Raw genomic sequence first — 49,333 nt, 5'->3', positions numbered from 1 at the left:
AGACTCTCTCAGGCTTTCCTCCGGGCGCTTCCCTTCGGTCTTGCGTTTCCGACTCTATCAGATCTTTTCTCGATCCGATTTCCTCGGTGCTTTCCAGGTTCCCGCTTTTGTTTCGCGGTTTCCTTTCCGGCGGTTCCGACTTTATCAGAAGTTTTCAGCCGGTCAGACCGGCCGTTGTTTCCGATTCATCGGGGAGTGGCTTCTGTGGAATCGAAGTTCCGTGAGGCCTTGTAGATACTAACTGGTTACCGACCGGACCATGTCCAGTCCAGGCAACTGTTCGAATCTACCTCCCCACGCGCTCCGTGTCAACGGTTTTTGTGGGGCGAAGAGGAGACTAGCAGTTCGGCGGAGGCCCACGCACATCAGGCGGCTGTCGGCACCACGGCGCTGCGCTCGGCCGCCGCCAGGTCGCCGGTGTCCCCGGCGCGCGCGGCACGGCCGCCGAGGACGTAGACGTAGGCCAGGAAGGCCACCTCGGCGGTGATGCCGATGGTGATGCGGGCCCAGGTGGGCAGGCCAGAGGGGGTGACGAAGCCTTCGATGGCGCCCGAGACGAACAGGACGAGGGCGAGGCCGATCGCCATGCCGACGGCGGCGCGCCCTTCCTCGGCGAGGGCGGTGCGGCGGGATCGCGGGCCGGGGTCGATGACGGTCCAGCCGAGTCGCAGGCCGGCGCCGGCGGCGACGAAGACCGCGGTCAGCTCGAGGAGGCCGTGCGGGAGGACCAGGCCGAGGAAGGTGTCGAGGCGACCGGCGGAGGACATGAGGCCGATACCGACACCGAGGTTGAGCATGTTCTGGAAGAGGATCCAGAGGACGGGCAGCCCCAGGAAGACGCCGAGGACCAGACACATGGCGGCGGCTTGGGCGTTGTTCGTCCAGACCTGGGCGGCGAACGAGGCGGCCGGGTGGCTCGAGTAGTACGTCTCGTACTGGCCTCCGGGGCGGGTGAGCGCGCGCAGCTCGTCCGGGGCCGCCAGGGAGGCCTGGACTTCGGGGTGGGTGCCGATCCACCAGCCGAGCAGGGCCGCTGCGGCGGTGGAGACGAGTGCGGTGGGTATCCACCAGTGCCGCGCGCGGTAGACGGCGGCGGGGAAGCCCAGGGTGAGGAAGCGGGCGGCGTCGTGCCATGAGGCGCGTCGGGTGCCGGTGACCGTACTGCGCGCGCGTGCCACGAGCCGGCTGAGCCGTCCGGTGAGTTGCGGGTCGGGGGCACTGGACTGGATGAGGGACAGGTGGGTCGCCGTGCGCTGGTAGAGGGTGACGAGTTCGTCGGCTTCCGCGCCGGTGAGGCGGCGCCGGCGCAGGAGGGCGTCCAGGCGGTCCCATTCGGCGCGGTGGGCGGAGACGAAGACGTCGAGGTCCATCGGGGTGTCTGCTCCTCGGCTTCTCGTCGGCGACCGGTGGTGATGTCAGGTTGTCCTACGGAGGCGCGATGCGCGGTCAGCTTGGCAGACTGGCCGTCGTCGGGGCGGGTCGGGGAAGGGGCGGTGGTCGTGGGCGATCTGGTGACGGGTGAGGCGGTGGCGTTGGAGCTGCGTCCCGCCAGGCTGCCGAGCAGGGCTCTGGCCGTGCTGCTCGATCTGCTCGTCGTCCTCGCGGGTTATGTCGTCGTCAGCGTCGCCTTGCTGGCGGCCACGGCGTCGCTGGACGAGGCGGCGCGAACGGCGGTGGCGATCGCCTCGTTCCTGTTGCTGCTGGTGGGAGTGCCGATCGCGGTGGAGACGCTCAGTCATGGGCGTTCGCTCGGGAAGCTGGCCTGCGGGCTGCGGGTGGTGCGGGACGACGGGGGGCCGATCCGGTTCCGGCACGCGCTGGTGCGGGGTGCACTGGGGGTGGTGGAGATCCTGCTGACCGCGGGGGTGGTGGCGTGCGTGGCCTCGCTGGTGTCGGCGCGGGGGCGGCGGCTCGGGGACGTCTTCGCCGGGACGCTGGTGGTGCGGGAGCGGGTGCCCGTGGCGCGGATCGGTTTTCTGCCGCCTCCTCCGCCGTGGCTGGCGGGGCGGTTCTCGGGACTCGATCTGTCCGGGGTGCCGGACGGTCTGTGGCTGGAGATCAGGCAGTACCTGGGGCGGATGGACCAGTTGGATCCGCAGGTGGGCCGGACGATCGCGGAGCGGCTGGCCGGTGATCTCGCGGCCCGGACGGGGGCTCCGGTGCCGCCGGGGGTGCCTGCGGCCGCGTTCCTGGCGGCGGTGGTGCACGAGCGGCGGGACCGGGAGGCGCGGCGGGCCTTCGGGGCGGGGGGCGGTCCGGGGGCTGATGCTCACGGTCCGTCGGCCCCGCCTTCCTACGGTGCGCCCGCTCCCCCTTTCTACGGTGACCACAGTCCGCCCGGCGCGCCCTCCCCCGGTGCGCCTGTCTCATCTTCTCCCGCCGTTCCGCAGGTGCCGCCTGTGTCCGGTCCGGCGAAGGACGAGGGCACGGCCACCGGGTTCGTGCCGCCCGCGTAGCCGCTCGCCCCTCCGGACCGCCTCAGTCGGTGAACGTCGACGGGGGTGATTCGAGGTCTTCGAGCTCGATGCCGGGGGCTGCGAGGACGACGTCGCCGGCGATGTGCACGGTGTGCTGTTCGCCGGTGTCCAGGGCTGTGACCTGGTATTCGTCCACGGTCAGAGGGCCGTTGTCAGTGGCGTGTGCTTCTCTTTTCACCAGGGCCCAGGACTGGTCGAGGGTGCGCGGTGCGAGGACCGGATCGGTGAAGGCGACGAGGCGGACGCGGGTCGCGGACGGGGAGGGAGCGAGACGCAGGAGACGGGTGGTGGCGACGAGGAAGGCGGGCGAGGTGCCGGTGAAGGCGTGGGCGGGGACGTTGCCTTCCGTGGCCTCGGCGCCGGTGGGGTCGGTGCGGACCCAGGTGACGCCGTCGAGGGCGGCGCCGCGCACCTGCCAGCCGGCGGCGTGGAGTTCGAGTCGGAGGGGGCGGCCGAGGTCGTCGAGGGTGAGGTCGACGGAGCCGGTGTGCTCGCCGGTGGGGGTGGTCAGCTGGGAGACGTAGCGCCAGCCGGAGGGGCCGGGGGCGCAGTGGAAGTGCTCGTGGGCGAGAGGGGTGTGATCGTGCGGATCGTGGAGCGAATACCGGCCGCGGGGCATGGGGGTCCTGGGGTGTGACGGGCTGGTCCGGTCACCTCGGCGAGCCGGCCCGGTGCTGGTGAGTCGAAGAAGGGCCGGGTCGGTCGTGGGCCGACGGGACAGGCCCCCGACACGGGGGTGCGGGGGCCTGTCTCGGAGGGCCTGCCGGTGCCGGGGAACGCGTCAGTGCACGGACGGGTTCCCCGGTGGGCCGGGCTGCGGCTCAGTAGCGGTAGTGGTCCGGCTTGTAGGGGCCGTCGACCTCGACGCCGATGTAGGAGGCCTGCTCGGGGCGGAGCGTGGTCAGCTTCACGCCGAGCGCGTCCAGGTGGAGGCGGGCGACCTTCTCGTCGAGGTGCTTGGGGAGCACGTAGACGCCGGTCGGGTACTCCTCGGGCTTGGTGAACAGCTCGATCTGGGCCAGGGTCTGGTCCGCGAAGGAGTTGGACATCACGAACGACGGGTGGCCGGTCGCGTTGCCGAGGTTCAGCAGGCGGCCCTCGGAGAGGACGATGATGACCTTGCCGTCGGGGAAGGTCCAGGTGTGGACCTGCGGCTTGACCTCGTCCTTGACGATGCCGGGGATCTGGGCGAGGCCGGCCATGTCGATCTCGTTGTCGAAGTGGCCGATGTTGCCGACGATGGCCTGGTGCTTCATCTTGGCCATGTCGGCGGCCATGATGATGTCCTTGTTGCCGGTCGTGGTGATGAAGATGTCGGCCTTGTCGACGACCTCGTCGAGGGTCGTGACCTGGTAGCCGTCCATCGCGGCCTGGAGGGCGCAGATGGGGTCGATCTCGGTGACGATGACGCGGGCGCCCTGGCCGCGCAGGGACTCGGCGCAGCCCTTGCCGACGTCGCCGTAGCCGAAGACGACGGCGGTCTTGCCGCCGATGAGGACGTCGGTGGCGCGGTTGATGCCGTCGATGAGGGAGTGGCGGCAGCCGTACTTGTTGTCGAACTTCGACTTGGTGACGGCGTCGTTGACGTTGATGGCCGGGAAGAGGAGCTGGCCGTCGCGCTGCATCTCGTACAGGCGGTGGACGCCGGTGGTGGTCTCCTCGGTGACGCCGCGGATCTCCGAGGCGAGCTGGGTCCACTTCTGGGAGCCCTCGGTGATGGTGCGGTTGAGGAGTTCGAGGATGACGCGGTGTTCCTCGTTCTCGGCGGTGTCGACCGAGGGGACCTTGCCGTCCTTCTCGTACTCGACGCCCTTGTGGACGAGGAGGGTCGCGTCGCCGCCGTCGTCGAGGATCATGTTGGGGCCGCCGGTGGGCGTGTTCGGCCAGGTCAGCGCCTGCTCCGTGCACCACCAGTACTCCTCCAGGGTCTCGCCCTTCCAGGCGAAGACCGGGACGCCCTGCGGGTTGTCGGGCGTGCCGTTCGGGCCGACGGCGATGGCGGCGGCCGCGTGGTCCTGGGTGGAGAAGATGTTGCACGAGGCCCAGCGGACCTGGGCGCCGAGGGCGACCAGGGTCTCGATGAGGACGGCGGTCTGGACGGTCATGTGCAGGGAGCCGGTGACGCGGGCGCCGGCGAGGGGCTGGGCGTCGGCGTACTCCTTGCGGATCGCCATCAGGCCCGGCATCTCGTGCTCGGCGAGCGTGATCTCCTTGCGGCCGAACTCGGCCAGGGAGAGGTCGGCGACCTTGAAGTCCTGTCGGTTTTCGACAGTCGTCATGCGAGCTGCTCCTCGGGGTTTGGGACGAGGTCTGGATACGGCTGACTGCGCGGCGGCGGACAAGGGTGCTCGAAGGGGACCCGTGCATGCCCGCGTACGCGCAGCGCAGTCCGTCGGAGGCCCTCTCTCCCTCGGTCGGTCCGTCGGTGGACCGCCCGACCGCCATCAGCAGCGACGTCTGGCTCCGCTCCAAGCTACACCGCTGACGCGGGGCGGCCCCAGTCCGGCTCAGAACAGATCAGGACCATCACCGTGAGTGAGGCTTTGGGGAAGGGGAGGGTCAGTGGTCGGCCGCGGGGTGGGCGGGGCCGCCAGGGGTGGCTTCGCGGTCGGGGCCCTTGGCGGCTTCGGCCTCGCTGTAGATGTCCGGCTCGAGGTAGATGACGCGGGCGATCGGGACGGCCTGGCGGATGCGGGCCTCGGCTGCGTTGATGGCGTTCGCGATCTCGGTGGCGGTGTCGTCGTGCCGCACGGCGATCTTGGCGGCGACGAGGAGTTCCTCGGGGCCGAGGTGGAGGGTGCGCATGTGGATGACGCGGGTGACGGTGGCGCCGTCGACGAGGGCGGCCTCGATCTTGCGGGTCTCCTCCGGGCCGGCGGCCTCGCCGAGGAGGAGGGACTTGGTCTCGGCGGCCAGGACGAGGGCGATCAGGACGAGCAGGACGCCGATGCAGATGGTGCCGATGCCGTCCCAGACGCCGTCGCCGGTGACGATGGCGAGGCCGACGCCGGCGAGGGCGAGGACGAGGCCGACGAGGGCGCCGAAGTCCTCCAGGAGGACGACGGGGAGCTCGGGGGCCTTGGCGCGGCGCACGAACTCCTTCCAGGAGTGCTCGCCCCGCAGGGGGTCGGACTCCTTGATGGCCGTCCGGAAGGAGAACGACTCGGCGATGATCGCGAAGACCAGGACGCCGACGGGCCAGTACCAGTGGTCGATCTCGTGCGGGTGCTGGAGCTTCTCGTAGCCCTCGTAGATGGCGAACATGCCGCCGACGGAGAAGAGGACGATGGAGACGAGGAAGGCGTAGATGTAGCGTTCGCGGCCGTAGCCGAAGGGATGCTGCGGGGTGGCCTCGCGCTGGGCCTTCTTGCCGCCGACCAGGAGGAGTGCCTGGTTGCCGGAGTCGGCGAGCGAGTGGACGCCCTCTGCGAGCATCGACGAGGAGCCGCTGAAGGCGAACGCGACGAACTTCGATGCCGCGATCGCGAGGTTGGCGCCCAGTGCCGCCACGATCGCCTTGGTGCCGCCTGACGCGCTCATTGTTCGCGTGGTCCCTTCGTCCTCGGGTCGTCCTCGGGGCGCTCGTGCCGTCGTCGGCTTTGCCCGTCCTTTGCGATGGGCCATTGTTGCAGCACGGGCCGAGGTGCGTGTGCCCGGCGGGTGGTGGGCGATGCCTCAGACGACGACGGTGGCGCGGAAGAGCGTGCCCGCTCCGGACACTTCGGCCTTTTCGCCCGCGGGCACGAAGACGGAGTGACCGGGTGTCAGCCGGTGCTCGCCGGCGTCGACGGCGCCGGCGGTGCAGAGCAGGATCTGCGGGGTGGGGAGGGTGAGGTCGCGGGCGGCGGCGCCCTCCGGCAGGACGTGGCGGGAGAGGCGGAACTCGTCGACGGGGGTGTCGTAGACCTCTTCGCCGTCGGGGGCGGCCTCGGGGCGCAGGACGGCGGGGTCGCCGGGCTCGAAGCGGACGATGCGCAGGAGTTCGGGGACGTCGACGTGCTTGGGGGTGAGGCCGCAGCGCAGGACGTTGTCGGAGTTGGCCATGATCTCGACGCCGAGGCCGCTGAGGTAGGCGTGCGGGACGCCGGCGCCGAGGAAGAGGGCCTCGCCGGGCTGGAGCCGGACGTGGTTGAGGAGCATGGCGGCGATGACGCCGGGGTCGCCGGGGTGGTGGTGGGCGATGCCGGCGTAGGGGGCCCAGGCGCCGCCGAGGCGGTCGCAGGCGGCCGCGGCCTCGGCGACGGTGTGGGCCATGTCGTCGCGGTCGGCGGTGAGGAGCGCGGTGAGGACCTCGCGGAGGGCGGCTTCCTCGGGCCGGGCGTGCAGGAGGTCGACGTAGGGCTTGAGCGTGTCGACGCCCAGGCCGTCGAGGAGGGCGGCGGCGCGGGCCGGTTCACGGAAGCCGCAGAGGCCTTCGAACTCGGTGAGGGCGCAGATGAGTTCGGGCTTGTGGTTGGCGTCCTTGTAGTTGCGGTGGGGGGCGTCGACGGGGATGCCGCGGCGCTCCTCGTCCTCGTGGCCTGCCCGGGCTTGCCGCAGGTCGGGGTGGACCTGGAGGGAGAGGGGGGCGCCGGCGGCGAGGAGTTTGAGGAGGAAGGGCAGGCGGGGGCCGAACTTGGCGGTCGTCGCGGCGCCCAGTTCGCGTTCCGGGTCGGCTTCGATGACCTCGACGAGGGTGCCCCGGGCGGTGCGGGAGGGGGCGCCGGGGTGGGCGCCCATCCACATCTCCGCCTGCGGTTCGCCGGTGGGTTCGACGCCGAGGAGGGCGGGGATGGCGGTGGGCGAACCCCAGGCGTAGGGGCGGACGGTGTTGTCGAGGCGGTCCATGGGGTGTCTCTGCCTGTCTGTCTGACGGTCCGTGTGTCTGCGTGGCGGTCGTGGGTCGGCCTTGGAGGGCCCGGTCGGCTGTCGCCTGCCGGGGCACTGGGTGGGTCAGGCTCCCGAGGCGAGCGCCAGGTAGACGGCGGCGAAGTCGGTGACGGCGATCAGTTCGGCGAGGGTGACGAGTTCGTCGCCGGGCTCCGGTTCGAGTTCGCTGATCGGGGTGTCGTGGCTGAGGGCGAGGTCGCGGGCGGCGGGGGCGGCGGTGAGTCCGCCGATGGGGCGGTCGCGCAGCAGCACCACGCGCGCGTGGAGGGCGGGGGGCTCCTCGACGCGGTCGCGGAAGAAGTCGTCCGGGTCGGCGCTGGCGGCGAGCGGGCCGGCGAGCAGCGCGCTGTGGGAGGCGAGGGCCTCGGGGAGTTCGGCGACGAGGGCGGGGCGGCCGGAGAGTTCGGCGAGCGCGGCGGCGAAGCGGCGGCCGGCCGGGCCGGCGGAGACGCCCTCGGTCCAGACGACGGGGAGGGCGTCGGCGAGTTCGGCGGCCAGGGTCTTGGCGGGGTTGCTGTAGGTCGCGATGGCGGGGCCGCAGCGTTCGGCGATGTGGTCGAGGCGGTCGGCGACCTGTTCGAGCGCCTCGGGCGGGGCGGAGATCAGGGCGATGCGGTCGAGGAGCGCGAGGAGCGGGGTGAGCAGGGCCCACAGCACGCCGGGGGCGGACGCGGCGACGGGCGGCTGTTCGTCGTGCTCGTAGGGGGCGGTGGCGAGCGGGATGAACATGCCGTGCGCGGCGCTGACGGCCTCGGTGAGCGGGGAGCCGGCGGGGGCTACGGCGACGACGGTGCAGCCGCGGCGGTACGCCTGCTCGGCGAGGAGGGAGAGCCCGGGTTCGGTGCCGTCGGGGGTGGTGATGAGGAGGAGGTCGATGGAGCCGACCCAGCCGGGGAGTTCCCAGCGCAGGGCGCCCGCGGCGGGGGCGACGCCGGCGGGGGCGAGGCGGGTGACGGGGCAGGCGGCGCCGGCGAGGGTGCCGAGGAGGTCGGCGACGCAGATGGCGGCCGCGCCGGGGCCGGCGATGAGGACGGCGCGTGGGCGGCCGTCCGGTTGGAGCCGGTGGACGCCGGCCTCGGTGGCGTGCCGGGCGGCGGTGCGGACGCGGGCGCCTGCCTCGGCCGCTCCGCGCAGGAGGGCGCGGTGGTCTGCCTCGGCCAGGGCCTCCGGCGTGTCGAGCAGCGATTCGTCGAGCATGGCGTCAGGTCTCCGATCGCCGGGTTCGTCGCGGGTCGTCGGGGCGCCGTCACCCGCGCCGATGGCGCCTGGGGCGGCGGGCGGGGGTGTTCGCGTCGGGGTGCGGCCGGTCGGGCGTCACGCGGGGCGGCGGGCCTCGTCGACGAGGAGGACGGGGATGCCGTCGCGTACGGGGTAGGCGAGGCCGCAGTCCTGGCCGGTGCAGATCAGCTCGGTGTCCTGCTCCTGGAGGGAGGCGTGGCAGACGGGGCAGGCGAGGATCTCCAGGAGGCCGGCTTCGAGCGGCATGGGGTGTCCCTTCGGGTGGGTGTCGGGTCGCGCGGCCGGGTGGTGCGGGGCGCGTGGATGTGCCTGGTCAGGGTACCGCCGGTGCGGCGGGGGCGTGGGGTGTCCGGCGCACCGGGGGCGCCCGCCGTCCGTGGTGCGGTCCGCCCCGGAGGGTCAGGCGCGGATCAGTGCCAGGACCTCGTCGCGGAGTTTGCGCATGGTCGGCTCGTCCCTGGCTTCGGCGTTGAGGCGGAGGAGGGGTTCGGTGTTGGAGGGGCGGACGTTGAACCACCAGTCGGCGGCGGAGACGGTGAGGCCGTCGAGGTCGTCGAGGGTGGTGTCGGGGCGGTCGGCGTAGGCGGCGCGGACGGCCGCGATGCGGGCTGTCTGGTCGACGACGGTGGAGTTGATCTCTCCGGAGCCGCTGTAGCGGTCGTAGCGGTCGACGAGGGAGGAGAGCGGGGCCGGTTGTCCGCCGAGGGCGGCCAGGACGTGGAGGGCGGCCAGCATTCCGGTGTCGGCGTTCCAGAAGTCCTTGAAGTAGTAGTGGGCGGAGTGTTCGCCGCCGAAGATGGCGCCGGTGCGGGCCATTTCGGCCTTGATGAAGGAGTGTCCGACGCGGGTGCGGACGGGGGTGCCGCCGTTCTCCCGGACGACCTCGGGGACCGTCCAGGAGGTGATCAGGTTGTGGATGACGGTGCCTCGGCCGCCGTGGCGGGCGAGTTCGCGGACGGCGACGAGGGCGGTGATGGCCGACGGGGAGACCGGTTCGCCCTGTTCGTCGATGACGAAGCAGCGGTCGGCGTCGCCGTCGAAGGCGAGGCCGAGGTCGGCGCCCTCCGCGCGGACGCGCTTTTGGAGGTCGACGAGGTTGGCCGGGTCGAGGGGGTTGGCCTCGTGGTTGGGGAAGGTGCCGTCGAGTTCGAAGTACATCGGGACGACGGTGAGGGGCAGGCCGGCGAGGACGGTGGGGACGGTGTGGCCTCCCATGCCGTTGCCCGCGTCGACGACGACCTTCAGGGGGCGGATGGAGGTCAGGTCGACGAGTGAGCGCAGGTGCGCGGCGTAGTCGTCCAGCGTGTCGGTGCGGCTGAGGGTTCCCCGCTCGGCGGCCGGTTCGGGGGCGGCCGACGCGGTCCATTTCTCGACGAGTTCGCGGATCTCGGTCAGGCCGCTGTCCTGGCCCACCGGCGCGGCGCCCGCGCGGCACAGTTTGATCCCGTTGTAGCGGGCCGGGTTGTGCGAGGCGGTGAACATCGCGCCGGGCAGGTTCAGGGCGCCGGAGGCGTAGTACAGCTGGTCGGTGGAGCACAGGCCGATCTGGGTGACGTGCGCGCCGCGGGCCGCCGCGCCGCGCGCGAAGGCGGCGGACAGGCCGGGCGAGGAGGGGCGCATGTCGTGGCCGACGACGATCGCTTCGGCGTCGGTCACCTGGACGAAGGCCGCGCCGAACAGTTCGGCGAGGGACTCGTCCCACTGGTCCGGGACCACCCCGCGCACGTCGTACGCCTTCACGATCTGCGACAGATCAGCAGCCACGGCCAACCCTTCCTGGAAGTTCTGCGAGTCACCACAAACTACCCGGAGCGGCGGACGGCCCTCTGCGGCCGCGTGCGCGTGCCGCACGGCTCACCTGGGCGGCAGCGGCTGGGGCGTGTCGCGAAAGTGTCGCCTGCCCCGAGACGCAACACGCCCCAGGGCGTGTTGCGAAAGTAGCGTCGTCCGCCCGAAGGGCGGGCCCGGCGGCGTCTGGTGCGTGCGATCGCAAGGCGGAGGGTCGCCCCGATACTGGATGTATCGGGGCGATCCCGACAACGCGGCTGGGGGCACCCCCACGCCCTTCAGGCAGTGGGGGAGTGCGTGCCAGGCGTCGCCGGGCAGGCGGAACTTTCGCAACACGCCCTAGTTGTCGGGTGAGCGCAGCACGCGCAGGTGGCCGCGGCGTGCGACCTCCATCGGGTCCGCCCCGCGGCCCGTGCCGCCGGCTCCGGCGGAGCGTTCCTGCGGGCGGGCGGCCTCGCGGACCGCGTTGGCAAGCGCTTCCAGGTCGTCGCCGCTGGGGCGCGCGGGAGCGGAGCCGTCGAGGAGCCGGACGACCTCCCAGCCGCGGGGGGCGGTGAGGCGTTCGGAGTGCTCGGCGCACAGGTCGTAGCAGTGGGGTTCGGCGTAGGTGGCGAGCGGGCCGAGGACCGCGGTCGAGTCGGCGTAGACGTACGTCAGCGTCGCGACGGCGGGTCGGCCGCAGGCGGTGCGCGAACAGCGACGTACAGGGCTCACGACGTTGGACGGTACCGCACTCTTGAGCGGGCCGCGACGACTCTCCACCAGGTCACTCCACCGTGTCGGGTTGTGAAACGCCCCACAGACGACTCCAGTCATACCCCGCTGACCTGCGGGAACGCCAGCCCTCCAGGCAAGCTGAGGCGTCGGATGCGGTCATCGGCGGGGACAAACACCATCAATTGCCGTGAGATCCACGGTCTCGGAGAGATACGGAATCGAGCCCAACCTTGGCTGGAATGGTCATTCGCCGACGTGCGGTGCTCGGCGGCCGGTGCGGGGCGGGGCGCCGCGTGGGGTCCGGCGGCGGGTCCCGCCGGGGAATACGCTTCAGTGGTGATGGACAACCCCGTACCGCCCCGTAGCGCAGCCCCCGGGCCCCGTCGTCGTGATCGTCACGGACGGGGCATGCGGGGGCCGATCGCGCCCCCTCAGGTGCCGTTGGCGGCGAGCCGTGCCGAGGTGTTCGCGGATCTGGTGCAGGACTCGGTGGAGCGGCTGGAGCGGCGCTGGCCGCAGCTCGCCGACATCGACTTCATGGTGCTGGAGGTGCCGCGGCTGGACGGCGCGGGCGGGCCGTGGAACGACGAGGCGGTGCCGTTGGGCGGGACGATCCCCGCGCGGGAGGGCCGGCGGGCGCGGGTGGTCGTCTACCGGCGGCCGGTGGAGATCCGCACCAAGGGGCGCGAGGAGCGGGCCGCGTTGGTGCACGAGGTGGTGGTGGAGCAGGTGGCGGAGCTGCTGGGGCTCACCCCGGAGACGGTGGATCCCCGCTACGGGGAGGACTGAGCGGGGGTTCGCCCGTCTCCTGCGGCGGCCCTGCCGCGGCCGGTCACTTCTGCAGCACCGTCATGTCCTGTTCCGTCTGGGGCACCGCGACTGTTCCGCGGTCGGTCGGGAGGGTCTGGATGGTGAAGCCGGGGAGGCCGTCGATCGAGGCCGCCAGGGTGCGGGAGGCGTAGACGGGGGTGGCGGTGAGGGGTTCCACGGTGAGGGCGTAGGTGCCCTTCAGGCCCGCTGGGGCGGGGAGTTGTACGTCCTGGGTGGTGCCCGCCTTGATCGTGTACGTCTGGGAGGCGGCCGTTCCGCCCTCGCTGCCGGCGGAGGCGGTGACCTTGACCTTGGCCGTGCCGGTGGGGGCGGTCAGGGAGAGGGTGGTGCCCTTGGCGGTGTTGGCGACGGCGGACGCGCGCGTGCCGACCGGGCTGGTGGCGGGGAGGTACGCGGACTCCTGTTTGTCGCCCTTGCCGCGCACCACCCGGACCGCGGCGACGACCGGAACGGACTGGTCGGTGGGGGTCAGGACGAGGGAGCCGGCTTCCCCGCGGGTGACGTCGCCGAGGTCGAGGGCGGTCGTCGTGCCCGCCTTGACGTGCAGTGTCTCCTTGCCGGCCGGGGTGATCAGGCCGGACGGGGAGGCGAGTTGGACCTTCAGGTCGGCGTCGGAGTCGGCCGGGGTGAAGGCGACGAGGCGGACGGCGGTGGCGTCCTTGGGGATGCCGGGGACGACGAGGCTGCCCGCCGGGTCGGTGGACGCGGCCAGCCAGTCGCCGCCGAGTTTGTCGTCCAGGGCCTGGACGGCGGCGCCGACGCGGCCGCTGCGGACGTTGACGTGGACGGTGAGGTCGTCCTGCTTCTCGCCGGTGAGCGTGGACAGCAGGATCGGCTCGCCGGCCCCGGCGGGGATGGTGAAGTCGTCGCCGGCGGTGGTCGCGACGGGGCCGTCCTTGTCGTAGAGCTCGATGTCGGCGACGGCGGCGGAGTCGTCCGGGTTGGTGAGGTGGAGGTAGTCGGTGCGGTCGGCGGCGGTGCTGACGCCAGGGAACCAGAAGTCGGTGTCGGGGGCGGTGCAGTTGACGCCGAGGAGGCCGCGGCCGGTGCCTGCGGCGACCTCGGTGGTCTCCTGGAGGGTCCAGCCGGGCGCGAACTTGCCCTCGGCGGTGCCGATCAGCGCGGGCGACGCGCCGCCGGAGGTGTCGCCGGCGGCGGGCGTGCCGGGCGCCTTGGGCGTGAGGACGGGCTTGGCCGGGGTCTTCTTCTTGCCTTCGCCCGCGGCGGTCTTCCCGGCGGCGGGCAGCAGTTCCGTCGTGCCGCCGCTCTTGGTGCCCTTGGTGACGGGCGTGAAGGACGTGTACGTCGTCTCGGCGAGGTCGGAGGTGCTGGGCGCCGGGCAGAGCAGGCCGGCGCGTTCCACGGGCAGGACGGCGGCCGCCTTGGCGGCGGCGCCGGCGCCGGAGTCGGTCGGCTGGGTGAGCGCGGCGAACCCGGTGACGGCGGCGAGCGCGGTCGTGCCGGCGATCAGGGACAGGGTGGTGCGCTTCACTGCTGGCTCCCGTCGGGGCGCTCGCTGCCGGTGCCGTGGGGGTCGTTCTGGTCGTAGCGGGGGTCGTGGACGGCCCTGTCGTACGCCGAGGGGTCGTAACCCTGCTGCTGGTAGGGCTGGTCGTAGGGGCCCGTCTGCGGGGTCTGCCCCTCGTGGGCGTAAGGGTCGTAGGGGTCGTAGGGGGCGGCCTGGTAGGGGGCGTAGGACTGCTGGTCGTAGCCGCCCGGCGGGTACTGCTGGGGGGCGGCCTGGTACTGCTCGCCGCCGTGGGCGGGGTGGGGGGCGGCGCCCGCGTAGCCGGGTGCGTCCCAGTCGGCGTAGGAGGTCTGCTGGGGGACGGCGGCCGGGGTCTCCTGCGGCGGGGGCGGGAAGTCCTCGGCTTCGGCCCGGGTGGTGGCCTCCTCCCCTTCGGCCCGGGCGGCTTCCTCCGCTTCGGCCTGGGCGCGCAGACGGCGGGCGCGGCGGCCTTCGCCGTCGGCGGCCGCCTCGGGCCGGGCTTCCTCCTCGGGGAGGTCGTCGTCGACGTCGCGGCGGCGGCCGGGGAGGGCGAGGACGACGAGGACGAGGGCGAGAGCGCCCTGGGCCCACAGCCAGGCGGTGTGGGTGAACGGGTCGTCGTAGGTGACGTCCAGCTCGCCGCCGCCGGCGGGGAGTTCGAAGCCCTGGGCCCAGCCGTCGACGGTGGTGCGGGTGAGCGGCTTGCCGTCGAGGGTGGCGGTCCAGCCGTCGGCGGCGGCGTCGGCCAGGCGCAGGATCCGGCCGTCGTCGCCGTCGGGGATCTCGGTGTGGATGTCCACGGGGCCGGCGGCGACGGGGACCGGCGTGCCCTTGCCGGACGCGGTGACGACGGCGGCGCGGGATACTTCCTGGTCGACGCGCCACAGGGCGCCGCCGGCCTGCTGGCTGAGCCGGGACATCCCGGGCGTGGCGTCCAGGACGCGGGTGATCTCGCGGGGCGCGCCCTTGTGGACGAGGACGTAGCGCACGGCGAACTTGCCGAGCTGGTCGCTCTGGTCGGCGCCGGAGCCGGCGACGAGGTTGGCGACGACCTTGTTCAGGGCGTCGTTCTCGCCGTCGGCGGCGGCGAGTTCGGCGTCGCCGAGGCGGGTGCCGGAGCCGCGGACCAGCATGTAGCCGACGTGGGCGGTGGAGTCCCCGGCGAGGACGAGGGTGCGGGCCTGGTCGCGGGTGTTGCTGTCCTCGGCGACGAACGCGGGCACCTGGACGGGGTCGCGGCGCTCCAGCGGGCCGTCGGCGCCGCCGAGCATCCAGCCGGCGGCGACGAGCAGCGGGCCGGCGGCCGAGGCGAAGGCGATGAGGGCGGCGACCGGCTGGCGCCAGCCGAAGCTCTGTTCGGCGACGCGCCCGCGTGCGCCGTCGGCGCCGAGGAGGGCGGCGGCGAGCAGGGCGATGCCGTAGACGAGGGTGGCGGGGCCGGCCCAGGCGGACTGGTTGGACAGGACGGCGAAGACGAGGCCGACCAGGGCGACGGTCCACGCCGTGCGGATGCCCGCCTGGCGCTCGGAGCGCAGGAGGGCGGCGAGGGCGGCCAGGACGACGCCGATGAGCATCAGGCCGTCGACGGTGCCGGGGCCGCCGGGGCTGGCGCCGAGCAGGTCGGCGGCGGTGGCCGTGGAGGGGCCGTAGGGCAGGCCGGCCTCGGTGAGGAAGCCGGACGGGATCAGGGTCAGCGACCAGGGCGCGAGGATCAGCAGCGGGGTGCCGAGCTGGGCCAGGAAACGCGGGCCGTAGGCGAGGAGTTCGGTGCGGCGCACGGCCAGCACGGCGAGGCCGAGGACCAGGGCGACGGGCCAGACGATCGGGGTGAACGCGGTGGTGATCGTCAGCAGCAGCGCGTACGCCCAGGTCGCCCGCCAGCTGCCGCGTGCCCCGGAGGAGTTGGCGAGGCCGGCGGCGGTGATGCCGGCGCGTGCGATGAGCGGCAGCAGGACGGCCAGGACGGCGGTGCCGATGCGGCCGCCGGCGAGGGCGCCGGTGGCGGCGGGCAGGAAGGCGTAGACGACGGCGGCCCACGCGCGCAGCAGGCGGGAGGGGACGAGGGGCCGGGAGGCGAAGTAGGCGGTGAGGCCGGCCAGCGGCACGGAGCAGACCAGCAGGACGGTGACGGCGAGGCCGGTCGACCCGAACAGCAGGGAGGCCAGCAGGGCGACGATCGCGAGGTAGGGGGGCGCGGCCGGGGTGCCGCCCGCGCCCACGGGGTGCCAGGCGTCCAGGTAGCGCGACCAGAGGTCGGAGGCGTCGGCCGGGGCGGGCAGCAGGGCGCCGCCGGCGAGCGCGCCGCCGCCCAGGAGGCTGCGGCAGGCGACCAGGGAGACGAGGAGCAGTACCAGGAAGAGCACCGGACCTGGTTTGCGGGCGATGCGCTTGACGCGGGCGAACTGCTCGATCTCCAGGAAGTCGGCGTCGTCGCCGCCGGGTCCGGATTCGATGGCGCCGCCGTGCCGTCCGGCGCCGCCGGGGGTCTCGGGGTCGGAGGCGCCGAAGAGGTTGCCGGCGATCTGCTCGACGGCGGCCCGGACGGTCGCTCCTGGCGGCGGGAACAGCGCCCGCAGTTCGCCCTTGTCGATCTGCGGCTTGGCGCGGTCACGCCGCGCGGCGATGATCCGCTCGGGGCGCAGCAGGGTGCCCAGCAGGCCGCGGATCTCGTCGACGGCCTGTCCGGGGACCTTGCCGACGAGGTAGACGACGGTCCGCAGCAGGGTGCCGAGGACGAGGCGCACCAGGATCCAGGGGAGTTGGGCGGTGCGGCTGTTGACGAGGAGGGTGTAGGCGGCGCCGGCCTTGTCCACCTTGTGGGGGGAGGCCGTGGTGCGGCCCGCGCAGTCGACCGCGCGGCGCTCGCGGGAGGCGGCCTCGGCGTGCCGTACGACGGCGTCGGGGGCGACGAGGACGCGGTGGCCGGCGGCGGTGGCGCGCCAGCACAGGTCGACGTCGTCGCGCATGAGGGGCAGGCGGCGGTCGAAGCCGCCGAGTTCCTCGAAGACGTCGCGGCGGACGAGCATGCCGGCGGTGGACACCGACAGCACGGGGCGGACGTGGTCGTGCTGGCCCTGGTCCTGTTCGCGGCGGTCCAGGCCGGTCCAGCGGCGGCCGGAGCGGGCGATGGTGACGCCGACTTCGAGGAGCTGGCGGCGGTCGTACCAGCCGCGCAGTTTGGGTCCGACGACGGCCACGTCATCGCGGCCGAGTTCGAGTTCGTTGTCGACGACGCGCAGGAGTTCGGCGAGGGCGCCGGGTTCGGGGGCGCAGTCGTCGTGCAGCAGCCACAGCCACTGGACGGGCTCTCCGTGCGGGAGCTCGGGGAGGTCGTAGGCGTCGTCGCGCCATGTGCGCGTGACGGGGTCCCAGCCGCTGGGGCGCTTGAGGTAGGGCAGTTCCTCGGGGGTGAGGACGGGGGCGGCGCGGCCGGCCTCCTCGACGGCCTGGCCGAAGCCGGTGCGCCGGGCGAGGTGCAGTACGCGGTCGGGGCCGAGCGCGTCGGTGACCAGTTGGGCCGATTCGTCGGCGCTGCCGGTGTCGGCGGCCATGACGGCCTGGACGGGGCGCTCCTGGCCGAGCAGCCCGGCGAGCGCGTCGGGGAGCCAGCGGGCGCCGTCGTGGGAGACGAGGACCGCGGTCACCACATGGCGCGGGAACTGCGGTGTGGCAGCGTCGTGTTGGGCTGCCGTGTGGCTGTGCACGGACATCGAGGTACGGGCCCCGGTTCGATGGACTGCGGTGGACGCCCGTGCCGTGTGGGGGCGGCGGGGCGTTCGGACGAGCGACCACACTATCGGCAGAACCAAAAGGGGCGACGCGAAGCGTCTCGTTGAGGGGCGACGGGCGGACGCGAACGGCCCGCCGCCTGTGGATGAGCCACCGGCGACGGGCCGTTCACGATCTTCCCGCTGGGGGAGGCGGGCCGTCCGCTCAGACGGCCGCCTTCTTCAGTCTGCGGCGTTCCCGCTCGGACAGGCCGCCCCAGATGCCGAAGCGTTCGTCGTTGGCGAGGGCGTACTCGAGGCATTCGGAGCGGACCTCGCACGCGAGGCAGACCTTCTTCGCCTCCCGGGTCGAACCGCCCTTCTCGGGGAAGAAGGACTCGGGGTCGGTCTGGGCGCACAGTGCGCGCTCCTGCCAGCCGAGTTCCTCGCCCGCGTCGTCGACCAGCAGTTGCTGCACCAGCTCGGTCATGTGCGCCCCTCGCTCTGTCTTTCGCGTCCCCGTGACGTGGCCGTTACCGATGGCGGCTGAACGACACGAGTGAAATTACAAGTGTGCCGCTCCGGGAGAGTCAAGCCGAGATCTGCTATTGAGCCCCTTATTCACTCTGCGGAACCAAGGCCGTGCGGTAAGTGTTCAAATCGCCATAAACCTTGACACGCAGCCGAGGGCCCGGCGGACACCTCGCCCGCACAACGCCTGCACGAAGGAGGACGCCCAGTGGATCGATCCCGTTCCGACACGCGCGCGAAGGCGAACCTGATCACACTCGGATCACGAGGTCACCGCGAGGCTTGCGTGCCCGGCATGTGCGCCATGTGTCCCGGCAACGGCATGCACAAACCTTTCACCTCGCGGTTGAACCTGATGAGGTGAAAGGGCCCCGCGCGGGGGTGGCCGAGTTGACAGCGGGAGTGTGAACCGGTGTCCTAGTGGGCATGCTCGCGAACTCGGCACTCACCAAGACCCGCACCGCCGGGTCCCACGGTGCTGCCCGCGCTCGCTGTAGCTGTTGTCGTTCCTGCGGCTGTTGAGCCTCACGCGCTCCGGCTCCCTCCCGGTCCACCGCGACCGAACCGCTCGGTTCCACGCCCGCACCCGGGCTTCCCCGCCGCCCGTGACCCGGGCGCACGGCACGTGCACCCAGCCCCCACTCCTTCCGCCGAGGAACCCCCGGATCCCATGAACAGCGACAGCGACCTCCAGATCGCCGGCGACATCCTCGAAGTCCCGCACCTCCTCCAGGCTCCCCGCGAACACCCCTCCACCGTCGCGGAGTTCGTCGGCCTGGCCCGCTCCATCGCCGCCGACCGCTCCCAGTGGGAGCACCTCGTCCGCTACGACGCCACGACCCGCTGGTACCACCGGCTGCGCACCGGGCCCGGCTACGAGGTGTGGCTGCTGTCCTGGGTGCCCGGACAGGGCAGCGGGGCGCACGACCACGGCCGCTCCTCGGGTGTGCTGACCGTCCTGGACGGCGCGCTGACCGAGCACACGGCGCGCGGCACGCGCGTGCTGGACGCGGGAGCGCAGCGCGTCTTCGCGCCGGGGTACGCGCACGAGGTCGTCAACGACGCGCTGGAACCGGCGGTCAGCCTGCACGTCTACTTCCCCGGCCTGACCGAGATGCCCATGCACACGGCGCCCCACTGCGAGGGGCGCGGCGAGGACCGCAGCGAGGCCGGCGCCCTGACCGCCTGAGGAAGGACGGCCGGCCGCGCCGGACCGGCCGCGCGCCGCGTTGTCGTACCCGCCTGCGAGACTTGCGCCATGCGCATTGTGGTTCTGGCAGGCGGCATCGGCGGTGCCCGGTTCCTGCGCGGTCTGAAGCGGGCCGTGCCGGACGCGGACATCACGGTCATCGGCAACACCGGGGACGACATCCACCTCTTCGGGCTGAAGGTCTGCCCGGACCTCGACACGGTGATGTACACGCTCGGCGGCGGCATCAACGAGGAGCAGGGCTGGGGGCGAGCCGAGGAGACCTTCCATCTGAAGGAGGAGCTCGCGGCGTACGGCGTGGGCCCCGAGTGGTTCGGGCTGGGCGACCGGGACTTCGCCACGCACATCGTGCGGACGCAGATGCTCGGCGCCGGCTACCCGCTGAGCGCGGTGACCGAGGCGCTGTGCGACCGGTGGAAGCCGGGCGTGCGGCTGATCCCGATGACCGACGACCGGGTCGAGACCCATGTCGCCGTCGAGGTCGACGGGGAGCGCAAGGCGGTCCACTTCCAGGAGTACTGGGTGCGGCTGCGGGCGTCCGTGCCGGCCGAGGCGATCGTGCCGGTGGGCGCCGAGCAGGCGAAGCCCGCCCCTGGGGTCCTGGAGGCGATCGCGGAGGCGGACGTCGTCCTCTTCCCGCCGTCGAACCCGGTCGTCTCCGTCGGCACGATCCTCGCCGTGCCCGGCGTGCGCGAGGCGATCGCGGAGGCGGGGGTCCCGGTGGTCGGCCTCTCCCCCATCGTCGGGGACGCGCCCGTGCGCGGCATGGCCGACAAGGTGCTCGCGGCGGTCCGCGTGGAGTCGACGGCCGCGGCGGTCGCCGAGCACTACGGCTCGGGCCTCCTCGACGGCTGGCTCGTGGACACCGTCGACGCGGGCGTCGTCGACCGGGTCGAGGCCGCCGGGATCCGCTGCCGGGCCGTGCCGCTGATGATGACCGACGTCGAGGCGACCGCGGCGATGGCCCGCGAGGCGCTGGCCCTGGCGGAGGAGGTGCGGGGAGCTTGAGCGTCGAGAGCACGAGAGCGGACACGGAGAGCGGTTACCGGGTCTGGGCGGTGCCCGGGCTGCCCGAGGTGCGCCCCGGGGACGACCTCGCCAAGCTGATCGCCGCCGCCGAGCCCGCGCTCGTCGACGGGGACGTGCTCCTGGTGACGTCGAAGATCGTGTCCAAGGCGGAGGGGCGGATCGTCCGGGCCGAGGACCGCGAGGCCGCCGTCGACGCCGAGACCGTCCGGGTCGTGGCCCGGCGCGGTCCGCTGCGGATCGTGGAGAACCGGCAGGGCCTGGTGATGGCCGCGGCCGGCGTCGACGCCTCCAACACCCCCGCCGGCACGGTGCTGTTGCTGCCCGAGGACCCGGACGCCTCCGCGCGCGCGATCCGCGACGGGCTGCGCGACGCCCTCGGCGTGAGCGTCGGCGTCGTCGTCACCGACACCTTCGGGCGGCCCTGGCGCGCGGGTCTCACCGACGTCGCCATCGGCGCCGCCGGTGTGCGCGTGCTCGACGACCTGCGCGGGGGCACGGACGCGCACGGCAACCCGCTGAGCGCGACCGTCGTCGCGACGGCCGACGAACTGGCCTCCGCGGGCGACCTGGTGAAGGGCAAGGCCGCCGGACTGCCGGTGGCGGTCGTGCGCGGTCTGGGTCATGTGGTCGCCGACGATGACGCGGAGGGCGCGCGGGCCATGGTGCGCGGCGCACGCGACGACATGTTCCGGCTCGGCACCTCAGAGGCGGTGCGGCTGGCGGTCACCCAGCGGCGGACCGTGCGCGCCTTCACCGACGAGCCCGTCGACCCCGGGGCGGTACGGCGGGCCGTGGCGGCGGCCGTCACGGCGCCCGCGCCGCACCACACGACGCCGTGGCGGTTCGTGCTGCTGGAGTCGCCGGCGTCCCGCCTGCGGCTGCTGGACGCGATGCGGGACGCGTGGATCGCGGACCTGCGGCGGGACGGCAAGTCCGAGGAGTCGATCGCCAAGCGGGTGCGGCGCGGGGACGTGCTGCGCAACGCGCCCTACCTGGTCGTCCCGTGTCTGGTCATGGACGGGTCGCACACGTACGGCGATCCGCGGCGGGACGGGGCCGAGCGGGAGATGTTCGTCGTGGCGACCGGGGCGGGCGTGCAGAACTTCCTGGTCGCGCTGGCCGGGGAGCGGCTGGGGTCCGCGTGGGTGTCGTCGACGATGTTCTGCCGGGACGTCGTGCGGGAGGCGCTGGAGCTGCCGCCGGAGTGGGACCCGATGGGCGCGGTGGCGGTCGGGCATCCGGCCGAGGAGCCGAGGGCACGGGCGGAGCGGGACGCGGGGTCCTTCATCGAGGTCCGGTGAGTTTCGCAGGGGTGCCTGCGTTGTCGGCGCTGCCTTTACTCTCGTAGAGCCCCTTCCGTAGGACCCCTCCCCCAGAACCTCTTCCGTTTTTCCCCGGGAACCTCTCCGTGTCTGGACGATTCGATCCCCGGCCCACGCGTACGACCGTGCGCGGCGGGCATGTCGGTGTGCCCGGCGGGGTGCCCCGGCAGGCCGGGGGCGAGGCTGACGGCGGGGCCGGGGCGGCGCGGGTGCGGACGTGGGTGCCGGAGGGGGCGCTGGACCTGGGGCTGGTGCTGGGGCCGCTGCGCCGCGGGCCCGGCGATCCGACGTTCCGGGCCTTGCCGGACGGGTCGGTGTGGCGGACCGCTCTGACGCCCGCAGGACCGGGGACCCTACGGGTCTGCGCGGCTCCCGGCGGCGGCGCGGTGCGCGGGCAGGCGTGGGGGCCCGGGGCTCGGTGGCTGCTGGAGCGGATGCCGGACCTGCTCGGCGCGTCGGACGACCCGGACGCGTTCACGCCCCGGCACCGGGTGGTGGCGACGGCGCGGCATCGGCGGCCGGGGCTGCGGCTGACGCGGACCGGGCTGGTGCTGGAGTCGCTGATCCCGTCGGTCCTGGAGCAGAAGGTCACGGCCGACGAGGCGTACCGGGCGTGGCGGAGGCTGGTGCGCAAGTTCGGGGAGCCCGCGCCGGGGCCGGGGCCGGCGGGCGGGCCGATGTTCGTGATGCCGTCGCCGCGGACGTGGGCGCTGATCCCGTCGTGGGAGTGGCACCGGGCCGGGGTGGACGACAAGAGGGCGTCGACGATCCTGCGGGCGGTGCGGGTCGCCGCCCGGCTGGAGGAGACGGTGCGGATGGAGCCTTCGGCCGCGCGGGAGCGGCTGGAGGTCGTGCCGGGGATCGGGCCGTGGACGTCTGCGGAGACGGTGCAGCGCAGTCACGGGGCGGCGGACGAGGTGACCGTGGGGGATCTGCATCTGCCGGGGATCGTCGGGTTCGCGCTGGCAGGGGACCGGGAGGCGGACGACGCGGTGATGCTGGAGCTGCTGGAGCCGTACGCGGGGCAGCGGCATCGGGCGGCGCGGCTGATTCTGCTGAGCGGCCGGGTGCCGGCGCGGCGGGCGCCGAAGATGCGGAAGACGGACATCGGGTTGTGGTGAAGGCGGGGGTCCGGCGGGGGTGTTCTCCGCCCCGCCGCCCATGCCCTTCCCGTGCCTGGGGGGCCGCCGCCCCCGGAGTTCATTGATCCGAGGAGAACCGGACCGCCCCTGCCGGGATCTCGGCGTTGCACCAGATCCTCGCGCCGTCGCGGAGTTCGTTGTCCGCGCCGATGACCGCGTTGTCGCCGATGACCGTGCCGGTCAGGACGGAGCGTTCGCCGACGCGGGCCCGGGTGCCGATCAGGGAGTCGGTGATGACCGCGCCGGGCTCGATGACGGCGCCGGGCAGGATCGTCGAGCCGAAGACGCGCGCGCCCTCCGCGACGAAGGCGCCCTCGCCGACCACCGTGCCGCCGGTCAGCTTGGCGTCGGGGGCGACCGTGGCCGTCGGCAGGATGAGGCGGTCGCCGCAGCGGCCGGGCAGTGCCGGGGACGGGGCCCGGCCGAGGACGAGGTCGGCGGAGCCGCGGACGAAGGCCGCGGGCGTGCCGAGGTCCAGCCAGTACGTCGAGTCGACCATGCCCTGGAGGTGGGCGCCGGCTTCGAGGAGGTCGGGGAACGTCTCGCGCTCCACCGACACCGGCCGGCCGTGCGGGATGGTGTCGATGACCGAGCGGCGGAAGACGTACGCGCCCGCGTTGATCTGGTCGGTGACGATCTCCTCGGGCGTCTGGGGCTTCTCCAGGAAGGCCAGCACCCTGCCCGAGTCGTCGGTGGGGACCAGTCCGTAGGCGCGCGGGTCGCTCACCTTGGTGAGGTGCAGGGAGACGTCCGCGCCGGTCGTCTCGTGGGTGGAGACGAGCCTGCGGATGTCGAGGCCGGTGAGGATGTCGCCGTTGAAGACGAGCACCGGGTCGTCGGGGCCCGAGTGCAGCCGGGAGGCGACGTTGCGGATCGCGCCGCCCGTGCCGAGGGGCTCCTCCTCGGTGACGTACTCGATGTGCAGGCCCATCGACGCGCCGTCGCCGAAGTACGGCTCGAAGACCTCCGCCAGGTAGCTCGTCGCGAGGACGATGTGCTCCACGCCCGCCGCTCTCGCCCGCGCCAGTTGGTGCGTCAGGAACGGCACCCCCGCTGCCCTGACCATCGGTTTGGGCGTGTGCACCGTGAGCGGGCGCAGCCGGGTGCCCTTGCCGCCGACCAGGAGGATCGCTTCTGTCACCTTCGTCTCTGCTTCCTGCCGGGACCGGCCGAACTTTCTTTCGGCCGGCCAGTGTATGCAGACCTCGTGCGGCAACTTCGACGGATGCGGGTCCGCATGGGTCCGCCCGGGCCGGGACCCGGTGGAGGGCCCCGGCCCGGGCGTCCCGGGCCGACCTCAGCGCCCCTGGTAGCGCGCCGCCGTCGTGCGGGCCGAGGCGAGCTTGCCGTAGAGCTGCCGTCCTGGGCATTCCGTGGCGAAGCCGTCCCGGTGACCGGAGATCACGTTCAGTCGTACGTTCTTACCTTTTGCGTAGAGATTGCCACCGCCTGACTTCAGGTATGTCTTTCCGTTCGGATTGCCCCCGAACAGACCCAGCTTCCACGCCGTCAGACTGGCGATGGCCTTCACGGTCGCGGCGGACGGCTTGGTGCTGGTGTAGGTGCCGATGGCGGCGATGCCCATGCTGTTGCTGTTGAAGCCGAGGGTGTGGGCGCCCATGACCGCCTTCGTCACTCCCCCGGCGCGGCCCTCGTACAGGGTTCCGCACTTGTCGACGAGGAAGTTGTAGCCGATGTCCCGCCAGCCCAGGCTCTTGACGTGGTAGCGGTAGATGCCGCGGATGACGGACGGGGCCTGCGCGCACGTGTAGTTGTTGCCGGAGGCGGTGTGGTGCACGAAGGCCGCCTTGACCGTCGTCGTGTAGCGGAAGCCGCTCTCCCGCAGCGACTCGTCGGCGCCCCAGCCGCGGCGGGTGACGATGTTCGGGCGCGGGCCGATGTACGGCTTCGCCGCCCGCTGACCCGGCGACAGCGGGGCGCCGGGCTGGGCGAGGAGCTCGCGTTCGGTGGCCTCGCGGTTCAGGGCGGGGATCTCGGTGGCCGCGGACGCCCCAGAGGCGGCGGCCCGGGTCGTCAGCATCCGGGTGGCGGGGGCGGGGGCCGGTGCGGCGGTGCCCGGGTCGACGAGTTCGAGGCTCAGGCCCGCGGGGAGCGGGGCGGTCGACGCCGCGGTGCGGACGCCGCGCGCGGTGTCCTCCGTACGGTGGCCCGTGGCGGGCCTGACACGGAGTTCGACGCCGTCGGAGTCGCCCACCCACAGGGGGGCGGTGGCGCCGCGGACACGGCCCGAGGAGCGTTCGGCGGCGTCGGGGTCGGCGCCGTGGTCGGCGTTGTGGGTCTCCACGTCCTGCCAGCCGGACCAGGCCCGGGTCTTGGCGTTCCTGGTGCGGACCTGGACGCGGCCGTCGAGTTCGGCGTCCGGGTCGTCCCAGACGATGCCGAGGAGGGAGAAGGGGCGTACGTCCCGGCGGGTGACGCCCTGTTCGGCGCCGGTGCCGGCGCGGGTGCGGTCGCGGGTGAGGGGGGTCAGGGGCAGCGACTGGGTGCTGCCCGGGAGCGGGGCGGCGGGGCTCGTGGCCAGGGCCGCGGCGGTCGCCGTCTCCGCGGTCGGCGCCGGTCGCGCCGTCACCGCGGTGGCGGACGGCGTCAACGGGAGGGCGAGGGACGCCGCACAGGTGACACCGATCGAGGTAGCAAGCAATCCACGCATGGCACTGATGCTGTGCACAGCGGTACCGGTCCGCCACCTCGGGCGGGTTGACGGAGTGTCGGCGGCGTTCGGCCGAACCGGTGGTGTCCGGGCGGGTGTTCGGAGTGTGCGGCGCGTACGCTTGCGCAGGTGAACGCCACCGATCGCACCCCTGCCGACCTGCTGCGTTCCGCGCTCGCCGCGGATCCCGCGCGCCCGCTGGTGACCTTCTACGACGATGCCACCGGCGAACGGGTCGAATTGTCCGTGGCCACCTTCGCCAATTGGGTGGCCAAGACCTCGAACCTCCTCCAGGACGGCCTGTCCGCCGAACCCGGCGACCGGGTCGCGCTGCTGCTGCCCGCGCACTGGCAGACGGCGGTGTGGCTGCTGGCGTGTTCGTCGGTCGGCGTGATCGCGGACGTGGCGGGGGACGCGGCGCGGGCGGACGTCGTGGTGGCCGGGCCCGGCCGCTTCGAGGAGGGGCTCGCGTGCCGGGGTGAGCGGTACGCGCTGTCGCTGGCGCCGCTGGGGCGGCGGTTCGTGCCGGGGCCTCCGCAGGGGTACGCCGACTACGCCGTGGACGTGCCCGGTCACGGTGACCGGTTCACGCCGTACGCGCCGGTCGACCCGGAGGAGCCGGCGCTGATCGTCGCCGGAGCCGAGTACACGGGCGCGGAGCTGGTGGAACACGCGCGGGGGGACGCGGGCGGGCTCGGTCTGACGGGTCCGGGGTCCCGGTTGCTGTCGGGGCTGCCGTACGACACCTGGGAGGGGCTGAGCGCGGGGCTGTACGCGCCGCTGGCCAGCGGGGGGTCGGTGGTGCTGTGCCCGAACCTGTCGCGGGCGGGGGAGGAAGCCGTGGCCGCGCGGATCGAGAGCGAGCGGGTGACGGTGGTGCGCGCGGGGTCCTGAGCCGCGGGATTGCGACGGGGCCCCGTGTGTCCCTGGTGAGGGGCCCCTGGTGAGGGGCCCCTGGAATCCCGCTTGCCCCCTGCCTGTGCCCACTCCAGGTGACCGCCCCACCATCACCCGTTCGGCCCAGTCCCGCCCCCCACCCCCCGGCGGCGGGGGCCATCGTCGAGGGGTCGGGGTGTTCAGGCGTCGGCCGGGAGGAGGGGTGGGTCGTGGTGGGTGAGACGGCTGGGGCCTCCGCGTCCGGGGTGGGGCTTCGACGGCGGCGCCGGCGGTGGTGGGGGCGGGTCGGGGCGGGGGCCGTGGGGGTGGCGGTCGTGGGGGCGGGAGTGACGGGCTGGGTGGTGTACGCGCTGCTCGACGGGAACATCACGCCCGACGAGGCGGCCGCGGCGGAGCTCGCCCGGTACGAGAGCGAGCGGCCGACCGCACTGGTGAAGGACGCCCGGAACATCCTGCTGATCGGGTCGGACTCGCGCTCGGGCGACGGCAACGGCGCCTACGGACGGGACTCGGGCACGGAGCGCTCGGACACGACGATCCTGCTGCACCTGGCCGCCGGGCGGCGCAGCGCGACGGCGGTGTCGATCCCCCGGGACCTGATGGTGGACGTGCCCGGCTGCCTGCGACCGGACGGATCCCGGACCCGGCCGGTGTTCGCGATGTTCAACTACGCGTTCCAGACGGGCGGCTCCGCCTGCACCATCCGGACGGTGGAGAAGCTGACGGGCATCCGCGTCGACCACCACGTCGTCGTCGACTTCAGCGGGTTCAAGGAGATGGTGGAGGCGCTGGACGGGGTGCAGGTGTGCCTGAAGGAGCCGATCCACGACAAGGCGGCCAAGCTGTGGCTGCCGGCGGGGCGGGTGACGCTCGACGGGGAGCAGGCCCTCGGGTTCGTGCGCGCCCGCAAGTCCCTCGGCAACGGCAGCGACACCGACCGGATAAAGCGGCAGCAGCTGTTCCTCGGGGCGCTCGTCAACAAGGTGCGCGGCAACGACGTGCTGCTGAACCCGGCGAAGCTGTATCCGGTGCTCGACGCGGCCACGTCCGCCCTGACGACCGACCCCGAGCTGGCGAGTCTGCGCGGACTCTACGAACTCGTGCGCGGTCTGCGGGAGATCCCCACGGAACGGGTGCAGTTCCTGACCGTTCCCCGGGAGTCGTACGTGGGCAACGCCAATCGCGACCAACTCGTGGAGCCCGAGGCGGAAGAGTTGTTCGAGCGGCTGCGCAGAGACGCTCCTGTGTCCGTCGCACGCAAAGTCGGCCATGAGGTGACCCAGGGGCCGCGGGGAAGCGGCCGGAATCACACCCCTGCGCAGTCGCCCGGACACGGTGCGTACCGGCCGCCGTCGCCGCCCGCGCCCACGTTCAGCGGCAACACCGCCGCCCAGGATCTCTGTGCGTGAACGCCCCTCGGCGGCCGCGCGGTAAAGCGCTTGCCAAGTGAAGGGGTTCCGCGAACAACAGTTCAAGGAAATAGAACGAATTGCCCGGTTGTGTGGACGTGGAATTTGTCACCGTCGTCGCCCGACGCTGAACTGGGCGGATAGTGTGAGCGATCCGGTGCACCGGGCCAGAGGACCGTCCTGGGGTCGTGCACTGTGTGACCGAGACCCGAGCGCCTCTGAGGGGGGAAGGCGCCGCGTGGCCCCGACGGAGGATTCGGACAACCGTGGACGCGCAAGGCCGTGGGCGGGCGGACAACATCGATCCCGCAGACCAGTGGGTGCTCAATCCGGACACCGGAGAATACGAACTGCGACTGGGTCATTCCGCACCGCAGTCGGCGGTGCCCGGACCTCGTGGATCCGCCTCCCGCGCGGCGGGAGCCGCGGGCGCGGTCCGCGCCCGTACGCAGGCGCCGGAGCGGCAGGCCCCGCCGAGCTCTGAGCAGCTCGCGGAGCAGCTTCCCGGGCCGCGCCGGCGCCGCGGTGTGCCGGAGGAGCCGCCGAACCGGCGCGGGCGCCGGCCGGTGCGGAAGTCGAAGGCGAAGAAGGTCCTGCTGTGGACCGGCGGGACGATGGCGTTCGTCCTGGTGGGCACCGCGGGCGCGGCCTACCTGTATCTGGAGCACCTCAACGGCAACATCTCGTCCCTCTCCGACGACGGCGCGAGCACCGGCGGCTTCAGCAAGGACAAGGCGATCAACCTCCTGCTGATCGGCACCGACAAGCGCACCGGCTCGGGCAACGAGGGCTACGGCGACTCGGGCAGCGTCGGCCACGCCGACACCACGATCCTGCTGCACGTCTCCAAGGACCGCACGAACGCGACGGCGCTGAGCATCCCGCGCGACCTGGTGGTGGACATCCCGGACTGCCAGACGGAGCAGGAGGACGGCTCCACCAAGGTCATCCCGGGCACGCGGAACGCCCGCTTCAACACCAGCCTCGGCCAGGACGGCCGTACGCCCAGCTGCACCATGCGCACCGTGACCGAGCTGACCGGGGTCACCCCGGACAACTTCATGGTGGCCGACTTCAACGCGGTCAAGACGCTGACCACGGCCGTCGGCGGGGTCGAGGTGTGCCTGGCCAAGGACATCGACGACCCGGACTCGCATCTGAAGCTGCCAAAGGGCACCCACGTCATCGAGGGCGAGCAGGCGCTGGCGTACGTGCGCACCCGGCACTCGGTGGGCTTCGGCGGCGACCTGAGCCGGATCGACATCCAGCAGCAGTTCCTCAGCTCGCTGATGCGCAAGCTGAAGTCGAACGACACCCTCACCAGCCCCGGCAAGATGATCGGGCTGGCGGAGGCGGGCACCAAGGCGCTCACCGTCGACAGGCAGCTCAAGAGCATCGACAAGCTGAAGGACCTGGGTCTGGAGCTGGGCAAGCTCAACACCGAGAACCTGACCTTCGCCACGGTCCCGGTGGTCGACAACCCGGCGGAGAAGGTGAAGGCGACCGTCGTGCTCAATGAGTCGACCGCCCCCACCGTCTTCCAGATGATCCGCGACGACGTGTCGTTCACCGAGGTGAAGCAGCAGGCGCAGGCCTCCAAGGACGCGGCGGCGGCGGCCGCGGCGGCCCGGCTCAAGGGCACCCAGTCCGCGGCCTCCGAGGTGCGGGTGCAGGTCATGAACGGCGGGGCCCCCGCCGGCAGCGCGCAGGAGACGCTCACCTGGCTGCAGAACACCAAGGGCATCACGAAGTCGGAGAACGCGGGCAACGCCCCGGCACCGCTCGGCACGACGACGCTCGAGTACGCGCCCGACCAGGCCCCCCAGGCGCGCAAGCTCGCCGCCGTGATGGGGCTGTCGGGAGCCGCGCTCAAGCCGGGCCGGAGCGTACGGAACGCCCAGGGTCTGCCGACGATGACGCTGACGCTCGGCAAGGACTTCAAGGGGGCGGGCGTCTCGCTCACGACTCCGACCAGGGTGCCGGACTCGGTCCAGAAGTCCACCGCGGACAAGGTCAAGTGCGCCAAGTAGGTAACCCTGCGGCCCCGTCGTGCGTCTGACTTGACGCGGGAGGGGCCCGTGTCAGGCGCAGGGCGGGGAGGGCAGGGGAAGTGGCGCGGAGCAGTGTGCGGCCGGACACGGCCGAGGCCGAGCAGGCGACGGCCGAGGCGGGGGTGACGGACCACGTCGCGGCGGGGGACGGCCGGGGGCAGGCGACGGGCGGCCGCGAGACGGCGGCCGGCGACCGCGACGCGGCCGGGGACGCTCCCTCCGAAGCGGGCGGGGACGACGACGGCGACGGCGGCCGGGGGGACGACGGCGACGGCGGTGACGGCGGCGGACCCAGAGCCGGCAGCGGCCCCGACCGCAGACGGCGCAGACGGCGCGTGCTGCGCTGGTCGGCGACGCTCCTCGCGGTCGTCATACTCGGCGGCGCGGGGGCCGGATACCTCTACTACGAGCATCTCAACGCCAACATCAAGAGCGACGACCTCAACCTGGGCGACGCCAAGGACCGCGCGGCCGAGCCGACGGCCAACGCCGCCGGGCAGAAACCGCTGAACATCCTGCTCATCGGCTCCGACGCCCGCAACACCGCCGAGAACCAGAAGCTCGGCGGCGCCAAGGACACCTTCGACGGCCCCCCGCTGGCCGACGTGCAGATGCTGCTGCACGTCTCCGCGGACCGCAGCAACATGTCGGTGATCAGCATGCCGCGCGACACACTGCTCGACATCCCCAAGTGCACGGACCCCGACGACGGGCGCGAGTACGCGGCGCTGAACAACGAGATGACCAACGTCTCGCTGGGGCGCGGCGGACCGGGCTGCACCGTGGCCACCTGGGAGAAGCTCACCGACATCCACATCGACCACTTCATGATGATCGACTTCTCCGGGGTGGTGTCGATGGCCGACGCCATCGGCGGCGTCCCGGTGTGCGTCGACGCCAGCGTCTACTCGCACACCCGCGACGGCAAGGGCTCCGGCCTGCGGCTACCGGAGGGCACGCACTCCGTCAAGGGCCGCCAGGCCCTGCAGTGGCTGCGCACCCGCTACGGCTTCGAGGACGACACCGACCTCGCCCGCGCCAAGGCGCAGCACATGTACATGAACTCGATGGTCCGTCAGCTGCGCTCCGAGGCGAAGCTGACCAACCCGAACGCGCTGCGCAAGCTCGCCGAGGCCGCCACCGAGGCGATCACCGTGGACGACGGCCTGGACACCATCACGAGGATGTACGACCTGGCCACCGAGCTGCAGAAGGTCCCCACCGAGCGCATCACCATGACGACGATGCCCAACCGCTACTCGGGCGCCCGGGTCGTGCCCACCGAGGACGCGGCGAAGCTGTTCCGGCTGGTGCGCGAGGACATCGCCCTCGACGGCAAGGACGTCAGGAAGCCCCCCGCCGCCGCCACCGCGAGCCCCTCGCCCACGGTCACCGACACGGCCGCCCCGGACGGTGACATCGCGGTGCAGGTCCACAACAGCACCCGAGGCGACGGCCGGGCAGCGGCCCGCGGACGGGCGGCCACGGTCACCCAGCTGCTGACCGGCAAGGGGTTCACCGGCGCGGTCGCGGACACCTCGACGGCCACCTCCGAGAAGCAGACCGTGATCCGCTACCCGAGCGCCGACCTCCAGGGCGACGCCGAACGGGTCGCCAAGGCGCTCGGCATCCCCACGAGCCAGGTGAAGAGGTCCACCGACGTCACCGGCGTCACCCTCTTCGTCGGGGCGGACTGGCGCTCGGGCTCCGCCTACACCCCGCCCAAGGCGGAGGAGAAGCCCAAGGAGGACGACAACACGCCGACGTCGGCGGAAGCGATGAACGCCGCCGACACCAGCCAGTGCATGCACGTGGACCCGGCCTACAGCTGGTAGCCCGGGCCCGTGACGGCACTAGGTGGTGCTGAGGACCGCCGGGCGGCGGGAGGCGATGACCTTCCTCGCCAGCGCCCTCGGGCTGGTCAGGAAGCCGTACCCCCACGACATGTGCATGGTGGCGAGGGCCACGGGGATCCGCAGCCGCGCCTTCAGCGGCAGGCCCTTCCCGGCCGGCGCCGACCCCGCGACGATCGCCGCGAGGTAGCCGGCCGGGATCAGGAAACCGGCCGGCGTCACCAGAGCGCCGACGAGCACACCGGCCGCGATCGCGCACACCGCCGTCGGCGGGGCGAGATAGCGCAGGTTGATGGAGCCCGCGTGGTAGCGGGCGACGACGTGCCGCCAGCGCCCGTAGTCCTTGTACTGCTTGGCCAGAGCCCGCACGGTGGGCCGCGGCCGGTAGGACACCCTCAGCTCGGGCGAGAACCAGATCAGCCCGCCGGCCTCCCGGATACGGAAGTTCAGCTCCCAGTCCTGGGCGCGGATGAACTCCTCGTTGTAGCCGCCCTGCCGCTCCAGCGCCTCACGCCGGAACACCCCGAGGTACACCGTCTCGGCGGGACCCGCCTGGCCCCCGGTGTGGAACGCGGCGTTCCCGACGCCGATCTTCGAGGTCATCGCGGCGGCGACGGCCCGCTCCCAGTCGTTCTCGCCCTCGGCGTGCATGATCCCGCCCACGTTCTGCGCGCCGGTCTCCTCCAGCAGGCGCACCGCGGTGGCGATGTAGTCCGGGGAGAGCATCCCGTGCCCGTCGACCCGGACGACGACCGGATGCCGGGAGGCCTTGATCGCGGCGTTGAGCGCGGCGGGCGTACGGCCCGTCGGGTTGGGCACGGTGTGCACCCGCTTGTTGCTCAGGGACGCGGTCTCGGCCACGAGCTCGGCGGCGATCTCGTCCGTGCGGTCCGTGGACGGACCGAGGGCGATCACGACCTCCATCTCGCCGGCGTACTCCTGCGCGAGGATCGCTTGGACGGCTCCGCGCAGATGCCGCTCCTCGTTGAGGACGGGCATGATGACGGACACGGCGGGGAGCTGCACGTCGGACTTGGCGTTCATAGGGCCCTCACGTTACCGCGAACGGGGGACACCGGTGCGCCCCGCCGGTGGCGGTACGCCGGGCTACAGATCGTATGGGCCTACGGTGCTCACGGTTCCCCCTCGTACGGCCGCAGCCCGGAGGTGTCCCGCATGCCCCCCACCCCGCCCCGGTCCCCCGCCTCCCGGCCCGCACGCCGCCCGCAGCCCCCGCGGCGCGCGGCGCGTTCGCCCGTCCGGCGCAGACGCCCGCGCTGGGCCATGCGGGCGGCGACGACCCTCTCAGTCGTGATCCTCGCCTCGGCCGGCATCGGCCACTCGGTGGTCAGCAGCCTCGACGCGAACATCGTCCGCGTCGACGCCTTCAAGGACATGAAGAACCGCCCGCAGGCCGGTCACGGCATGAACGTGCTGCTCGTCGGCACCGACGGCCGCGACCGCGTCTCGGAGGCGCAGCGCCGGCGCTACCGGCTGGGCGGAGCGCCCTGCCACTGCACCGACACGATCATGATCCTGCACATCTCGGAGGACCGGGAGCGGGCGAGCGTGGTCAGCCTGCCGCGCGACTCCTACGCCGAGACGCCCGCCCACGTCGACCAGCTCAGCGGCCGCCCGCACCACGGCCACCCCCTCAAGATCAACGCGGCGTACGCGGAGGGCGGCCCGCAGCTCACCGTACGGACGGTCGAGCACATGACCCGGGTGAAGATCGACCACTACCTGGAGGTCGACTTCACCAGTTTCATGCGGACGGTCGACGCCCTCGGCGGGGTCAAGGTGTGCACCACCCGCCCCCTGAAGGACACCTACACCGGCCTGGACCTCCCGCCCGGCACCCACACCCTGACGGGCGGCGCCGCCCTGCAGTACGTGCGCTCCCGGCACCTCGACGCCGCCTCCGACCTCGGGCGGATGAAACGCCAGCAGCGCTTCCTGGCCGCCCTCGTCGACCGCGCCACCTCCTCCGGCCTGCTGCTGAACCCGCTGAAGTTCCGGGACGTGGCCCGCGCCGCCCTCGGCTCGGTGCGGGCCGACCGCGACTTCGGCGCGGACGAGCTGCTCGGCCTCGGGCGGGCGATGCGCACGTTCTCCCCGGCCTCCTCGGAGTTCACGACCGTCCCGATCGGTGAGATGGGACACGTCGTGAAGGGCATCGGCTCGACCCTGAAGTGGGACACCGCCAAGGCGGAGCGCATCTTCCGGCTGCTGCGGGAGGACAAGCCGCTCGCCACCGCCGCGCCGGCGGCCCCCGCCCCGGTCGCCTCCGTCGAGGTGCCCCCGCAGCAGATCAGCGTCCAGGTGGAGAACGGCACGCCCACTCCTGGCCTGGCCAAACGGGTCGACCGGGAGCTCGCGGCCACCGGCTTCCGCGCCACCGGCCGTCCGATCCCCGCCCCCGACCGGGCCGTCACACGGACGGTCATCAGCTACGACCCCCGCTGGGACCGCTCCGCCCGCTCCCTGTCCGCCGCCCTCCCGGGCAGCGCCCTGCGGCCCGTCCCCGGACTGGGCCCCACGCTGAAGGTGACGGTGGGCACCGACTTCCGCGAGGTCCGCAAGGTGCGCGGCACGACCCCCGGGCCCGGCGAGTCGAGGGTGGTGCGGGGCGACGAGGTGGACTGCTCCTGAGCGGGCCCGCCCCTGGGGGCCCGCTCACCGGCCGTGCACCGGTGTGTCAGTCCTCGAAGCCCTCCGCGGCCCGGCGGGCGCGCAGGTCCAGGATCGCGCGGCGGCGGGCCAGCCGGTGGGTGCGGCGGATCTGGGCTTCCTGGCAGCGCCGCCGGTCGCGGTCGGTCTCCGGGAGGACCGGCGGCACCCTGCGCGGCTTGCCGTCGGCGTCCACGGCGGCGAAGACGAGGTAGGCCGAGCCGACCTGGGTGGCCGGGGCGGACTCGTTCCACCGTTCGGCCATCACCCGCACGCCCACCTCCATGGAGGTCCGGCCGGTCCAGTTCACCTGCGCCTTCACATGGACCAGGTCGCCGACGCGGACCGGCTCCAGGAACGCCATCTCGTCCATGGACGCGGTGACGGCGGGCCCGCCCGAGTGCCGGCCGGCCACGGCCCCCGCGGCGTCGTCGACGAGCTTCATGATCACCCCGCCGTGCACCGTCCCCAGCAGGTTGGTGTCGTTGTGGGTCATGATGTGGCTGAGCGTGGTGCGGGACGCGGACGTGGGCTTACCCGGGATGTCCGAGCTGCCCGAGTCCACTGCGGTGACCTGGTCTGTCATGTCCTCCACCCTATGCCGAGGCGGACGGGCCGGGATTTTGTGTCAGCTTGGCAACAGCGGGGCCCTGATTCTCCGACGCCCCTTGTACGGCACACCGCTGTGCCCTGCACACTGGTCCGCATGAACGAGTGGCCCGAGGGATGGTCGGACGCCGACCGCGGCAACCGGTACGGAAGCGGCAGCGCGAACGCACAGCCGGAGAGCGCGCGCGTCATGCGGCAGGTCCGCCGGGGCCCCGCCGCCCCGCCGAACAGCCCCGGCGTCCCGCAGCAGCCGTCGTACGTCGACGGACAGGGATACGGCGACTACACCAACGCCAGGAACACCGGCTACGACAGCGGCTTCAACACGGGCCAGGTCTACGGAGGCGGCGGGTCCGACGGCGGCGCCCCCGGGAGATACAGCGACCCGCGTCCCGCGCCGAACTGGCGGCGCCGCATCAAGTGGACGGCGATCAGCCTCGTCACCGTGCTGGTGGTGACGACCGTCGGCACGTACTTCTGGGCCGACTCCAAGCTGCACCGCGAGGTCGACCTGTCGAAGGTCATCGACCGGCCCGAGGCGGGCGAGGGCACCAATTACCTGATCGTCGGCTCCGACAGCCGCGCGGGCATGACCGCCGAGGACAAGAAGAAGCTGCACACCGGTTCCGCCGAGGGCAAGCGGACCGACTCGATGATGATCCTGCACACCGGCTCCAACGGCGACACCCTGGTCTCGCTGCCCCGCGACTCCGACGTGGAGATACCGTCCTTCGTCGGCTCCGACTCCGGCAAGACCTACAAGGGCACCGGCCGGCACGTGAAGCTGAACGCGGCGTACGCGGAGGACGGCCCCGAGCTGCTGGTGCGCACCGTCGAGTTCAACACCGGCCTGCGCATCGACCACTACGTCGAGATCGGCTTCGCCGGCTTCGCGAACATCGTGGACGCGGTCGGCGGCGTCGAGATGGACATCCCGCAGGACATCAAGGACACCAAGTCCGGCGCCGACTTCAAGAAGGGCAAGCAGACCCTGGACGGTCAGCAGGCCCTCGCCTTCGTCCGCACCCGCTACGCGCTCGCCGGCTCCGACCTGGACCGCACGAAGAACCAGCAGAAGTTCCTCTCCGCCCTCGCCAACCAGGTCGCCACCCCGGGCACGATCCTCAACCCGTTCAAGCTCTACCCGACCATGGGCGCGGGCCTGGACTCCCTGATCGTCGACAAGGACATGGGCCTGTACGACCTGGGGTCGATGTTCTGGGCGATGAAGGGCGTCAGCGGCGGCGACGGCAAGTCGATGAACATGCCGATCTCCGGCTCCACCGGCGGCAACCTCGTCTGGGACAAGGCGAAGGTGCAGCAGCTGGTCAAGGAGCTGAAGAACGACGAGAAGGTGACCGTCTCCGGCAACTGAGCCTCCACGTGACCGAGGGCGCCCCGGATTCCCCGGGGCGCCCTCGGTCGCGTACGGGGCGGCTCACATCGTCGCGCCCGCCATCGCACGGCACATGTCGGCGCAGCGGCGACAGGCCTCGGCGCAGCGCATCATCTGCTGATCGCCGGGCACGGACATACACGCCTCGGCGCACAGGTCGCACGCCCTGGCGCACAGCGCGCACATCTCGGCCGACATGGGCGAGCGCCGCATCATCATGTCGGCGCACATACGGGTCGTCTCCGAGCAGTCGATGAGCGCCCGCATGACCATCCCCTGCATCTGGGCCTGTCCGCCCATCTGCATGCAGGAGTTCATGGTCTCCTCGCACATGTTGTGGCAGGCCATGCACGCATCGAGGCAGTCCCGCATCTCCTTGCTCATGGCCGGCATGGTTCCGGGCTGGGTCATGGCTCCTCCTGGAGGTCAGGCGGGGCCACACGCGCGGACCCCGCACCTGCCCTTCCGTCGTACGCCTTGTGAGCCCACCCCGCCATCGGGGCCCTCAGGCGCGCCCGCTCGGCGGCGGGTGACCTCGCCGCCGTGCCGGCGGGCTGACCACGACGACAGCCCCCGGGCAGCGCGCCGGGGGCTGTGTTGTCCGTGCAGGTCAGTGGCCGTTCTCAGGCTTCCGACCTGCAAGAACCCTACTGAGGCAGGTTCCTCGCCATCACGATCCGCTGGACCTGGTTCGTGCCCTCATAAATCTGCGTGATCTTCGCGTCACGCATCATGCGCTCGACCGGGTAGTCGCGGGTGTAGCCGTAGCCGCCGAGGAGCTGGACGGCGTCGGTGGTGACCTCCATCGCGACGTCCGAGGCGAAGCACTTCGCGGCCGCGCCCTGGAAGGTGAGGTCGCTGTCGCCGCGCTCGGACTTGGCGGCGGCCGCGTAGGTCAGCTGGCGGGCGGCCTCGATCTTCATGGCCATGTCGGCCAGCATGAACTGGATGCCCTGGAAGTCGGCGATGGGCTTGCCGAACTGCTTGCGCTCCTGGACGTAGCCCTTGGCGTAGTCGAACGCGCCCTGGGCGACGCCGAGGGCCTGGGCGGCGATGGTGATGCGGGTGTGGTCCAGGGTCGCCATGGCGGTGGCGAAGCCGGTGCCCTCCTCGCCGATCATGCGGTCGGCGGGGATGCGAACGTTGTCGAAGTAGACCTCGCGGGTCGGGGAGCCCTTGATGCCGAGCTTCTTCTCCGGGGCGCCGAAGGAGACGCCCGGGTCGGACTTCTCGACGACGAAGGCGGAGATGCCCTTGGAGCGCTTGGTCGGGTCGGTGACCGCCATGACCGTGTAGTACTCGGAGACGCCCGCGTTGGTGATCCAGCGCTTCACGCCGTTGAGGATCCAGTGGTCGCCGTCACGGACCGCCTTGGTCTTCATGCCGGCCGCGTCCGAGCCCGCTTCCGGCTCGGAGAGGCAGTACGAGAACATCGCGTCGCCCTTGGCCAGCGGCGAGAGGTACTTCTTCTTCAGGTCCTCGGAGCCGGAGAGGATCACCGGCAGGGAGCCCAGCTTGTTCACCGCCGGGATGAGGGAGGAGGACACGCACGCGCGGGCCACCTCCTCGATGACGATGACCGTGGCGAGGGCGTCGGCGCCCGCGCCCCCGTACTCCTCGGGCACGTGCACCGCGTGCAGGTCGTTCGCGACCAGCGCGTCGAGCGCCTCCTGCGGGAAGCGGGCCTCCTCGTCCACCGCGGCGGCGAACGGGGCGATCTTCGCCTCGGTCAGTGAGCGGACGACGTCGCGGAGCATGGCGTGCTCCTCCGACGGGCGGTACAGGTCGAAGTCAGCCGATCCGGCCAAGGTCTCTCACGCTCCACGAAGCTGGGGTGATCTCGCTAATTACCGTTAAGTAACCCGAATTTTAGTGGCCCGCCCGTGCTGCTGGACACGTGAGCTTGGCGACAAGGCGGCCCCGGCTGCGTTCTGCCCGGTCCGAGGGCCTGGTACGCCCCGACTATGCTCGTTGCGCGTCCGGTCCCCCCTCGCTTCAGGAGCACGTACATGGCCCTCAAGATCACCGTGATCGGCACCGGTTATCTCGGCGCCACGCACGCCGCGGCCATGGCGGAACTGGGCTTCGAGGTGCTCGCCCTCGACATCGTGCGCGAGAAGATCGAGATGCTGGAGCGGGGCGAGACCCCGATGTACGAGCCGGGGCTCCAGGAGCTGCTGCGCCGGCACGTCGCCGGGTTCGAGGGGTCCACCGGGCGGCTGCGCTTCACCCAGGACTACGCCGAGGCCGGCGCCTTCGGCGATGTGCACTTCGTCTGCGTGAACACCCCGCAGAAGCACGGCGAGTACGCCTGTGACATGTCCTACGTGGAGTCGGCGATCGCCTCCCTCGCGCCGCACCTGCACGGGCCCGCCCTGGTCGTCGGCAAGTCGACCGTGCCGGTGGGCTCCGCCGACCGGCTGGCCGCTACCGTCGCCCGGCTGGCGCCCGCCGGCGAGGACGCCGAACTGGCGTGGAACCCGGAGTTCCTGCGGGAGGGCTTCGCCGTCCAGGACACGCTGCACCCGGACCGGATCGTCGTCGGGGTGCGCAGCGAGCGGGCCGAGAAGCTGCTGCGCGAGGTGTACGCGGGGCCGGTCGCGGAGGGCACGCCGTTCCTGGTGACCGACTTCCCGACCGCCGAGCTGGTGAAGACGTCGGCGAACTCCTTCCTCGCCACCAAGATCTCCTTCATCAACGCGATGGCGGAGGTGTGCGAGGCGGCGGGCGGCGACGTGGCCAAGCTGGCGGAGGCGATCGGTCACGACGACCGGATCGGGAAGAAGTTCCTGCGGGCCGGCATCGGCTTCGGCGGGGGCTGTCTGCCCAAGGACATCCGCGCGTTCATGGCCCGCGCCGGTGAGCTGGGGGCCGACCAGGCGCTGACCTTCCTGCGCGAGATCGACTCGATCAACATGCGCCAGCGCGGTCAGATGGTCGAGCTGGCGCGGGAGGCGCTCGGCGGGGGGCCCTTCCTCGGCCGCCGGGTCGCCGTGCTGGGCGCGACGTTCAAGCCCGACTCGGACGACGTGCGGGACTCGCCGGCGCTGAACGTCGCCGGGCAGATCCACCTCCAGGGCGGCCAGGTGACGGTGTACGACCCGAAGGGCATGGAGAACGCCCGCCGGGTCTTCCCGACGCTGGGCTACGCCGAGACGGCGCTGGAGGCGGTGCGGGGGGCCGACATCGTGCTGCATCTCACCGAGTGGCGGGAGTTCCGCGAGCTGGACCCGGCGGCGCTGGGCGAGGCGGCGGCGGCCCGGCTGATCCTCGACGGGCGCAACGCGCTGGACCCGGAGCTGTGGCGCAAGGCCGGCTGGACGTACCGGGCGATGGGCCGCCCGACGGCCTGACGGCACGCCGTCCGACGACCGACACCGCCCGGGCCGGCGTACTGCGCGGGCGACGCCGGTTCGGCCGAGGCTCAGTCGGCCGAACCGGCGTCTGGCTGCATTCTGCCGTATGCGGGCGGCGCGTGCGGCGTGAAGCCCGGTGCGGGGGGCCGGAAAAGAAAGGGCTTCCCGGCCCGTCTCAGCCGTCCAGTCGGTCGATGGTGGCGTGGGAGGGCGCCCGTGTGGCGCGCAGATCGCGGGCCACGTCCTCCGCCGCGCCGAGGACACGGACGGCGTTCTGCCAGGTCAGCTTGGCCAGGTCGGGCTTGGACCAGCCGCGCTCCAGCAGTTCCGCGATCAGGTTCGGGTAGCCGGAGACGTCGCCGAGACCCTCGGGGGTGAAGGCCGTGCCGTCGTAGTCGCCGCCGATGCCGAGGTGGTCGATGCCGGCGACCTCGCGCATGTGGTCCAGGTGGTCGGCGACCGTGGAGACCGTGGCGACGGGGCGCGGGGTGCGCTCCTCGAAGGCGCGGTGCACCTTCATCGCCTCGGCGGTGGTGTCGAGGTGGTGGAAGCCGTGGGCGCGCATGTTGTCGTCGGCGGCGGCCGTCCAGTCGACGGCGGCCTGCAGGACGAACTTCGGCACGAACGTCACCATCGCCATGCCGCCGTTGGCGGGGAGGCGTTCGAGGACGTCGTCGGGGATGTTGCGGGGGTGGTCGCAGACCGCGCGCGAGGAGGAGTGGGAGAAGATCACCGGCGCGGACGAGGCGTCCAGCGCGTCGCGCATGGTCGTCGCCGCCACGTGGGAGAGGTCGACGAGCATGCCGAGCCGGTTCATCTCCCGTACGACCTCGCGGCCGAACGCGGTCAGGCCGCCGGCCTTGGGCACGTCGGTCGCGGAGTCGGCCCAGTCCACGTTGTCGTTGTGGGTGAGGGTCATGTAGCGCACGCCGAGGGCGTACAGGCCGCGCAGGGTGCCCAGGGAGTTGGCGATGGAGTGACCGCCCTCCGCGCCCATGAGGGAGGCGATCCGGCCGTCGGCGCGGGCCGCCTCCATGTCGGCGGCGGTCAGCGCGGCCCGGAGGTGCTCGGGGTGGCGCTCGACGAGCCGCTGTACGCAGTCGATCTGCTCCAGCGTGGCCGGGACCGCGTCGGGCAGGTCGGAGCGCACGTACACCGACCAGTACTGCGCGCCGACGCCGCCCTCGCGCAGCCGGGGCAGGTCGGTGTGCAGGTGGGCGCGCTGGTCGCCGGCGATGTCCCGGGCGTCGAGGTCGTAGGCCACCTGCTCGCGCAGGGCCCACGGCAGGTCGTTGTGCCCGTCGACGACCGGGAACTCGCGCAGCAGTTCCCGGGCGGTGTCCGCGGTGCTCACGGGCGTCACTTCCCGAAGCCGAAGCCGCTGCCGGAGCCCTCGACCTTGTTGCGCAGGCGCTTGCCCTTCTCGGTGGCCTGGTCGTTCAGGTCCTGCTGGAAGTCGCGCATACGGGCGAGGAGGTCCTCGTCGTGCGTGGCGAGGATGCGCGCGGCGAGCAGGCCGGCGTTGCGGGCGCCGGCGACCGAGACGGTGGCGACGGGGACGCCGGCCGGCATCTGCACGATGGACAGCAGGGAGTCCATGCCGTCGAGGTACTTCAGCGGCACGGGCACGCCGATGACGGGCAGCGGGGTGACGGAGGCGAGCATGCCGGGGAGGTGGGCGGCGCCGCCGGCGCCCGCGATGATCGCCTTGAGCCCGCGGTCGGCGGCCTGCTCGCCGTACGTGATCATCTCGCGGGGCATGCGGTGCGCGGAGACGACGTCGACCTCGTACGCGATCTCGAACTCGTCGAGGGCCTTCGCGGCGGCCTCCATGACGGGCCAGTCGGAGTCGGACCCCATGACGATGCCTACAACCGGGCTCATTCGGTGATCGTGCCTCTCAGGTATCCGGCAGCGTGACGAGCGCGTTCCAGCACGTCGTCGAGGTCGTCGCCGTAAGTGTTGACGTGGCCGACCTTGCGTCCGGGCTTCACGTCCTTGCCGTACATGTGGATCTTGAGCTGGGGGTCGCGGGCCATGCAGTGCAGGTACGCGGAGTACATGTCGGGGAAGTCGCCGCCGAGGACGTTGACCATGACGGTCCACTCGGCGCGCGGGCGCGGGTCGCCGAGCGGGAGGTCGAGGACGGCGCGGACGTGGTTGGCGAACTGGCTGGTGATCGCGCCGTCCATGGACCAGTGGCCGGAGTTGTGGGGGCGCATGGCGAGTTCGTTGACGAGGATGCGGCCGTCGCGGGTCTGGAACAGCTCCACGGCGAGGTGGCCGACGACGCCGAGTTCCTTGGCGATGGTGAGGGCCATCTCCTCGGCCTTGAGGGCGAGGTCCTCGTCGAGGCCGGGGGCGGGGGCGATGACGGTGTCGCAGACGCCGCCCACCTGCTGGGACTCGACGACGGGGTAGGCGACGGCCTGGCCGTGCGGGGAGCGGACGACGTTGGCGGCGAGTTCGCGGACGTAGTCGACCTTCTCCTCGGCGAGGACGGGGACGCCGGCGCGGAAGGGGTCCTCGGCCTCCTCTGCGGAGTCGACCACCCACACGCCCTTGCCGTCGTAGCCGCCGCGGACGGTCTTGAGGACGACGGGGAAACCGTCCCCCTCGGCCGCGAAGGCCGCCACGTCCGCCGGGTCGGCGACGATGCGGTGCCGGGGGCAGGGCACGCCGATGGCGCTGAGTCTCGCGCGCATCACCCCCTTGTCCTGGGCGTGCACGAGCGCGTCGGGGCCGGGGCGCACGGGGATGCCGTCCGCCTCCAGTGCCCGCAGATGCTCGGTGGGGACATGTTCGTGATCGAAGGTGATCACATCGCAGCCCCGCGCGAACTCGCGCAGCGTGTCCAGGTCGCGGTAGTCGCCGATGACGACATCGCTCACCACCTGGGCCGCGGAATCCTGGGGGGTGTCACTGAGGAGCTTGAACCTGATGCCCAACGGAATGCCCGCCTCGTGTGTCATACGAGCGAGCTGGCCTCCGCCGACCATGCCGACTACCGGGAACGTCACGCCCCTAGGGTATCGGCCACGTCCGACGGCCGGATTCCGCGCCTCCCGAACGCGGCCCGACCGCCTCTTTCCGGCCTCTTACCCGTCGCTTCCCGGTGCCTTTCCGGCTTCTTGCCGCGGTGAGCGGGGCCGGTGAGCGGCACCACAGGAAACCTGGAGGTGGGGTGGTTAGCATGGCGGGGTTGACGACACCGACACCCGGACGGGGGCCTGTACGACCATGGGACATGGTTCCTCGGGGGGAGGACGGCTGCGACGACTCGTCCGCGAGTTCGCCAAGTTCGGCGCGGTGGGCGGGGCGGGGCTGCTCGTCGATCTCGGTGTGTTCAACCTCGTCCGGCACGTCACCGATCTCCAGGTGGTGCGGGCCAGCGTCATATCGACCGTGGTGGCCATCGCCTTCAACTACGTCGGCTTCCGCTACTTCACCTACCGCGACCGTGATCTGGACAAGAGCGGGCGCACGCGGGAGATGACCCTGTTCCTGCTGTTCAGCGTGGTGGGGATGGTCATCCAGAACGGTCTGCTGTACGTCGCGACGTACGGATTCGGGTGGAACAGCCCGCTGCAGAACAACGTGTTCAAGTTCGTCGGGATCGGCATCGCCACGCTGTTCCGGTTCTGGTCGTACCGGACGTGGGTGTTCCGGGCGCTGCCCGACCAGGGGGCCGTCGAGGAGGCCCCGTCGCTGCTCGCGGAGGACTCGCGCGAGCCGAAGGCGAGGCAGCGGGTCGGCTGAGCGGTCGCCGTTCGCGGCAGCCGGGTCGGTTCGCCGGGTCGGTTCGCCGCCGCGCCGGCGTGGCCGGTCGCGCAGTTCCCCGCGCCCCTGCCGACCCGGCAGCCCCAGCCGCCCCCGGTCAGCGCACCGTGGGTTCGTCGTCTGTTGCGGGCCTCTTCGACGGGGCCGTGCGGGACAGGAACAGGCCGAAGACCGGGGGCTGGGCCTGGAGCATCTCCAGCCGGCCCCCGTCGGCCTCCGCCAGGTCGCGGGCGACGGCGAGGCCGATGCCCGTGGAGTTGCGGCCGCTGATGGCCCGCTCGAAGATCCGCGCGCCCAGGTCGGCGGGGACGCCCGCGCCCTCGTCGGTGACCTCGATGACGGCCTGGTTGCCGGTGACGCGGGTGCGCAGCGCGACGGTGCCGCCGCCGTGCATCAGGGAGTTCTCGATCAGGGCCGCGAGTACCTGGGCGACCGCGCCCGGTGTGCCGACCGCCCGCAGATGGCGTTTGCCGGAGCTGACGATGGCGCGGCCCGCGCTGCGGTAGGCGGGGCGCCACTCGGCGAGCTGCTGCTGGATCACCTCGTCGAGGTCGAAGGTGACGGCGGAGCCGGTGCGGGGGTCGCGCGAGTTGGTCAGCAGGCGCTCGACGACGTCCGTGAGGCGTTCGACCTGGGTGAGCGCGATCGTCGCCTCGTCCTTCACCGTGTCCGGGTCGTCGGTGAGGGTGATCTCCTCCAGGCGCATGGACAGGGCGGTGAGCGGGGTGCGCAGCTGGTGGGAGGCGTCGGCGGCGAGCCGGCGTTCGGCGGTGAGCATCCGGGCGATGCGTTCGGCGGAGGCGTCCAGCACGTCGGCGACGCGGTCCAGCTCGGGGACGCCGTAGCGCTTGTGGCGGGGCCGGGGGTCGCCGGAGCCGAGGCGTTCCGCGGTCTCGGCGAGGTCGGTGAGGGGGGAGGCGAGCCGGTTGGCCTGGCGGATGGCGAGGAGCACGGCGGCGATCACGGCGAGCAGCGCCACCAGCGCGATGATCAGGAACGTGCGGCCGACCTCACGCGTCACGGAGGAGCGCGGCTCCTCGACGACGACGGTCTCGCCCTCCTCGCCTCGCGCGTCGCCGCGGATGACCTCGCCGTCGGGCCGGGAGCCGACCTCGATGGCGGGTTTGCCGGGGATGCGGATCACCGCGTACCGCTCCTGGGTGAGCTGGCCGCTCAGGACCTCCGCGTCGACGCTCCCCGCGCCCAGGAGCCGGCTGTCGACGATGCTGGCGAGCCGCGCCGCCTCCAGGTCCACGCGTTCCTGCGCGCTGTTGCTGATCGTGCGGGTCTCGACGATGACGAGGGAGACCCCGAACACGGCGATCACGACGAGCACGACGGCGAGGGTGGACTGGATCAGACGGCGACGCACGGGGCCCTCCGGGCGGTGACTTCACGGGACGGGGTGCGGGTGCCCCGCCCCGGCGGGGCGTTCAGCTCTTCTCGAACCGGAAGCCCACGCCCCGCACGGTGGCGATGTACCGGGGGTTCGCCGCGTCGTCGCCGAGCTTCTTGCGCAGCCAGGAGATGTGCATGTCGAGGGTCTTGGTGGACGACCACCAGGTGGTGTCCCACACCTCGCGCATCAGCTGGTCCCGGGTGACCACGCGCCCGGCGTCCCGCACCAGCACCCGCAGCAGGTCGAACTCCTTGGCGGTGAGCTGGAGTTCCTCGTCGCCCATCCAGGCGCGGTGCGACTCGACGTCGATGCGCACACCGTGGGTGGCGGGCGGCTGCTGGGGTTCGGTGGAGCCGCGCCGCAGCAGGGCCCGGACCCGGGCGAGCAGCTCGGCGAGGCGGAAGGGCTTGGTGACGTAGTCGTCGGCGCCCGCGTCCAGGCCCACGACCGTGTCCACCTCGTCGGCGCGGGCGGTGAGGATGAGGATGGGGATGGCGTGGCCCTCGGCCCGCAGCCTGCGCGCCACCTCCAGGCCGTCCATGCCGGGCAGACCGAGGTCCAGCACGACCAGGTCGACGCCGCCCTGTATGCCGGCGTCCAGCGCGGACGGTCCGTCCTCACGCACCTCGACCTCGTACCCTTCCCGGCGCAGGGCGCGGGCCAGCGGCTCCGAGATGGACGCGTCGTCCTCGGCGAGCAGTACTCGGGTCATGTGCAGATGGTAGTCCGCGGGTGGCAGGGCCAGAGGTGTGACGGTGGCCCCGGATTCTTACTCAGGGACATCTCAGGGACGACCCCTACAAGCCGGACAGCCGCCGCCGGTCTCCCCTCCCCCGGTCGGCCGCAGTTGGTACGGACCTGGGGTCGAAGGATGCCATCCTGGAATGGACCTTGGAATACCCGCTCACGGTTCCTTTCTCACCTGTGATCCGTGTCTCAAGTCCTTCCATATCCGGCAGTGTGCTGCCGTATGGTGAAAGAACGCCTGTAGCACCGCGGGGACCTTTGGCACACATCAGACGCTGAAGGTCTCTTTTGTGTGCGGGCCGGTCGATGCCGGCCCTCCAAGGAATGACCTGTGGCGGACCGACGCCGGTGCCGGCCGCCCCAACCGGGCGCGTGACGCACCACGCATGCGTCCCGACCAGCAAGGAACGACCATGGCGTCCAGCCTGACGAAGGACTCGGCCCGCCCGGGCACCCCCGGCTCCGAGAAGACCTTCTTCGGCCACCCCCGCGGACTGGCCACTCTCTTCATGACCGAGATGTGGGAGCGATTCTCCTACTACGGCATGAAGGCCCTGCTCCCGCTGTACCTGGTGGCTCCGGGCGGCCTTCATCTGAGCGCGGCGACCGCCACCGCGATCTACTCGGTGTACCTGTCGCTCGTGTACCTGCTCGCCCTTCCCGGCGGCTGGTTCGCGGACCGTGTCCTCGGCCCCCGCAAGACCGTCGCCGTCGCCGGCGTCGTCATCATGCTGGGCCACCTCACCCTGGCCCTGCCCAGCGCCGGCACCTTCTACGCCGGCCTCGGCCTGGTCGCTATCGGCTCCGGTCTGCTGAAGGCCAACATCTCCACGATGGTCGGCCACCTCTACGACGGTCCGGACGACCCGCGCCGCGACGGCGGCTTCACGGTCTTCTACATCGGCATCAACCTCGGCGCGTTCGCCGCGCCGCTGGTCATCGGCACCGTCGGTGAGAACGTCAACTGGCACCTGGGCTTCGCGCTCGCCGCGCTCGGCATGGCGCTCGGCCTCGTCCAGTTCCTCCTCGGCAGCCGCCACCTGGACGCCCGCTCCGACGTCGTCCCGACGCCGATGTCCGCCGAGGAGAAGGCGGCCACGCTGCGCAAGTCCGCGCTGTGGGCGGCCGTCGCGCTCGTGTTCTACGCGGTCGTCGGCTTCTCCGGCCACTACACGCTGAACTGGCTGCTGGTCCCGATCACGCTGGCCGGTCTGATCATCCCGGTGGCGGTCATCGCCCGCATCAAGCGGGACAAGGAACTCGACCGCGCCGAGCAGTCGAAGATGTCGGCGTACATCTGGTTCTTCGTGGCCGCGGCCGTCTTCTGGATGATCTACGACCAGGGCGGTTCCACGGTCTCGCTGTTCGCCGACTCCTCGGCCGACAACAGCGTCCTCGGCTGGGAGTTCCCGGTCTCCTGGTACCAGTCGGTCAACCCCATCATGATCATGGCGCTGGCCCCGGTGTTCGCCTGGGCGTGGCTGGCCCTCGCCCGGCGCGGCAAGGAGCCGAGCACCGCGGTGAAGTTCTCCATGGGCCTGATCCTGATCGGCGCGTCGTTCTTCCTCTTCCTGATCCCGCTGGGGATCGCCGACGGCGGTCACAAGGCGGCCGCGATGTGGCTGGTCGGCATCTACTTCCTGCAGACCGTCGGCGAGCTGACGCTGTCCCCGGTCGGCCTGTCGGTCACCACGAAGATGGCGCCCGCCAAGTACGCCTCCCAGATGATGGGCGTCTGGTTCCTGGCCGTCACCGCCGGCGACGCCACGACCGGTCTGCTGTCCATCGCCGGCGTCGACCTCAACAAGACGGGCATGGTGGCCCTGGAGGCCGTGCTCGCCGTCGTGGCCGGCGTGGCGGTGTGGATGTACCGCAAGCGCGTGAAGGAGCTCATGGGCGACGTCAACTGACGTCCCGTCGCTCCGCCAAGGGCCGCTCCCGCACTCGGCGGGGGCGGCCCTTGCCGCGTCTCAGCGAGTGCGCCGGCGGCCCGGCAGGTACGTGAAGACCGCGGCGCCCAGCAGAACCGCCGTGCCCGCGACGAGGCCGAGGGCCTTCAGGGTCGCGTGGTCGCCGGCGCCCGTCTCGGCGAGGCCGCCGGTGGTGGAGGCGCCGCCCGCCGTGGACGACGAGGAGCCGCTGCCACCGGTCGCACCGCTCGCGCCGCTCGCCTGCTCGGTGGTGTCGAGGGTGAGCGAGACGGTCGTGCTGTCCGGGGTGCACGTGGTCTTGGTGCCGAGGGCGTCGATGGTCAGGACGCCCGGCGAGAGGGTGGCCTCACCGGTGGCGCCGGGTTTGTAGACGCCGGTCAGGTCGGGGATCTCGATGGGGGCGCCCTGTTTGATCGGCGCGGCGTTCTTCGGCCCCTCCACGGCGACCGAGCCCTTGTCGGCCCCGCCGAGCACCACCTGCATGGAGGGCTTCACCGAGTTCGCCGGGATGTCGATCGGGCTGTCCATCACCGACTTCTTGAACTGCACGGTGAGGTCGTAACTCCCGCCGGTCTTCCGCGCGTTGATCTGCACGGGCGAGGTCGCCTTCTTCTGCCCGATGGGCGACTGGCAGGTGTAGGGGACGTTCACCACCTTGCCGGTGAAGTCGGTCTGCCCGCCGCTTCCCCCAGAGGGCGAGGGCGAGGGCGGCGTGGACGCGGGCGGGGACGGCGAGGTCGGCTTGGTCGGGGTGTGGCTCGGCGTGCCGGTGTGCGACGGCTCGCCCGTGCCGCCGGAGGAACTCCCGCTCCCGGCGGTCACGGTGATGGTCGCCGCGGGCTGCACCTGCTGGGTGGGCGCGCAACTGGTGTCCGTCGACAGGGCGTTGACGACGTACGCGTCCGGCGTGAGCGTGACCTGTCCCGCCGTCGTCAGTTTGAGGGAGCCCTTCATGGCGGACAGGACCATCGCGCCGCCCTTGGGGACGGGCGGGTTCTCGCGCGGCCCCCGCATCGCGATGTCAGCGCTCTGCGCGCCGGCCGCCTTGAGGGTGCCGGACGGCTGGACCGAGTCGGCCGGCAGGTCGATGATGTCGGGGTTCTTGGACGCGGCCTGCGTGAACGTCCAGACGACGTCGACGGTGTCGCCCACCTTCGCCGTGGCGGGCGCGGTGATCTCGACCTTGGTGGTGCCGTCGACCGGGGGCAGGCCGATGCCCGAGGGCGGGATGCAGCGGGTGGCGTAGGAGACCTCGGCAGCCTGCGCCTGCGGGACGGCCACGCCCAGCAGCACGGCGACCCCGCCGGTCAGGACGGCGGCCGCCGCGACGGCGGCCCGGCGCCGCACGGACGGCGCGGCTCCCGGCCCTACGGGTCCCGCCGGTCCCGGTACGGCTCTCTCGCGCTCTCTCACGGGGGTCCCTTCCTGCCGGGCGTCGTCGGACTCGTCGGATGGTCGTCGTCGTGCGGCGCGGGGAGTCCGCCGGCCGCGCCCGGACCGGCGTCCGGGGTGAACCACGGCAGGGCCGGGGCCCGCACGGACGGCTGTTCGGCGGTGGGGGCCCCGTCGCGCCACAGCGGGCGGGGGAAGCCGGCGCCGAGCCTTCCCGGGGGCCGCGCGGGCGGGGCCGCGGGGGAGCGCGGTCCGCCGTCGCCCGTCCCGGCCGTCCTACGGCGGCGCAGTACGGCCGTGGACGCGCTGCGGCGCACGCTCCCCGGGCGGGGCCGCACCCGGTTCACCACCGCCATGCCCACGCGGAACACGGCGGCCGGCACGACGAGGCAGAGCAGGACCCAGAACACGGTCACACCCCAGGGCCGGCCCACGCTCCAGGGCTGCTCGTCGAGGACCTTCCCGCCGTACCGCAGCGAGACGGTGTAGTCGCCGTGGGCGCCGGCGGCGAGTTCGACGGGGATCTCGACGCGGGCCTTGCCGCCGGGGGCGACGGTGCCCCGCCACTGGCGTTCGTCCCACTGCGGCGCGAAGACCCCGTGGGCGGTGCCGATCTCGAAGACGGGGTCCTTCACGGTCCCGACGCCGGCGTTGCCGACGGTGAACGTCAGGGTGCGGTCGGGAGGCGCGCCGAACCAGGTGAGCAACCCGTCGGAGCCCTTCAGCAGGGGGTCGGTGAGGACCGTCAGGCGTCCCTTGCCTGTTTCGGCGGGCAGCGGCCGCACGGGGTGCCCGGCCACCTGGAGGGCGGCGTCGGCCTG

General features: G+C 72.4%; 40 protein-coding genes (1 of these 40 running past the window's edge). 15 read left to right on the top strand and 25 right to left on the bottom strand.

Going from position 1 to position 49,333, the window contains the following annotated elements:
* Positions 1-365: 365 nt before the first annotated feature.
* Positions 366-1,370, bottom strand: a complete 1,005-nt coding sequence (locus ACFYXA_RS24125) for a stage II sporulation protein M (protein WP_389036139.1) — start codon at positions 1,368-1,370, stop codon at positions 366-368.
* A gap of 129 nt (positions 1,371-1,499) precedes the next feature.
* Between ACFYXA_RS24125 and ACFYXA_RS24120 the strand changes: the two genes are divergently transcribed.
* Positions 1,500-2,456 (top strand): RDD family protein, encoded by a 957-nt coding sequence (locus ACFYXA_RS24120; RefSeq protein WP_389036136.1) that lies wholly within the window; start codon positions 1,500-1,502, stop codon positions 2,454-2,456.
* Positions 2,457-2,478: 22 nt separating this feature from the next.
* Here the strand turns inward: ACFYXA_RS24120 and ACFYXA_RS24115 are convergent, their stop codons facing one another.
* The 8 genes from ACFYXA_RS24115 to ACFYXA_RS24080 form a co-directional block, all read right to left on the bottom strand.
* Positions 2,479-3,096 (bottom strand): hypothetical protein, encoded by a 618-nt coding sequence (locus ACFYXA_RS24115; RefSeq protein WP_352247707.1) that lies wholly within the window; start codon positions 3,094-3,096, stop codon positions 2,479-2,481.
* A gap of 202 nt (positions 3,097-3,298) precedes the next feature.
* The gene (ahcY, locus tag ACFYXA_RS24110; protein ID WP_351098399.1) at positions 3,299-4,756 is read right to left on the bottom strand and encodes an adenosylhomocysteinase; all 1,458 of its coding nucleotides are present in this window, start codon (positions 4,754-4,756) and stop codon (positions 3,299-3,301) included.
* A 280-nt stretch (positions 4,757-5,036) separates the two neighbouring features.
* Positions 5,037-6,017, bottom strand: a complete 981-nt coding sequence (locus tag ACFYXA_RS24105) for a cation diffusion facilitator family transporter (protein ID WP_389036131.1) — start codon at positions 6,015-6,017, stop codon at positions 5,037-5,039.
* A 135-nt stretch (positions 6,018-6,152) separates the two neighbouring features.
* Positions 6,153-7,304, bottom strand: a complete 1,152-nt coding sequence (gene manA / locus ACFYXA_RS24100) for a mannose-6-phosphate isomerase, class I (RefSeq protein WP_389036127.1) — start codon at positions 7,302-7,304, stop codon at positions 6,153-6,155.
* Between the two features lie 105 nt (positions 7,305-7,409).
* Positions 7,410-8,543 (bottom strand): SIS domain-containing protein, encoded by a 1,134-nt coding sequence (locus tag ACFYXA_RS24095; RefSeq protein WP_389036124.1) that lies wholly within the window; start codon positions 8,541-8,543, stop codon positions 7,410-7,412.
* Between the two features lie 117 nt (positions 8,544-8,660).
* Complete coding sequence (locus ACFYXA_RS24090; protein ID WP_352247711.1) at positions 8,661-8,831, bottom strand: Trm112 family protein; 171 nt, start codon at positions 8,829-8,831, stop codon at positions 8,661-8,663.
* Between the two features lie 153 nt (positions 8,832-8,984).
* Positions 8,985-10,349, bottom strand: a complete 1,365-nt coding sequence (locus ACFYXA_RS24085; protein WP_389036119.1) for a phosphomannomutase/phosphoglucomutase — start codon at positions 10,347-10,349, stop codon at positions 8,985-8,987.
* Between the two features lie 363 nt (positions 10,350-10,712).
* A complete protein-coding gene (locus tag ACFYXA_RS24080; protein ID WP_130442553.1) occupies positions 10,713-11,135 on the bottom strand; it encodes a DUF3499 domain-containing protein in 423 nt (140 codons plus the stop codon).
* A gap of 363 nt (positions 11,136-11,498) precedes the next feature.
* Between ACFYXA_RS24080 and ACFYXA_RS24075 the strand changes: the two genes are divergently transcribed.
* Positions 11,499-11,879, top strand: coding sequence for a metallopeptidase family protein (locus ACFYXA_RS24075; protein ID WP_352247713.1), 381 nt, complete (start codon positions 11,499-11,501; stop codon positions 11,877-11,879).
* 43 nt (positions 11,880-11,922) lie between these two features.
* On the opposite strand, the gene ACFYXA_RS24070 is transcribed toward ACFYXA_RS24075, so the two are convergent.
* The 3 genes from ACFYXA_RS24070 to ACFYXA_RS24060 all read right to left on the bottom strand — a co-directional run bounded on the left by ACFYXA_RS24070 (position 11,923) and on the right by ACFYXA_RS24060 (position 17,607).
* Positions 11,923-13,413, bottom strand: a complete 1,491-nt coding sequence (locus ACFYXA_RS24070; RefSeq protein ID WP_389036115.1) for a DUF5719 family protein — start codon at positions 13,411-13,413, stop codon at positions 11,923-11,925.
* Positions 13,410-17,120: a glycosyltransferase gene (locus ACFYXA_RS24065; RefSeq protein ID WP_389036112.1), complete on the bottom strand. Its 3,711-nt coding sequence runs from the start codon at positions 17,118-17,120 to the stop codon at positions 13,410-13,412. Before ACFYXA_RS24065 ends, ACFYXA_RS24070 begins: the two co-directional genes overlap by 4 nt.
* 223 nt (positions 17,121-17,343) lie before the next feature.
* Positions 17,344-17,607, bottom strand: coding sequence for a WhiB family transcriptional regulator (locus ACFYXA_RS24060; RefSeq protein ID WP_030792866.1), 264 nt, complete (start codon positions 17,605-17,607; stop codon positions 17,344-17,346).
* Between the two features lie 711 nt (positions 17,608-18,318).
* On the opposite strand from ACFYXA_RS24060, the gene ACFYXA_RS24055 reads away from it, so the two are divergent.
* The 4 genes from ACFYXA_RS24055 (at position 18,319) to ACFYXA_RS24040 (ending at position 22,330) form a co-directional block, all read left to right on the top strand.
* Positions 18,319-18,837 carry a cysteine dioxygenase family protein gene (locus tag ACFYXA_RS24055; RefSeq protein ID WP_130442545.1) on the top strand — a complete coding sequence of 173 codons (519 nt, stop codon included), beginning with the start codon at positions 18,319-18,321 and terminating at the stop codon, positions 18,835-18,837.
* 69 nt (positions 18,838-18,906) lie between these two features.
* Positions 18,907-19,866 (top strand): 2-phospho-L-lactate transferase, encoded by a 960-nt coding sequence (gene cofD / locus ACFYXA_RS24050; protein WP_389036107.1) that lies wholly within the window; start codon positions 18,907-18,909, stop codon positions 19,864-19,866.
* Entirely contained in the window at positions 19,863-21,188 is a 1,326-nt protein-coding gene (locus ACFYXA_RS24045; RefSeq protein ID WP_389036104.1) for a coenzyme F420-0:L-glutamate ligase, read from the top strand. The genes cofD and ACFYXA_RS24045 overlap by 4 nt, the downstream gene beginning before the upstream one ends.
* Positions 21,189-21,295: 107 nt before the next feature.
* A complete protein-coding gene (locus tag ACFYXA_RS24040) occupies positions 21,296-22,330 on the top strand; it encodes a DNA-3-methyladenine glycosylase family protein (protein ID WP_389036101.1) in 1,035 nt (344 codons plus the stop codon).
* A gap of 79 nt (positions 22,331-22,409) precedes the next feature.
* On the opposite strand, the gene ACFYXA_RS24035 is transcribed toward ACFYXA_RS24040, so the two are convergent.
* Complete coding sequence (locus ACFYXA_RS24035; RefSeq protein ID WP_389036098.1) at positions 22,410-23,492, bottom strand: sugar phosphate nucleotidyltransferase; 1,083 nt, start codon at positions 23,490-23,492, stop codon at positions 22,410-22,412.
* Between the two features lie 156 nt (positions 23,493-23,648).
* Positions 23,649-25,022: a peptidoglycan recognition protein gene (locus ACFYXA_RS24030; protein ID WP_389036095.1), complete on the bottom strand. Its 1,374-nt coding sequence runs from the start codon at positions 25,020-25,022 to the stop codon at positions 23,649-23,651.
* A 129-nt stretch (positions 25,023-25,151) separates the two neighbouring features.
* Between ACFYXA_RS24030 and ACFYXA_RS24025 the strand changes: the two genes are divergently transcribed.
* The 4 genes from ACFYXA_RS24025 to ACFYXA_RS24010 all read left to right on the top strand — a co-directional run bounded on the left by ACFYXA_RS24025 (position 25,152) and on the right by ACFYXA_RS24010 (position 31,214).
* Positions 25,152-25,916, top strand: coding sequence for a TIGR03089 family protein (locus ACFYXA_RS24025; protein ID WP_389036091.1), 765 nt, complete (start codon positions 25,152-25,154; stop codon positions 25,914-25,916).
* A 212-nt stretch (positions 25,917-26,128) separates the two neighbouring features.
* Entirely contained in the window at positions 26,129-27,328 is a 1,200-nt protein-coding gene (locus ACFYXA_RS24020) for an LCP family protein (RefSeq protein ID WP_389036088.1), read from the top strand.
* 266 nt (positions 27,329-27,594) lie between these two features.
* Positions 27,595-29,358 (top strand): LCP family protein, encoded by a 1,764-nt coding sequence (locus ACFYXA_RS24015; RefSeq protein ID WP_389036085.1) that lies wholly within the window; start codon positions 27,595-27,597, stop codon positions 29,356-29,358.
* Between the two features lie 80 nt (positions 29,359-29,438).
* Positions 29,439-31,214 carry an LCP family protein gene (locus ACFYXA_RS24010; RefSeq protein ID WP_389036082.1) on the top strand — a complete coding sequence of 592 codons (1,776 nt, stop codon included), beginning with the start codon at positions 29,439-29,441 and terminating at the stop codon, positions 31,212-31,214.
* Positions 31,215-31,232: 18 nt separating this feature from the next.
* Here ACFYXA_RS24010 and ACFYXA_RS24005 read toward each other — a convergent pair whose 3' ends face one another.
* Positions 31,233-32,276 carry a glycosyltransferase family 2 protein gene (locus ACFYXA_RS24005; protein ID WP_352247725.1) on the bottom strand — a complete coding sequence of 348 codons (1,044 nt, stop codon included), beginning with the start codon at positions 32,274-32,276 and terminating at the stop codon, positions 31,233-31,235.
* A gap of 132 nt (positions 32,277-32,408) precedes the next feature.
* Here ACFYXA_RS24005 and ACFYXA_RS24000 point away from each other — a divergent pair, with 132 nt between their 5' ends.
* On the top strand, positions 32,409-33,884 hold the full coding sequence (locus ACFYXA_RS24000) for an LCP family protein (RefSeq protein WP_352247726.1): 1,476 nt from the start codon (positions 32,409-32,411) through the stop codon (positions 33,882-33,884).
* Positions 33,885-33,930: 46 nt separating this feature from the next.
* On the opposite strand, the gene ACFYXA_RS23995 is transcribed toward ACFYXA_RS24000, so the two are convergent.
* On the bottom strand, positions 33,931-34,488 hold the full coding sequence (locus tag ACFYXA_RS23995) for an acyl-CoA thioesterase (RefSeq protein WP_351098378.1): 558 nt from the start codon (positions 34,486-34,488) through the stop codon (positions 33,931-33,933).
* A 120-nt stretch (positions 34,489-34,608) separates the two neighbouring features.
* Here ACFYXA_RS23995 and ACFYXA_RS23990 point away from each other — a divergent pair, with 120 nt between their 5' ends.
* Positions 34,609-35,886, top strand: a complete 1,278-nt coding sequence (locus tag ACFYXA_RS23990; protein ID WP_352247727.1) for an LCP family protein — start codon at positions 34,609-34,611, stop codon at positions 35,884-35,886.
* Positions 35,887-35,949: 63 nt separating this feature from the next.
* On the opposite strand, the gene ACFYXA_RS23985 is transcribed toward ACFYXA_RS23990, so the two are convergent.
* A complete protein-coding gene (locus tag ACFYXA_RS23985) occupies positions 35,950-36,318 on the bottom strand; it encodes a four-helix bundle copper-binding protein (RefSeq protein ID WP_352247728.1) in 369 nt (122 codons plus the stop codon).
* A gap of 236 nt (positions 36,319-36,554) precedes the next feature.
* Entirely contained in the window at positions 36,555-37,715 is a 1,161-nt protein-coding gene (locus ACFYXA_RS23980) for an acyl-CoA dehydrogenase (protein WP_352247729.1), read from the bottom strand.
* Between the two features lie 201 nt (positions 37,716-37,916).
* Between ACFYXA_RS23980 and ACFYXA_RS23975 the strand changes: the two genes are divergently transcribed.
* Positions 37,917-39,260, top strand: a complete 1,344-nt coding sequence (locus ACFYXA_RS23975) for a UDP-glucose/GDP-mannose dehydrogenase family protein (RefSeq protein WP_130442514.1) — start codon at positions 37,917-37,919, stop codon at positions 39,258-39,260.
* Between the two features lie 178 nt (positions 39,261-39,438).
* Here ACFYXA_RS23975 and ACFYXA_RS23970 read toward each other — a convergent pair whose 3' ends face one another.
* The 3 genes from ACFYXA_RS23970 to ACFYXA_RS23960 are packed head-to-tail and all read right to left on the bottom strand — an operon-like array spanning position 39,439 to position 42,283.
* Positions 39,439-40,617, bottom strand: a complete 1,179-nt coding sequence (locus ACFYXA_RS23970; protein ID WP_389036067.1) for a dipeptidase — start codon at positions 40,615-40,617, stop codon at positions 39,439-39,441.
* A gap of 5 nt (positions 40,618-40,622) precedes the next feature.
* On the bottom strand, positions 40,623-41,147 hold the full coding sequence (gene purE / locus ACFYXA_RS23965; RefSeq protein WP_130442510.1) for a 5-(carboxyamino)imidazole ribonucleotide mutase: 525 nt from the start codon (positions 41,145-41,147) through the stop codon (positions 40,623-40,625).
* Positions 41,144-42,283: a 5-(carboxyamino)imidazole ribonucleotide synthase gene (locus tag ACFYXA_RS23960; RefSeq protein ID WP_352247731.1), complete on the bottom strand. Its 1,140-nt coding sequence runs from the start codon at positions 42,281-42,283 to the stop codon at positions 41,144-41,146. Before ACFYXA_RS23960 ends, purE begins: the two co-directional genes overlap by 4 nt.
* Positions 42,284-42,503: 220 nt before the next feature.
* Here ACFYXA_RS23960 and ACFYXA_RS23955 point away from each other — a divergent pair, with 220 nt between their 5' ends.
* On the top strand, positions 42,504-43,022 hold the full coding sequence (locus tag ACFYXA_RS23955) for a GtrA family protein (protein ID WP_352247732.1): 519 nt from the start codon (positions 42,504-42,506) through the stop codon (positions 43,020-43,022).
* A gap of 118 nt (positions 43,023-43,140) precedes the next feature.
* Here ACFYXA_RS23955 and ACFYXA_RS23950 read toward each other — a convergent pair whose 3' ends face one another.
* Together ACFYXA_RS23950 and ACFYXA_RS23945 are read right to left on the bottom strand one after the other, a co-directional pair.
* Positions 43,141-44,415 (bottom strand): ATP-binding protein, encoded by a 1,275-nt coding sequence (locus tag ACFYXA_RS23950; RefSeq protein ID WP_352247733.1) that lies wholly within the window; start codon positions 44,413-44,415, stop codon positions 43,141-43,143.
* Positions 44,416-44,476: 61 nt separating this feature from the next.
* Positions 44,477-45,154 carry a response regulator transcription factor gene (locus ACFYXA_RS23945; protein WP_130442502.1) on the bottom strand — a complete coding sequence of 226 codons (678 nt, stop codon included), beginning with the start codon at positions 45,152-45,154 and terminating at the stop codon, positions 44,477-44,479.
* A gap of 448 nt (positions 45,155-45,602) precedes the next feature.
* Between ACFYXA_RS23945 and ACFYXA_RS23940 the strand changes: the two genes are divergently transcribed.
* The gene (locus ACFYXA_RS23940) at positions 45,603-47,099 is read left to right on the top strand and encodes an oligopeptide:H+ symporter (RefSeq protein WP_389036059.1); all 1,497 of its coding nucleotides are present in this window, start codon (positions 45,603-45,605) and stop codon (positions 47,097-47,099) included.
* 60 nt (positions 47,100-47,159) lie between these two features.
* Here ACFYXA_RS23940 and ACFYXA_RS23935 read toward each other — a convergent pair whose 3' ends face one another.
* Together ACFYXA_RS23935 and ACFYXA_RS23930 are read right to left on the bottom strand one after the other, a co-directional pair.
* The gene (locus tag ACFYXA_RS23935; protein ID WP_389036208.1) at positions 47,160-48,431 is read right to left on the bottom strand and encodes a hypothetical protein; all 1,272 of its coding nucleotides are present in this window, start codon (positions 48,429-48,431) and stop codon (positions 47,160-47,162) included.
* 98 nt (positions 48,432-48,529) lie between these two features.
* Positions 48,530-49,333: the 3' portion of a hypothetical protein gene (locus ACFYXA_RS23930; protein WP_389036056.1), read on the bottom strand. 456 nt of this gene lie beyond the right edge of the window; the window shows 804 of its 1,260 coding nt (coding positions 457-1,260); its start codon lies beyond the right edge, outside the window; the stop codon is at positions 48,530-48,532.

Origin of the sequence: Streptomyces sp. NPDC002566 (assembly GCF_042889585.1) — a bacterium.
In the GTDB taxonomy this organism is placed as follows: domain Bacteria; phylum Actinomycetota; class Actinomycetes; order Streptomycetales; family Streptomycetaceae; genus Streptomyces.
The sequence above is the reverse complement of the archived record's forward strand: the minus strand, read 5'-3'. Positions and strand labels throughout refer to the sequence as shown.

Excerpts from the sequence above, each read along its gene's own strand:
- purE (WP_130442510.1), bottom strand. The coding sequence starts at position 41,147 with ATGAGCCCGGTTGTAGGCATCGTCATGGGGTCCGACTCCGACTGGCCC.
- ahcY (WP_351098399.1), bottom strand. The coding sequence starts at position 4,756 with ATGACGACTGTCGAAAACCGACAGGACTTCAAGGTCGCCGACCTCTCC.
- ACFYXA_RS24030 (WP_389036095.1), bottom strand. The coding sequence starts at position 25,022 with ATGCGTGGATTGCTTGCTACCTCGATCGGTGTCACCTGTGCGGCGTCC.
- manA (WP_389036127.1), bottom strand. The coding sequence starts at position 7,304 with ATGGACCGCCTCGACAACACCGTCCGCCCCTACGCCTGGGGTTCGCCC.
- ACFYXA_RS23990 (WP_352247727.1), top strand. The coding sequence starts at position 34,609 with ATGAACGAGTGGCCCGAGGGATGGTCGGACGCCGACCGCGGCAACCGG.
- ACFYXA_RS24055 (WP_130442545.1), top strand. The coding sequence starts at position 18,319 with ATGAACAGCGACAGCGACCTCCAGATCGCCGGCGACATCCTCGAAGTC.
- ACFYXA_RS23985 (WP_352247728.1), bottom strand. The coding sequence starts at position 36,318 with ATGACCCAGCCCGGAACCATGCCGGCCATGAGCAAGGAGATGCGGGAC.
- ACFYXA_RS24065 (WP_389036112.1), bottom strand. The coding sequence starts at position 17,120 with ATGTCCGTGCACAGCCACACGGCAGCCCAACACGACGCTGCCACACCG.
- ACFYXA_RS24095 (WP_389036124.1), bottom strand. The coding sequence starts at position 8,543 with ATGCTCGACGAATCGCTGCTCGACACGCCGGAGGCCCTGGCCGAGGCA.
- ACFYXA_RS24005 (WP_352247725.1), bottom strand. The coding sequence starts at position 32,276 with ATGAACGCCAAGTCCGACGTGCAGCTCCCCGCCGTGTCCGTCATCATG.
- ACFYXA_RS24105 (WP_389036131.1), bottom strand. The coding sequence starts at position 6,017 with ATGAGCGCGTCAGGCGGCACCAAGGCGATCGTGGCGGCACTGGGCGCC.
- ACFYXA_RS24000 (WP_352247726.1), top strand. The coding sequence starts at position 32,409 with ATGCCCCCCACCCCGCCCCGGTCCCCCGCCTCCCGGCCCGCACGCCGC.
- cofD (WP_389036107.1), top strand. The coding sequence starts at position 18,907 with ATGCGCATTGTGGTTCTGGCAGGCGGCATCGGCGGTGCCCGGTTCCTG.
- ACFYXA_RS23975 (WP_130442514.1), top strand. The coding sequence starts at position 37,917 with ATGGCCCTCAAGATCACCGTGATCGGCACCGGTTATCTCGGCGCCACG.
- ACFYXA_RS23955 (WP_352247732.1), top strand. The coding sequence starts at position 42,504 with ATGGGACATGGTTCCTCGGGGGGAGGACGGCTGCGACGACTCGTCCGC.
- ACFYXA_RS24075 (WP_352247713.1), top strand. The coding sequence starts at position 11,499 with ATGCGGGGGCCGATCGCGCCCCCTCAGGTGCCGTTGGCGGCGAGCCGT.
- ACFYXA_RS24090 (WP_352247711.1), bottom strand. The coding sequence starts at position 8,831 with ATGCCGCTCGAAGCCGGCCTCCTGGAGATCCTCGCCTGCCCCGTCTGC.
- ACFYXA_RS23995 (WP_351098378.1), bottom strand. The coding sequence starts at position 34,488 with ATGACAGACCAGGTCACCGCAGTGGACTCGGGCAGCTCGGACATCCCG.
- ACFYXA_RS23940 (WP_389036059.1), top strand. The coding sequence starts at position 45,603 with ATGGCGTCCAGCCTGACGAAGGACTCGGCCCGCCCGGGCACCCCCGGC.
- ACFYXA_RS23945 (WP_130442502.1), bottom strand. The coding sequence starts at position 45,154 with ATGACCCGAGTACTGCTCGCCGAGGACGACGCGTCCATCTCGGAGCCG.
- ACFYXA_RS24115 (WP_352247707.1), bottom strand. The coding sequence starts at position 3,096 with ATGCCCCGCGGCCGGTATTCGCTCCACGATCCGCACGATCACACCCCT.
- ACFYXA_RS24125 (WP_389036139.1), bottom strand. The coding sequence starts at position 1,370 with ATGGACCTCGACGTCTTCGTCTCCGCCCACCGCGCCGAATGGGACCGC.
- ACFYXA_RS24060 (WP_030792866.1), bottom strand. The coding sequence starts at position 17,607 with ATGACCGAGCTGGTGCAGCAACTGCTGGTCGACGACGCGGGCGAGGAA.